A 56,606-nucleotide genomic window follows, 5' to 3' on the forward strand; every position below is an offset into this window, starting at 1 on the left:
CCGCTGTGGCGTCACTTCGTGGGTGGGCACGATCCGCTGCCGAGGACCGGGGTACCACACCACCACAGCGATATCTGACAAAAAAGGGGACGGAGGGGATCAAGTCGTTTGTGCACAAACGACTTGATCCCCTCCGTCCCCTTTTTTGCGACCGAAGGAGCGGCGGCACCAATTCGGTGCCGCCGCGGCACATCAACGGCGTGCGAACGCCAGCAGGTCGGCGTTGAACTGGTCGGCGTGGGTAATGGTCAGGCCGTGCGGGGCGCCGGCGTAGACCTTCAGCTCGGCATTGCTGATGATCTGCGAAGACAGCTTGGCAGAGGCATCGAACGGCACGATCTGGTCATCGTCGCCGTGTACCACCAGCGCCGGCACATCGATCTTCTTCAGATCGTCGGTGTAGTCCACTTCCGAGAACTCGTGCACGCAGTCGTACTGGCCCTTGACGCCGCCCAGCATGCCCTGCAGCCAGAACGAATCGCGCATGCCCTGGGTGACGCTGTTGCCATCGCGGTTGGCACCAAAGAACGGTGTGGTCAGGTCCTTGAAGAACTGCGAACGGTCGCCGCCGGTGCCCTTGCGGATGCCGTCGAATACTTCCAGCGGGGTGCCGGCCGGATTGCTGGCGGTCTTGAGCATCAGCGGCGGCACAGCGCCGACCAGCACCACCTTGGCTACGCGCTTGCTGCCATGGCGGCCGATGTAGTGCGCCACTTCACCGCCACCGGTGGAATGGCCGACCAGGATGGCGTCCTTCAGGTCCAGCGCTTCGATCACCGCGGCCAGGTCGTCGGCGTAGGTGTCCATGTTGTTGCCGTTCCAGGTCTGGCTGGAGCGGCCGTGGCTGCGGCGGTCGTGGGCGATCACGCGGTAACCGTTCTGGCCCATGAACAGCATCTGCGGGTCCCAGGCATCGGAGGACAACGGCCAGCCATGGGCGAACACGATCGGCTGGCCGGTTCCCCAGTCCTTGTAGAAGATGCGGGCGCCGTCGGCGACGGTGACGAAGTTGCTCATTGCAGGTTCCTTGGCGGAAGAGGGAAGGCATCGGCAGGCTGCCGGTGCCTCCGGCAGTACAGCGCAGGTGCGGCCACCGGGCTTGCACCGCTGTGCTGGATTGCAGGGGATGTGGCGCATTTCGCTCTGGCGGGACCAGAGCCGCGCGCCGAGGATGTTCGCAGTCTGCCTTTGGAACGCCCGGATGACCGCCACGCGATGGTTCCTGATGCTGTACCTGCTGTTGCCGGGCGTGGTGGAGGCACAGGCCCGGGTCTACAAATGCGTGGATGGGCCGCATCCGGTCTACCAGCAGACGCCCTGCCCGGGGCGTGCGGCGTGGCGCTGGGAGATCCCGGCGGAGCAGTCCCTGCCCCGCGGTGCGGTGGCCCCTGCGATCACGCCAGTGAAGCCCTCGCATCGGCAGCGGCGTGCCGCCCGGGCACAGGGCGCGTTGATCACGATCAGTGCGGATGCAGCAGCCTGCGACCGTGCCCGGCGCCAGCGCGAACAGGCGCTGCTGAAACGCAGGCGGCTGGATTTCGTGCAGCGCCGGCAACTGGATGACGCGGTCCATGCTGCGTGCCAGTGAGGCGGCGGGACGAAGAGTGCCGAAAACGACGACGGCGCCGTAGGGCGCCGTCGGGTGGAATGCCGTGAGCGCCGCTCTCAGCGGCCGTCGCTGGCTGCGGCCGGTGCCGGCGAGGGCACGCTGTCCGGCTTGGGCAGGCTCAACTCCGGGTTGCCCTGTTCGGCCTGCAGGATGTGGATACGGCGTTGCAGGGCGTCCAGCTGGCTGTTGGTGCTCTGCACGTCGGTGCTGAGGCTGACCGCCTGCTGCTGGGCCTGCTGCAGAGCGGCGCTGACCTGTGCCGACTGCGCCTGCTGCTGTTCCATTTCCTGCTGCAGGGTGCGCAGCCGCGCCTCGTTGTAGGCCACCAGGCGCTCGGTATAGCGCTTGCCTGCCTCCAGGCGCGTAGTGTCGATGTAGACCTGTGCCAGCTGCTCGGACTGCTGCGCGAACGTGCGGTAGACGCGCTCGGCGTTGTCAACGGCGTCGGTCTTGATCACGCGCCAGAAGTTCTTTTCCTGGAACAGCGCAACGTAGTAGGTCAGCGTGCTGGCGTTGAACAGCAGGCTGGCGCCATAGTTGCCGTTGTAGGTGGTACGCAGCTCGGTCAGCTGGCGCGCATCCATCAGCTGCTTGAGCTCATCGACGGTGTTGCGCACGACCGGTGCACTGCGCGCCGCCGGCTCTTCCGTCGCAGCGGCGCGGTCGCCACGGGCCGCCATTGCCGCCGGTGCCACCAGCATCACGGCCACGGCCACCACTGCCGCGCTGCGCGCGTGCCGGGTGAAGACCGCGCCCCCTGAAGTTTCTCGCATGTCTAGACCATCCACGGGTGAAGTGTGGGTTGAGATGAAGGTGGTTCCCCGCCGGGAGTCTAGCATGGGTACGGGCGGCGCCAAGGGCGCCCGTCACGGCTCAATACACCAGTTGCGCGGCGCTGCACTGGATCGATTGCACGTTGACGTCGGTGCGGCCCAGTTCCAGCCCCAGCACATCGGCCAGCAGGTTGGTCAGCAGCGTGCCGACGTTGTTGAGGACCGGTTTGAGTGCGGCCAGCACCGGCTTGAGCAGCGTGCACAGCAGGCCGCTGCAGCTGACGGTGCCGCCGGGACTGGTGACGCCGCTGCCGGCGCTACCGTCGAGGAAGCCGGCCGGCGCAGTCTGGATGTAGGAGGCCAGGTTGTTGCGCACGCAGCCGTTGTAGTCGATCAGGTTGCCGAGCAGGCTGTCGCAGCGGTTGATCAGCAGGCCGCCCACCAGGGAGCCGAGCAGGCCGTCGAGCAGGCCCAGGCCCTGGCCGGTGACGGTGGTCCTGTAGCCGGTCCACACCGAGCCATCTTCCCAGCAGGTGGTCAGGCCCAGCAGGCAGGGCTTGGGCACGCCGTTCTTCACTGTCCAGTTGCCCAGCGGTGCGAGGTTGCGTGAGGCGTCGCCATCGCGCAGCAGGGGGATGACCTGATCGACGTTGTAGCGCCCGCCGGAAGGGAACGCCGCCTGCAGATAACGGTCGGCCAGGGCCTTGGCGGTGTCATTGGCGCTCATGCCCTGTTGGGGCGAACTCAGCATGCCCGACAGCACGCGCAGTAGTTCGTTGACCAGGTCGGAGACCGCGTTGCCCAGGGCCAACGGATTGATCTGGGTCGAGCCGGTCTCGCCGGCGGCCAGGGTCAGGCTCTGCGTGCTGGTCAGCGCCGGCAGGGTGATCCTGTCGGTGATCAACGGCTGGCCGAGCAGCTTCAACAGCTGCTCGTTCTGCAGCGTGGCATCGCAGACATTGCTCTTGGAGAAGCGCTGCGCGGCAGCAACATTGCCCACGCAGGCGCGCAGCACGGAAGAGTCCACCTGGATGGTTGCCTTCGGCGGGCTTGCGCCGCACTGGATGCCGGTCAGCGTGCCCATCGCGTTGGCGACGTCCACGTGCACTGGCAGGTGCAGCCGTGTGCCCAGCAGATTCAGCAGCGGGCCAAGCGCGAACAGGTTGTTGCTGTCCACATCCACCATCAGCCGCACCTGGGCGTTGTAGGCGCGGGTGCCCACGCCGCCCATCGCGATCGACGGCGGCTCGACCACGCCCGCCTGCACGTTGATGCCGAGCAGGTTCAGGCCCTGCACGGTGACCGCATTGCCCGCGTTGGCGATGGAGATGGCGGTGGTCACCAGGTTGAGGACATTGATCTGTGATTCCAGCGCGCTGCCGACCGTGCCGTCGGGCGAGACGACCTCGGCGAACAGGCCGCCGCCGCCGGATTGGCTGCCGAGCACGATGTTGAGCTTGTTGATGTCCAGCTGGGTGGCGACCAGGTCCGACAGCGCCCGCAGCTGCAGTCCGACCGTGGTATCGCGGCCGACCACGGTGGCGGTGGCGTCGACCAGCTGGGCCAGCGAGATCTTGTTGACCGACAGCAGCCGGTTGAAGTCGGCCACGCTGAGGTTGGCCGTGACCGGGATGTTCAGTGCCTTCAGCAGGCCCGACGGGGTGACGTTGGCCTGGGCCAGTCCGTCGTAGGACAGCACGGTGGCATTGCTCACATCCAGGCCGACCATGCGCAGGGTGGACAGCAGCAACGCGTCGCCCTTGGTGCGCAGCAGCTGCGAGCCGACCGCAAACACCGCGGTGGGTTCGGAGCGGCGGGCCACCGCTTCCACGCTGACCGTGGGCAGGCTTGTGTTCTGGCCAAAGAACGGCAGCACGCTGCGCTCGGCGACAACCTGCACGGCATTGCGCGGGTTGCTCGCGTCCACGGTGGCGGCAAAACGATTGCCGGTGCCGCGGCTGGCGCTCCAGTTGCCGCAGCGGATCTGCAGCGTGCCGGCGAAGCCGTTCTGGGTGACCGCGCTCTGCCGTGCGGCGCTGTTGTCGCTGTTGTCCGCGCTGCACAGTTCCAGGCGTTGTGCACCCGCCAGCGCGGCCAGGTCGGCCACCTTCTGCGCGTCACGCTTGGCCCAGAAGAGGTAGCCGATCTCGATCAGGCCGAGCATGGCCAGCATGGCCAGCATCACCAGCATCATGGTGACCGACATGCCGCCACGTGGGCGGTTGAAGCTGAACTGGCGGGGGCGTCTCATGGCCTACCTCAGCGTCCGGATGAGGATGCGTCCTTGGACCTGGCGACATCGGTTTCGAAGAAGTCGGGAATCTCGTGTTCGAAGCTCTTCAGGTAACGGGCGTAGCTCAGCGTGGCCTGGTCGCCGAGGATCGGCAGCGGCTGCCCGGCACGCTGCCCGGACGCCTGCAGGCGGAACAGGTTGCGCGTGGTCTCGCCGTCCGGCAGTGCTTCGCGGCGAGGCGCGGGCACCGGGCTTTCCGCGGCCTCGGCCAGCGGCGCCGGCGCAACGAGCGGCGCCGGCGCGGCCGGTGCGGCCAGATCAACCGTTGCCAATGCTTCGGCCTGCATCGGCTGGGTCCTCGCGGCCGGTGCCGGGCCACCGAGCATCTGCCCGGTCAGCGGTGTCTGCTGGGCATGGGCGGTGCTGGCGACGAGCGCACACGCCAGCGCAGGCAGCAGGCGTCGAATCAGAGGCGTCGCGGTCATGGCGTATTTCCGGTTGTGGGGGAGGCGGTGCTGAAGCGTTCCAGCATCGAGGGGGGCAGGCGCTGCGGCTCGCGCGTGTCGCGCTGCTCGCGGCGCGGCTCGGCGGCAAACCGGGTGCTGCTGCCGGCACGGGCGGGGGCCGTTGCCTCCACCGCCACAGGCGCGGACCGCTGCTGCAGGCGCAGGCGGATCTGCTGGGCCTGCTGCTGGATGCTGCGGCGCGTGTCCTCGTTGAGGTGGGCCTGCGCAACCAGGCGCTCGGCCGTGGCGCTGTCGCCGCGCAGCACCGCCCAGAGCGCCAGGTTGGCGGTGGCCTTGGCGTTGCCGGGCGAAAGTTCCAGTGCCTTGGCCAACGGCTCGCGGGCCTGCTCGAACCGGCCTGCACGCAGGCGGGCGTAACCGAGATCGCCCAGATAGTCGGTATTCAACGGTTGCAGCTGGGTGGCGCGTTCCAGCGCCTGTTCGCTGCCGGCATCATCGTCGCGACGGGCGGCGATCAGGCCCAGCCCGTGCGCGGCCGCAGCGGCCTGCGGGCCGCTGGACAGTTCGCGATACAGGGCGATGGCGCCGTCGGCCTGGCCGGTCTCGCGCAGCGCATCGGCCTGCAGCAGGCGCAGCGCCGGCGGATCTCCGTAGCGTTGGCGGAACGCATCGACATGGGCCAGCGAGGCATACCAGGCACCCTGCTGCTGCATGCGCCCGATCAGCTCCAGGTAGGCGTTGCGGCTGTCCTGCGGGGCGGGTTCGGGCGCGGCGAGGGTGGGGGCACGCAGGTACTTCGGCGTGGTCGAGGCGCAGCCGCTGGCCAGAGTGGCCAGGCTGAAGGCAAGCAGGCAGGTGGTGCGCAGGGCAGGCATCAGGCGGATCCCATCTTGGACATGGTGGTGGCCAGCGCAACCAGCGCCGGGCCGGCAAGCACCAGCATCAGTGCTGGCAACAGGGTCAGCATCATCACCACGGTCATCTTCACGGACAGCTTGCCGACCTTCTCCTTCAAGCTGTTCCGGCGCTGCTCGCGCAGGCGGAGGCTGAACTGCCGCAGCGGTTCCTGCACCGCACCACCGTGCGCGTGTACCTGCAGGATCAACTGCATCAGGCTGGCCAGGTCGTCATCACCGTAGACTTCGCTCAGCCGCCGCAATGACTGCGCGCGGGTGCGCCCGTGGGTATAGGCCACATTGGCGTCCTGCAGTTCAGCGCCCAGCACCGGCAGTGCTTCGCGCAGCTTGTCGCCCAGCGTCTGCAGGCTCTGGTCCATGCTGAACCCGACGCCCTGCAGCAGGCGCAGCAGATCGATCAGCAGCGGCAGTTCGTTGTCGACAGCGCGCCGGCGCCGCTTGACCCACGAAGACAGCACGAACTTGGGCAGCAGCAGGCCAGCGGCAAGTGCGCCGATCACCACCATCACCTTGCCCAGGCCCTGTGCTTCGCTGAACGCCAGGGCCAGTGCCAGTACCAGCAGCGCCAGCAGCAGGCGCAGGCCCAGGTAGATGGCCGTGCCGCGGCGGGTGTTCCAGCCGGCCAGGTCCAGCAGCAGGCGATCCTCGCTGGCCAGCAGCGCGGCCTCCAGGCGGCCGCCGCTGAGCGCACGGCCGAAGCGTTCCAGCCAGCCCAGCGAATCGCGCCGCGTGGCCTCGGCCTCCCGCGCTTCGCCGCGCGGTTGCAGCGCGGTCTTCAGCGTGGAAGACGTGCGATGCTCGCGATCGCTGCGGACCCAGGCGGCGATGCCCAGCAGGGCCAGGCCGGCGGCAAGCACCAGCAACGAGAGCATGAACCAGACGCTGGCACTCATCGGTCGCTCTCCGGGCAACAGCAGGCATTCATAGCGATTTGGCCAGCCGGTACAGCAGGAACCCGCCGACCAGCTCCAGGCCCAGGGCGATCAGCAGCACCTTGTGCCCGAGGGGATCGTGCAGCACCGGCTGGAAGAACTCGGGGCTGGAAATGGCCATCAGTACCGCGCTGGCCGGGGGCAGCAGGCCAAGCACCCAGGCCGACATGCGCGTTTCAGAGGTGGTCGCCGCCAGTTCCTGCTGGGCCTGTTCAAGGTCGCGCATGAAGTCGCCCATGCGCTGCAGGATCTGGTCGGCACGGCCGCCGATGCGCACGCTCACGCCGATCACCACCGCCAGCACTTTCAGCACGTCCATGCGGTAGGGTTGCGCGGCCAGGCCCAGCGCACGGTCCAGGTCCATGCCGCTGCGGGCATAGCGCACCGTAGTGTCGAGCAGGCCGCGCAGGGGGGCGCTGGTCTGCATCGAGGCGACCTGGAAAGCGGCCTGCAGGCTGTTGCCCAGCGCAGTGAGGCGTACCAGGTTGTCGAGGAAATCCGGCATCTGGTGCAGCAACTGCGCGCGCAGCCTGGTGATCCGCCGCATCACCCACAGCCAGCAGCCGAGCAGGTACAGCAGCAGGGTCAAGGGGAACATCCACACCGTTCCCAGGCGCATGGCCGCTACCACCGACAGCACCACCCCGGGTACCACCAGCAGCAACGGCAGTTTCCAGCCAGGCGCCAGCCCCGCCCGTTGCAGCAGTCCATCCCAGGGCAGGCCGCGGCGGCCACTGGCCGTCGGGCGGGCCGGATCATTGGCGGCGCCAATGGATGCACCGGCCGGCAGCGCGCCGGCGCCACTGCCGCGCGCCAACTGCTGCTCGGTGTGCTGCAATGAGGCCTGGCGCTGCTCGCGGCTGCTGGCCGTACCCCACAGCCATGCCGCCAGTGCCAGCAGCACCGAGATGATGCTCAGTACACCCAGCAGCAGGCCGGTACCCATGCTCAGAAGTCTCCATACAGCGATTCGCGCAGCTGCTGCCGGAACGGCTCCAGCTTGTGCGAATGCGGATGGAAGCCAAGGCCGATCCAGCGGTCGGTTTCGCGGCCACTGCCGTCGATCTGCACTTCGTGGCGGAACATCTCCTGGGTGGTGATCAGGTTGTCGCTGACGCCGGTGATCTCGGTGATCGACACCAGCACGCGGCGGCCGCTGCCCAGGCGCGAGATCTGCACGATGAAGTCGATGGCGCTGGCAATCTGGCGGCGCAGGCTGTCCTCGCTGCCCTGGAAGCCGGCGAACCCGGCCAGCATCTCGATGCGGTACAGGCAGTCACGTGGCGAATTGGCATGGATGGTGGCCATCGAGCCATCGTGGCCGGTGTTCATTGCCTGCAGCATCTCCAGCACCTCGGCGCCGCGCACCTCGCCAACCACGATGCGATCGGGGCGCATGCGCAGGCTGTTGCGCACCAGGTCGCGGATGCTCACCGCACCGTGGCCTTCGGCACCGCCGATGCGGCTTTCCAGGCGCACCACGTGTGGATGGTTGAGCGACAGCTCGGCGGTGTCTTCCACGGTGATCACCCGCTCGTTGGCCGGCACATAGCTGGCCAGTGCGTTGAGCAGCGAGGTCTTGCCCGAGCTGGTGCCGCCTGAAACCAGGATGTTGCAGCGGCCCAGCACCATGGCTTTCAGCAGCGCCTGCATCGGGGCATCGAAGGTCCCCTTGGCGAGCAGTTCGTCAGGCGTGAACGGGTCTTTGCGGAACTTGCGGATGGACACCATCGGCCCATCCACGGCCAACGGCGAAATGATCGCGTTGAGCCGTCCGCCGTTGGGCAGGCGCGCGTCAACCATCGGGTTCGAGTCGTCCAGCCGACGGCCGAGCGGGGCAAGAATGCGGCGCAGGATGCGCAGCAGATGCGTGTCATCGGTGAAGCGCTGGGTGGCACGCTTGAGCTGGCCGCCCTGGGAAACGTGCACATCCTTGAAGCCGTTGATCAGGATGTCTTCGATGGACGGATCATGCAGCAGATCGTCCAGCGGGCCGAAGCCGGTCAGTTCCTTGACCAGGCCCTCGGCCACCACCTGCATCTCTTCTTCGTTGATCGGGATGCGCCATTCCTGGATGAAGCCCACGGTCTGCACCTGCACCCAACGGGCGATGGTGTCCGGGGCCCACGAGTCGATGTCGATGCGCTCGTCTTCGATGCTGTTGAGCAGGTGCTCGTGCGCTGCCGACAGCACCTTCTGGTACTGCTCGGTCTGCGCGAACGGCAGGTGGCCCGGCGCGCTGTCAGGCTGCATCGGGCGGGCCACGGCGTGCGGGAACGGAGTTACCTTGTCTTCCATTGCGATCCACCCAAAGCAAGGGAGAGTCTTTCCCGCAGGCCCTGTGCCTGGACCGGGCAGGCTGCCGGATCCAGGCGCGGGACCAGCGGGGCGAGGGCACGCAGATAAGGGTCGCGCGGAGCATCCTGAAGCAGCAGATGACCCTGGCTGGCGGCCAGGCGTACACGCGGACGTTCGGGCAGCGTGGCCAGCAACGGAACCTCGAAGCGCCGCGCGATCTGTTCCGGGCTCATGCCGCTGCTGTCGTCATGGCGGTTGATCACCAGCTGCAGGCGCTTCTCACGTTCGCGTTGTCCGGCCAGGTGCTTCAGTGCCTGGTCCAGCGAGACCAGCGTGGCGATCGATGCGTCGGTGATGAGCCAGATTTCATCGGCCTGGTCCAGCAGCAGCGGCGGCAGCTGGCGCAGCGGGCAGCCCCCGGCGTCGCACAGGACGCTGGAGAACACTGCACGCAAACGCTGCAGCAACGCGCCGGGGTCGGACGGCGGCAAGGCATCGCTGCCGCTGGCGCGGTCGAGCAGCACCAAGCCTGAATCGTGGCGGGCCATGGCCGTGCGTGCCAGCGTGGCGTCGATGCGGCTGGCATTGCGCAGCGCATCTTCATAGTGGAAGCGGCTGTCCAGGTTGAGATACAGGGCCAGGTCGCCGGAGGGCTGTGCCATTTCCACCAGCAGGCCATCCTGCTGCGCGCCGTCGCCCTGGGCCAGCGCACGGGTCTGCTGTGCCAGCACCGAAAGATGCGCGGCCAGGGTGCTGGTGCCAACCCCGGCACGTACCCCCAGCAGCACGATCAGGCGTGCCTTGTGCGCGTGCTGTGCCACCGCCGCCGGGCGCGGTGAAAGGGCACGACGCAGCGCCGCTTCGATGCCGGCATTGTCACTGTCCAGATCCAGCACATCGCGCAGTCCAGCGCGCAGGGCGATGACCACGCCTTCGACCTGGCCGGCACCGGTGGCCCCGACCGCGACCAGGGTCAGCTCCGGCTGCGTCTGCTGCAACTGCTGCGCCAGCACGCTGGACGCCGCCGCATGTTCGGGCCTGAAGTCCAGCAGTACCAGGCTCTGCGGGCCGCGCTGCAGGTCCTGTGCGGAGGTCGGCGCGCCGCTGTCCTGCCAATGCAGGGTGGTGGTCGGCGGCAGCTTGGCCGCCAGCCGGGGCAGCAACTCGCGATCCATCCCGTACAGGACCAGGTTCATCGGCGGGCCTTGCGGGTGCAGCGTATGGGCGGTGGCGTAGGGCATGGGCGTGGGGTCGCAGGCATGGGGAATCAGCGCGAGAAGCCCGGCACCGGGTCCCGGCTCACCGGGCCCAGCAGCCAGGCGCCCCACTCGGGCAGGTTCGGCTTGGCTTCGCGCTCACCGGGCAGCGGTAGTTCGGTGTTGCGTGCCAGCGGCTGCACCAGCCGCGGCGTGACGATGATCACCAGTTCCTTGTCCTGGCGCTTGTAGTCGAAATTGCGGAAGAACGAGCCGATGATCGGCAGATCGCCCAGCAACGGAATCTTGTTGACGTTGGAGACGATGTTGGAACTGACCAGCCCGCCGATCACGAAACTCTCGCCATCGCCCAGCTCGACGGTGGTGTCGGCGCGACGGGTGGTGATCGAGGGAATCTGCACGTTGTTGAGGACGATGGCGTTGCTGTAGTCCAGGTCGCTCGCCTCCGGTGCCACCTTCAGTGCGATGCGGTTCGGCGCCAGTACGGTCGGCGTGACGGTCAGGCCGATGCCGAACGGTTTGTAGGTGATGGTGGTGGTGCCCAGGCCCTGCGGCTCCAGGATCGGCAGCTCGCCGCCGGCCAGGAAGCTGGCGCTCTGCCCGGACAGCGCAACCAGCGTCGGCTCGGCCAGTACGCGCGCCATGCCGTTGCTCTGCAGCAGTTCGACATCAGCGTTCCACAGGCCCTTGGTGGAGCCGAACACCAGGCGGAACGCGGAAGAGATAGGCGAACTGGCTTCATTGCTGCTTTCGCCCTCGGTCATGCCGGGCAGCAGGCCGGTATTGCCCGGCAGCTGGGAGCCGGGACGCGCGAAGCCGTAGGCGAAGCCGCCATTGCGGTTCTGGAAATTGATGCCGATCTGTTTCATGGCGGTCTTGTTGAATTCCACCACTTTCACTTCGACCTGCACGACCCCGCCGCTGCTGATGGTGGAGGCATCCACCAGCGCGCCCTCCTTGCCCAGTGCCATCGCCGCAGTCCGCTGTTCCTGCATGTGCGAGAGCATGCTGTCGGTGCTTCCCTGCAACAGGCCCTGCTGGTCCTGCTGGGTGAACAGCAGATCGTTGCCGCCGCTGCCGGCCGCACCCTGCACCGCACTCTGCACGCGCACCTGCACGCGCTGCGGCTCGGCCTGCTTCCGGTGCCACAGCAGCAGGGTGGTGGTGCCGGGCATCTTGCCCACCAGCAATGCCTGGCGCTGGCCACGCAGCATCACCAGGTCGGCCACGCCGGGGTCGGCAATGGCGACCCGCTCCAGATCCGCCGGCAGGGTCCAGGGGCGCTGCTCGCGCGCCTGCAGCACCAGATCGTCGGCGGCCACGCTCGTTGCCGGTGCCAGCAGCACCAGCAGCAGGGCCAGCCAGCGCTGGCGGGTGGAGGGGCGTGGACTGCGGCGACGTTCGGTCATGGAGGCGCTCGATGCAGGTCAGAGGGAGCCGCGCGGCGTGGAGCTGTCGCCACGGATGATTTCGATGCCCGGCGCGCGCGGGGTGCTGCGGCGCGGGGCCGGCGCGCGGGCGGGGCCATCGTTGGCGCTGCGCGCCGGAGCGGCGCCGCGACCGGCCAGCGCATCGCTGTCCAGGCCCGCGAAGGCATGGTTTTCCGGGCGTTGCAGCGCCAGCTGCTGCTCTGCGTCCAGCCCGCGCATCGGATCGATCACGCCGCGCGATTGCGGGAACAGGGCGAGGTCGGGCAGGCCGGTGTCAGCGGGATTGCGCAGGGCCAGGAACAGCTTGCCCTGCTGGGCGCCCAGCAGCAGCCGGTTGGCATCGGCCACCGGCACCGCCAGCACTGCGCTGCGCGCCGGTTGGGTGGTTTCGCTGGCACCGCCGTGGCCGCTGGTGTTGCCGCTGGTGATATCGGCCGCGCGAGGGTCGTTGCGGGCATCGGCACCGTTGTCGGCAGCGACCTCGGTGGCCACCGGTGCGATGTCCTGCTGGCCGTAGCTCAGCACGCGCAGGCGCGACAGCAGCAGGCGGGTCTGCGCTGCCTCGCCGGGGCTGTTGACGTTGGGCTGGGCATTGCGCAGGTTCAGGAAGACATCGACGAAATCGCCCGGCACGATGCGGTTGCCAGCGCCGACCAGCTCGTCCACCGGCACCGCGAGGGCGCGCTCGCCGGGCCGCAGCTGCAGCGAGAAGCCCTGCGCCAGTGCGCTGCCGCTGATGGCGGTGCCTTCGGCGATGTCCTGCACGGGAACCTTGCCGACCACGGCGGCGAGGGTAGTCGCTGCGCCCGCCACCGGTGTGGTGCGCTGCGCCAGGCGCAGGCCGTTGGCGGTGATCGGTTCACCGGCGGGCAGGCGGGCCACGGCCTCCACCACGGTGATGGTCTCGGCCTGGCCGTGCGCGGTCGGCGTGACCGTCGCCGGGGCGTCCGGCTTGCGCCCGATCATGAAGGCGATCAGCGCCAGCAGCACAGCCAGGCCGATCAGGCCGATGGCAGCGATGCGGGTCAGTTTGAGCATGGGTGCGTCTCCTGTACCGATCGTCAGTTGCCGCTGCCCAGGTCGAGCTGGGCAACGGCAACGCTACGGATGGGCGCCCGCATCACCCACTTGTAAAGCGTGGCGGTGCCGGGCAGAAATGGGGATGCGGCATAGTCGTAACTGACGGTTACCGTCATGCACTGCGCCGTGGCCAGGCCTTCGCAGGGAGCCTGCGCAGAAACCACGATGGCGTTGCTGCCCCCATTGCTGCAGTCAACGGCCTGCCCGGAAAACTGCAACAGCCACTGCATCGAGGCGCGTGCGGCCACGCAGGCTGCGGTGCGGCGCTCGCCCGCAGTGCCAAAGCGCAACGACGCGCGGGCCCCTTCCGCCGAGGCGGTGGCCAGGGTCTGCTGCGCGGCCATGATCATCACGCCGGAAAAGGTGAACAGCAGCAACGGAAGCAGGCCGAGCATCAGCATCAGGGCGAATTCGATGCTGACCACGCCACGTTGCCGACGAGGACTGCGCCTGCTCATGACATGTCTCCGTAGGTGCGTATCAGGACCCAGCCGATGGCCGACAGTGCCAGGTACGCGGCATAGGGAATGCCGCGCCGTCCCTGGCGGGCAGCCAGCATGTCGCGCAGCGCCGGGTGTGATTGCCATTGCGCGCTGGCCCGGTCGACCTGGCCCTGCAGGCCCAGCGGCAGGGCGGCGCCGAGCTGGCGCGAAACCAGTATCAGCACCGCATGCAGGCCGGCGGCCAGGCTTGCGGTAATCCAGACCGGCAGCAATGCCTGCCAGCCCAGCATCAGCCCCAGTAGCGAGAAGAACTTGACGTCCCCGGCGCCCATCCAGCGCACGGCGTAGAACGGCAGCAAGCCGACGAGGCCGAGCACCGCGCCGGCGACGTGGGAGCTCCACGGCAGGCGCGGTGCGCTGAACTGGCCGGCAACGATCAATGCAATGGAGATCGCGCACGCCGCCAGCAGCCAGGCGTTGGGCACCCGACGGGCATACAGGTCGCTGATGGCGATCCGCAGGCTTACGCCGATGGCCAACAATCCCAGCAGTGTCATCGCACACCCCATCGTCCGTCACTGGACGGTCTGTCCAAGGCCCAAGTCTTCCCGTGCGGGCCAAGGCCCGCCACCTGTGGGTGGGCGCACTACTTGGGCGCGGCGCCGGAAGCCTTGGTGGCGAGCGCGGACAGGTTGTCGAACAGGGTTTCAAAGAAGCCCTTGATCTTGTCGTTGCCGACTGCGATCAGGACGCCGGCGATCACTGCGGCCAGCAGCCCATACTCCAGCGCGGTCACGCCGTCTTCTTCTTTCAGGAACCTGCGGATGGAAGCGTTCATGACGGTTGTCTCCCTCTACCTGTCTGCGACAGGACACCTGCATTGGGCGGTGGCCCGGCTCCGCCGGGATCGTCCGTGGACCTCCGCACATCCTGGCGGAGGAGGCACGGCAGGCAATGGCCCACTGTGCTCAAGCAGGGTGATCGGCTCCAGGTGGGGCGCCCTTCGTGCGCACTCCGCCGCGCGGCGCCGGGCCGCAGGTCGGAATGTCGTGCGAACGATGCATGGTCATGCTGTCCCCCTGGGTGCGACCGCTTCCACGCGGCTCGATCACCGTGATACCGACTTTGCCTGAATGGCAGTGCGCTGCAACCGGAACCTATATGCAAATTCGGCAGAAAATGCCCGTCTCTTAATCCTTCACGCTTTTTGTGTGACGCAAATCCGTTTCCTGGCAAAACGATTCATCGATGTATAGATAATGTGCTGAGCGGTTTCGAAAGCGAAAACCGTGCCAGTCGCGATGACATTTTCTTCACCTGTGTATCCATTTTGTTCCGTGCGGCCCATGGGTTTACCGGCGAGGATTATCGGGCATACTCGTATTCAAGTCGCAGTAGATACCCGGGGTGGTTCTTGCCGCATCGGCGGCAGGCAGCCCGGCAGCGGTGGCGGTTCCAGGAACGCTGCGCGCCCTGTCAGGCAGTGGGGGGCCGCAACGCAATGCGGATCAACGGGGGACAACACTGTCATGGTCGATGGTGGGGTAGGAGACAGCAGCGACGGCGACCTGCGGTCGATTGACCTGGCGACGTTGAGCGGCGTGCTTCGCGTATGTGATGTCGAGCTCCTGTTGCTGGATGGCAACGGGCCGCGGGCGGCGTTCGTTTCGCGCGTACACGAGGAAGCCCTGTTCTGCAGCATCAGCTGCGGGTTCCATTGCCGCGGCCGCTTCATGCTGCCGCCGGACTGGGCAATGCTGGGTTACCTGCACGCCACCGACGAGACGCTGAGCTGGTGCCACGGCGTGCCGCTGACCACGGGGATGGCGCTGACTGTGATGCCGGAGGGCATCAGCGAGTTCACCCTGAGCCCGGGCACGCACCTGACCCTGATGCTGGTGCCGGTGGCGCGGGTGCAGCGCAAACTGACCGATTTGAGCCTGCGCAACACGCCGCCTGCCGGGCAGGCACTTTCTCTGTTCAATCTGCCCGGCGAAACGGCGCCGCTGGCACGCCATTACCAGCAGCTGCATCTGGAACTGGGGCAGGGTGCCGGCCTGCAGCCCGAGGAAACCGAGCGCCTGCTGCATGAGCACGTGCAGGCGCTGCTGGCAGCCGGCAGTGCCGATCGCCCAGGTTGCAGCCGCGCCCGGCGTACGCATTATCTGATCGCGCAGCGGGCGGAGAACTTCATGCGGCTCAACCTTCGCCGCAATATCTACATGAACGAGATCTGCGACGCCGCCGGCGTCAGCGAGCGCGGCCTGCGCTATGCCTTTGAAGATCTGTTTGGAACCTCGCCCAACCGCTACCTGTCGATGCTGCGGTTGTGCGCGGCCTGCCGCAGCCTGTCAATGGCCGATTCCAGCCGCCGTTCGGTCAAGGCGATCGCGCTCAGCTGCGGCCTGTGGGATCTCTCGCGCTTCGCCGACAATTACCGAAAGGTGTTCGGTGAGCTGCCGCGCGATACCCTGATGCGCGCCCCCGCGCAGATCGGCCAGCCTGCCTGATCCATGTGCTTCAAGGGGTTTCGGCGGCTTTCTGCCGGAAATGCGCATGCGCTTGCCGATAGCGTTGCCGCTTCTGCATAACCCGCTGCCGATTCCGGCCGTGGATTTGCCGGAATGCGCGATTGCCGTGCCGGATTGAAGTGCGCGCCCACCGTGGCAACCGCTGAAATGTCAGTCACCTGCCTAGCGGCAAGTCCACTGTCATTCCAGTTGTTCGTCTACGGGGGAAATGCTCATGAACCGCATCTACCGGCGTGTATGGAACCGCCAGCTCAATGCTCTGGTTGTGGCCTCGGAACTGGCCACCGGCGATAGCGGCGGCAGCGCCGCGCGTGATCCGCGCGCGTTCCTGTTGATGCCCACCACCCTGGCGCTGGCACTGTTGTGCGCGCTGGCCAGTGGGCACGCAGGCGCATCGGAAACCAATCAATCGTTGCGCGATCTACAGGCGCTGGCTGCCAAGTACGCGCAGCCGATGCCGGTCAAGATCGACGCGGAGGTGGCCTTGGCGGCCGCAGCCCGGCAGGCGCAGAGCAGCCCGGCGATCAGCGCCGACGCGCGTGTCGGGCTGCAGCTGAACACTGCTTCGTTGCCGGTGGTGCGCGACGTCCTGCCGGCCAGCGTGGATGCGAAGCTGTCGGCGAATCCGACACCGCGCCAGGTGCCTGTACCGGCCCTGGCCGCCGACGTACGGGCCACTGTCGGCGTGGGACGCGCGGTGGCTGCGTCGGCCGGGATCGAGGCTGCGCTGGGTGCGAACGCGGGCGCCGCCGCACGTGCTGGCGGCAAGGTGAAAATTGCCGGCAACCCCATCGCTGCGATCGAAACCGGGGCGCGGGCACGGGCTGACGTCGGCAGTCCTGCTGGCGGCTCGCTGTCAGGCATCAAGGCGACGGTTGGCGGCGACGCCGATGCGCGCCTGGCGTTGGCCGGCCATACGATCAGCGGACAGGGCCAGGCCAAGGCAGTAGTAGCTGCTGCGCTGCCAGCCAAGGAAGAACTGCCGGGTGAAACGCACGATCGCGCTATCCGTGCGGCCTTCGACGCCGGCGTTGCCGGCAAGGTGCGCGTGCAGGCGCCGGACGGGCAGGAAGTCGTGGCCGATCGCAACCTCAAGCTGGCCGGGCAGGCCACGGTCGCCGCGCAGAACAGCGCGCTGGCATTGGGTGGGTTGGTCAGCGGCGGCGTGGCGGCTGTCGGCCACGCAGCCGGCGCTGCGGGCGGTGCCTTGAACGGCACTGTCGGCACCGTGGGTGGTGCAGTAGGCGGTACGCTCAACAACACGGTTGGCGCGGTCGGAAGCACCGTCGGTGCCGTCGGCGGCGCAGTGGGCGGTGCCTTGAATGGCACCGTTGGCAGTGTCGGCGGTGCAGTGGGCGGCACGCTCAACAACACGGTTGGCGCGGTCGGAAGCACCGTCGGTGCCGTCGGCGGCGCAGTGGGCGGCGCCTTGAATGGCACCGTCGGCACCGTAGGTGGTGCAGTAGGCGGCACGCTCAACAACACGGTTGGTGCGGTTGGCAGCACGGCCGGTGCTGTGGGCAGCGCAGTGGGCGGTGCCTTGAACGGCACTGTCGGCACTGTAGGTGGTGCCCTGGGCGGCACGCTCAACAACACGGTTGGCGCGGTCGGAAGCACCGTCGGTGCCGTCGGCGGCGCAGTGGGCGGCGCCTTGAATGGCACCGTCGGCACCGTGGGTGGTGCAGTGGGCGGCACGCTCAACAACACGGTTGGCGCGGTTGGCAGCACCGTCGGTGCCGTCGGCGGCGCCGTGGGTGGCGCCTTGAATGGCACCGTTGGCAGTGTCGGCGGTGCAGTGGGCGGCACGCTCAACAACACGGTTGGCGCGGTTGGCAGCACGGTCGGTGCCGTCGGCGGTGCAGTGGGCGGTGCCTTGAACGGCACTGTCGGCACCGTGGGTGGTGCAGTGGGCGGCACGCTCAACAACACGGTTGGCGCGGTTGGCAGCACCGTCGGTGCCGTCGGCGGCGCCGTGGGTGGCGCCTTGAATGGCACCGTTGGCAGCACCGTCGGTGCTGTGGGCGGCGCGGTGGGTGGCGCCTTGAATGGCACCGTTGGCAGTGTCGGCGGTGCAGTGGGCGGTGCATTGAACGGCACTGTCGGCACCGTGGGTGGTGCCGTGGGCGGCACGCTCAACAACACCGTTGGTGCAGTGGGTGGGGCGGTTGGCGGGACCCTGAACAACGCGGTCGGTACGGTCGGCACGACCGTCGGCGGTGTGCTCAATGGGACGACGGCCACCGGGCTGGGTGGCTTGCTTGGCAACACCCTCGGCAATGTCGGCGGCGCCGTGGGCAACCTGCTCAACGGCAATCTGAACGGCACCATCGGCAATCTCGGCAGTGCCGTGGGTGGCCTGGTCGGAGGCACGCTGAGCGGCCTCGGCCTGACCAAGCCCTCGGCGATTCCACCGACCAGCCCGAAGGCGCCGGCTCCGGCTGATCCGAATGCGGGCCTGATCATCGGCACCGGCGGCCTGGTCGGCAACGTCGGCCAGCTGATCGGGCCGACCACCACCAGCCTGTTCGGCGGCAACGGCTACCTGAGCAACGGCAACCTCAAGCTCAGCAATGCCAACGTGATGCAGACCTACTCAGCGGTCAACGTGCTGGGCCTGCCGGTGGTCAACCTGTCGCCGGTCGGCAGCACGCTCAATGGCCTGGGTGGCGCCGTCACTGGCGGCAGCTCGCACCTGACGCTGATCGGTGGTGTCACCTCCGACAGCTACATCTACAACATCAACAACGGCAACCCGGGTGGCCTGCTGGGCCTGCTGCTGCCGAAGGACTCGCCGGCGTGGGCCGCCAAGTGCCTGGATATCGCCCTGGCCGACATCTCCTGCTGGGCGGTCAACGCCGCGCAGGACTACCAGGTGCTGATGGGCGATGGCGCTTTCGCCAACGGTTCGAAGGAAGTGGTGATCGGTGCCAATGCACGCCATGAGCTGCCCAAGGTCGATGCCAACGTGGCCTTCCCTGGCGACGGCGTGAACGATCCGAGCAACCCGACCGGCGTGCCGACGGCCGATTACGCCGCACGCATGGGCCACTCGGTGATTGTCGGTGACAGCGCCGTGGGTACCGCCAACGGGCAGACGCTGCTGGGCGCCGAAGCGACTTCCAACCAGGCCAACTCGGTCGCTCTGGGCTACCGTTCGGCGGCGCTGCGCGGCGCACAGGCCAGCTACACCGCCTATGGCCTGACCGCACCCCAGGTCTCCGCCGGTGAAGTCTCGGTGGGTACGGCAGGCGGCGGCGAGCGCCAGATCACCAATGTTGCTGCCGGTAGTGCCAATACCGATGCGGTCAACGTGGTCCAGCTGAAGGGCGCGATCAGCCTCATCGATGATGTGGCGGCGGCAGCGGTGACCTACGACCTGGATGGTGCGGGTAATCCGGACTATCGCCGCGTCACGCTCGGTGCCGGTACCGGCACCACCACCATCGGCAACCTCGCCGCCGGTGCGGTTACCGCAGGCAGCCTGGAAGCGGTCAACGGGGGGCAGCTTGCGGCGACCAACACCGCCATCGCCAGCTTCTTCGGCGGCCGCGCTGCGTTCGATCCCGCCAGCGGCGCCTTCACCGCACCGCTGTTCGAGATCAGCACCATCTCGACCACCGGCGCCATCGCCCAGGGGCTGTACGAGAACGCCACCGATGCCTTCGCGGCGGTCGATGGCTCGCTGGTGAACCTCAATACGCAGATCACCGATATCCGCAACGGCGGCACCAAGTACCTGCGGGTGAACTCGACCGGTACCGAGGCGCTGGCCACCGGCGCCGACTCGATCGCGGTCGGCACCAATGCCCGCGCCACCGCCGCCAACAGCATCGCCGTTGGCGCCGGCAGCCTGGCTGATCGTGCCAACAGCGTATCCATCGGCGCAGCCGGTGCCGAACGCCAGGTCACCCACCTGGCAGCAGGTACGGCAGCCACCGATGCGGTCAACCTGGGCCAGTTGCAGGCCTCGGAGCAGGGCGCCCTGCGCTATGACCTCAATGGCGACGGCAGCGTCAACTACGCCAGTGCCACGCTGGGGCAGAGTGGTACGGCCACCACCCTGCGCAACCTCGGCCCGGGCCAGGTCAGCGCCACCAGCAGTGAAGCCATCAATGGTGCGCAGCTGTTCGCCGCAAACCAGGCGGTGGCCACCCACCTCGGTGGCGGCGCGGCGGTCAATGCCAGCGGCGTGCTGACCGCACCCACCTATACCCTCAACAACATCGCCGCCAACGGCAGCATCAGCCAGGGCAGCTACAACGACGTCGGCACCGCCTTCGATGCAGTGAGCAACTCGCTGGCCAACGTGGCCGACCAGACCGGCGAGATCGACAAGCTGGCGGTGAAGTACGATGTGGATGGCGCGGGCAACGTGCTCAACAGCGTGACGCTCACCGGTACCGGCAGCGGCGCGGTGAAGCTGACCAACGTCGCCGCCGGCAACATCCTGGCTGGCAGCAGCGACGCGATCACCGGCGACCAGCTGTTCAACACGCACAGCACCCTGGTCAGCTACTTCGGTGGCGACACGGCCTACAACGGCACCACCAACGTGTGGACTGCGCCGAAGTTCAGCATCTCCACCATCGCGACCGACGGCACCTTCAGCACTGGCGACTACAACAATGTCACCGCCGCCTTCACCGCGGTCGATGGCTCGCTGAGGGTGCTCAACCAGCGCATCACCAACGGCGGCGGCAGTGCCTACCTGGCAGTGAACTCGACGGCTGCGGCAGCAACGGCTGCAGGTACCGAAGCGGTGGCGGTGGGCCCGCAGGCCAGTGCGGCCGGTGCCAACAGCGTGGCGGTCGGCAACGGCGCCAGCAGCAGCGCGGGCAACAGTGTCGCCCTGGGTGCCGGCTCGGTGGCCAGCGTGGGTGCGCAGAGCGGCTACACCGCCGCCTACGGCCAGGCCGGCGCCAGCAACTCGGCCGGCGAGGTGTCGGTGGGCAGCACCGGCAGCGAGCGCAAGATCACCCATGTGGCCGATGGTTCCGATGACCACGACGCAACCAACGTCGGCCAGCTCAAGAATGGCGTGAACTACGCCATCGACCAGTCCAAGTCCTATACCGACCAGAAGATCCAGAACATCACCAACGTGGCCGGCAGCTTCCGCGCCAACAACACCAACAACCTGGCCGATCCGTCGGCAAGCGGTGCCAACTCGGCCGCCGGTGGTGCGGGTTCGACGGCCGCCGGAGCCAACTCCACTGCACTGGGCAATGGCTCGCAGGCGCAGGCCGACAACTCGGTGGCGCTGGGTGCAGGCTCCGTCGCGAACCGGGCCAACACGGTCTCGGTGGGTGCCGCCGGTGCCGAGCGCCAGGTGGTCAATGTGGCCGACGGCTCGCAGGCCACCGATGCGGTCAACGTCCGCCAGCTGCAGGCCTCGCAGCAGGGCACGATCCGCTACGACACCACGGTCAACGGTGCCACCAACTACAACAGCGTCACACTGGGCAGCACCAGCAGCGGGCCGACCACGGTGCGTAACGTCGCCGCCGGTACCGCGGGCACCGACGCGGTCAATGTGGACCAGCTGAAGTCGGGCATGGCGCAGACCCTGGACTGGTCGAAGACCTACACCGACGAGCGCATGGGCGGCTTCGAGCGCGACCTGCGCAAGACCGACAACCGTGCCTCGGCCGGCATCGCCTCGGCGATGGCCACCGCGGCGCTGCCGCAGCCCAGCGAAGCCGGGCGCAGCATGGCGTCGATCGCTGCCGGCAGCTACAACGGCGAATCGGGCGTGGCGCTGGGCATCTCCGGTGTCTCCGAAGGGGGGCGCTGGATCTACAAGTTCAGCGGCTCCACCAACAGCCGTGGCGAGGCGGGCGTGGCCGTCGGTGCCGGCATCCAGTGGTGAACCCCGCCGCCGGGCCGCAGAGGCGGCCCGGCATTGCGGAAACGTCTACAGGGGGAATGACATGAATCAGCATCGCATCGCCCGGGCCGGCCAGCTGGCCGCCGCGCTGGGCCTGGTACTGGGAATCGGCCTGCTGGCCGCCTGCCGCAGCCACGCACCGGCAGCCGACGGCCCGGCAGAAGCCACTGCCGTTCACTTCCCCGAGGCGTCGAAGGCCTCGCTGAAGGAAGGCATCTATCCGGACGTTGCCGACCTGCGCCGTTTCGCGCCGGGCATGAGCAAACGCCAGCTGTACACGCTGTTGGGGACGCCGCATTTCAACGAAGGAATGTGGGGCGTGCGTGAGTGGAACTACCTGTTCAACTTCCGCACGGCACAGGGTGCGGAGTACTTCACCTGCCAGTTCCAGGTGCGTTTCGACAGCAAGGGCATTGCCCAGGGCGGCTACTGGAAACCCGAATCGTGCGCGGCCGTGCTCGAGCCGCCGCGGCCCCCGGCGCCGCCTCCGCCGCCTCCGGCGCCGCTGCCGGAACAGCCCTTGCGCCTGTCTGCCGATGCGCTGTTCGGCTTCGACAGCGCGGTGCTGAGCAACGAAGGCCAGCAGGCCGTGCAGGGGATCCTGGCGCAGGTGCGCGAGGCCAGCCAGGTGCAGTCCATCCGCGTGACCGGCTACACCGACCGCATCGGCAGTGCCAGCTACAACCAGGCGTTGTCACTGCGCCGCGCGGAGGCGGTACGCAATGCCCTGGTACAGGGTGGGGTGCCGGCCGCCAGCATCAGTGCCGAAGGGCGTGGTGCAGCCGATCCGCTGGTGCAGTGCGCGCAGCGCAACCGCCGAGAGCTGATTGCCTGCCTGGCGCCGAATCGGCGGGTGCAGATTGCCGGGGTCGCGCAGCCTCGTTGACGTCCTGTGCCGGGGCAGCGCCCCGGCATCCCGAGTCCCCCCTGAATCGCCGGCAGGACGTGGCAACGTCTCCCCCGTCTTCCACGCCTGCCGGCGGCTCAGGTTTTCATACGGTGCATGCCATGAACGCCCAATTCCTGCCCCTCGCCATGAAAACGGAAACGACGCTGAGCGTGTACGGCCAACTGGGCAACCATGCGGTGGTGCGCATTCCCGGGCGACGCCTGCCAGGCCTGATCCTGCAGGCCGATACCGTGGCCGGCTTCCTTGCCCAGCTGCAGGAGGCGCAGGCCTGCCTGCGCAGCGGCCGCGCGCAACGCACCGATGCCGAGCTGGACATGCTGATCGACGTGCTGCAGCAGTGGTACGCGCTGATCGAATCGCGCCTGGCCGACGCTGGCGAGGCGCTCTAGAAGAAAAAGGGGACGGAGGGGATTAAGTCGTTCGTGCCCCGGCTCTGCCGAAAACGACTTAATCCCCTCCGTCCCCTTTTTCCTGTATCAGGCGCGTGCGCGGATCAACCAACAGGCGGCGTCCACGCGCACGCGGTCGCCGTCGATGAACGGTGCGAATGCAGCCAGTGCCTGGTCGCGCAGCGCGGCGGCCTCGGCTTCGGGCAGCGTCCGCAGCGCCTGGCCGACCGGGCCCAGCTGGCCGACGTAGGCCGGCAGATCGTCGCGCGCGATCGAGCAGGGCACCTCCACCGCGACCACCTCCACCTCCCTCCAGCCGGATACCTGAAGCAGGTGGCGCACGCGCTGGCCATCGGCAAAGGCGAACTGCCCCGGCGCGCCCGGTACCCGTGGCGGCAGTGCCAGTGCGTGGCCCACCGCGCGCTCGGCGGTGGTCATGAATGGATTTTCGTCGGCACCGCGCCAGGCGATGAAGCACAGGCCGCCGCCGGGCCGTACGGCTCGATGCAGGTTGCCGAAGGCAGCGGCGGTGTCCTCGAAGAACATCACGCCCAGCCGTGACTGGATCCAGTCGAAGTGTGCGGATGGCAATGGATGCCGCTCGGCATCGGCAACGATGAAATCGGCCCCCAGCCTGGCCCTGTCCGCACGCTGCCGGGCCAGCGCCAGCATGGGTGCGGAGATGTCCAGGCCGGTGCAGCGGGCAGACGGGCGTGCAGTGGCAGCGGCCAGCAGGCTGGCCCCCGTGCCGCAGCCGACGTCCAGCAGTTGCGTGACGGTCTGCGGCAGCTCGGCCGCGAGCAGGTCGGCCATCGGTTGGAACAGGCCATCCAGGACGGACTGCTGGGCGACCCATGCCTGCCCTCCAGGGCCGTTCCACAGGGCGTTCTGATCAACGGGGGACGTACTGGCCACGGCCTTGTCTCGGCGGGAACGTGGCGATAGCTTGGCGCTTGAAGGCGACTTGAGGTCAAGCCCGTGCGTGAACTGGATATCGGCGAGGTGGTGCGGCGCAGCGGCGTGCCGGCCTCGACCCTGCGTTACTACGAACAGCTGGGATTGCTGCAGACCCTGGGCCGTCGCGGGCTGCGCCGGCAATACAGCGAGGCGGTGCTGGAGCGGCTGGCGCTGATCGGCCTTGGCCAGGCGGCTGGGCTGTCATTGCAGCAGATCGGCGCGTCCCTGCCGCAGCAGGGGGGCATCACCCTGGACCGAGAGGCGTTGCTGGCGCAGGCCGAGCTGCTTCAGCGGCAGATCACCCGGCTGCAGCGGGTCCGTCGCCACCTTCAGCGCGCTGCTGCCTGCCCGCAGGCACACGATGCCCGCCAGTGCAGTTCGTTCCGGAAACTGCTGCGCGCGCAGCGGCGCCTGGGTGGGTGAGCAGATCGCGCCTAGTGGATGAATCAATCGCGCGTGCTGACTTCCCAGGTCGCGTGCAGCACCCCCGGCACCTGTTCCATCCGCGCCAGCACGACGTCCAGCTCGTCGGCGCTGACCGCCGTGCTGACCAGGACCGCGATCACGTCGGTGGGCGCATCGGCATGCTCGACCACCTGCACATCACCCACCGGGTACTGCGCCGCTTCGAGTGCGTCGACCAGCCGCTCGCGCACGCGCGGCACCGCTTCGGCGTCGACGCTCAGCCGCACCTCATAGGTGGCTTCGGTGGCGGCCTCGTTGATCGGAATGCGGTTGATCGCATTCACCAGCGGCCGCAACAGGGTGTTGCCGGCGATGACCAGCACCGTCAGCAGCACGCCCTCGGCCAGCATGTCCGCGCCGGTGCAGCTGCCCACCGCTGCCGAGCACCACAACGTGGCGGCGGTGTTCAGGCCACGCACGTTCATGCCTTCCTTCATGATCACGCCGGCGCCAAGGAAGCCGACCCCGGAGACGACATAGGAAATGACCCGCACCGCCTCCGCGCTGCCCGCGATGCGCATTCCAAGATCGACGAAGGCAGCGGCGCCCACCGCCACCAGCACGTTGGTGCGCAGGCCGGCGGTGCGTTGCCGGTACTGGCGCTCGGCGCCGATCAGCGTGCCCAGCACGAAGGCGGCCAGCAGGCTGACCACGGTGTCGGCGAAGGGGCCGGCCTGGAAGGTTTCGATGAAGCGCATGGCCGGAGTCTACCCGGTCGAGGTGACAGTAGATCCACGCAATGCGTGGATATCCGGGATGTCGATAGCCAGCGTGCCGGAAACGACTTAATCCCCTCCGTCCCCTTTTTGCGGGGTCAGTCGGTGTCCTCGACGCGCTCGCCCATCAGCTCGCGCTGGCGCTTGTCCAGTTCCTCGGCGTAGCGCTTGCGTACGAAGGCTTCAGAGACCACGCCCAGTACCTGGCCGTCGGCGCCGACCACGGCCAGTTCGTCGGCCTGGGTCTGGTCGAAGCGCCGCATCACGCTCACTACGTCGGAAGAGGGCGCCAGCGAGACGTCGCGGTTCTGCGCCAGCTCGCCGATCGGTGTGCCGGGCGTCACGCCGTCGCCATAGGCATGCGGAATCTGCACGATGCCCGCGTAGTGGCCTTCGCTGTCGATCAGGACCACCCGGGTACCGGAGCCCAGTGGAAAGCGCTGGCGGAAAGCGCCGGTGTCGAGGTCGGCGGGGGCCGTGGCCACGCCCTTGCGCATCAACCGGCCGGCATTGAGGTTCTGTACCCAGCCCACATCGCGGGCGCTCCTGATGGTCTCGCCACGCAGGTGCATGCGCCAGGTCGAGAACGAATAGCCGAACCATTGCCGCACCAGCGTACTGGAGACCAGCACCGCGCTCATCACCACGCTGGTCAGCAGGAAATCGTGCGTGCCTTCCAGCACCAGCATGGCCATGGTCATCGGTGCGCCGACCACGGCGGCGGCCAGTGCGGCCATGCCGGCCAGTGCGGCCGAGGTGGCATCGACCACCGGCACGCCGGCGGCCATGCCCAGCAGCCCGGCAAACAGCGCGCCCACCAGGGTGCCCATGAACAGCGAGGCGAAGAACAGGCCACCCCGGAAGCCGAAGCCCAGCGAGATGCCCGAGGCCAGGCACTTCAGGGTCAGCAGGCCGCCGATCCAGATCAATGGCAGGTGGGTGGTCAGGTCCAGGTGCAGCGCGCCATGCCCGGACGAAAGCACCTGCGGGCTGGCCAGCGCCAGCGGAATCAGCAACAGGCCGCCGACCACCGGCCGTCCCCAGGCCGGCAGCGGGCTGCGTTTGACAGTGCCTTCGATCGAGGCGATCAGCCGCATGATGGCGATGCCGATCATCGCGCAGCAGCAGCCGAGCAGGCCGTAGATGGCATAGTCGGCGGCGCGCACGTCGATGGTCGAGGCCGCCGGCAGCAGGTAGGCCTCGATGCCGGCCTGGTCGGCCACGAAGGCGCCGGCCAGCGCGGCGACGGCCACCGGTGCCAGCGCAGCAGGGGTGTAGGCACCGATGACGATCTCGAACGCATAGAACGCGCCCGCCAGCGGCGCACCGAACGCGGCGGCGATGGCGCCGGCGGCACCGGCACCGACCAGGATGCGCACGTCATTGCGGCGCAGGCGCATCACCCGGCCCAGCTGCGAGCCGCTGCCGGCCCCCATCTGCGTATACGACGCCTCCAGCCCGACCGACGCGCCGCAGCCGTTGGAGAGCAGGGTCTGGGTCAGCACGATCAGGTTGTCGCGCATCGACATGCGGCCGCCGTGCAGGGCATTGGCTTCCACCGCATCAAGCAGGGGGCGTTTAAGCCGGGTCGCGGCCAGGCTGACCAGCCCGACCAGCAGGCCCCCCAGCGGCAGCACCAGCAATGCAGTCCAGGTCAGCGAGGGCAGGGAGCTCAGGCGCATGCCGTCGTCCAGCCCGTAGAGCGCCCCCTGCAGCCATCGCGCGATGCCGGACTGCAGCAGGGTCAGGTAACCGGCGATCAGGCCGACCAGCAGGGCAAGCGCGATGAACCAGAGGTCGCTGCCGCGCAGCCGCAGGCGCAGGCCCTGGAGGGCCAGATGCAGGCGCGATGGCGAAACAGGCAGTGACATGGTGGCGGCATGATACGCCGCCACCGTGATCGCCACCGTCACTGCATCGGGCGGTTACCGCTTCAGAAGCGGTAGCGGCCCTGCACGTAGAAGGTGCGTGGCGCAGCCACCATGCGGCCGGCGTTGCCATCGACGTTGCGGGTGTACCAGCGCTTGTCGGCCAGGTTGTTCACGCCCAGCGCGATTTCGCTGTCGCCCAGGCCCGGCACCTGCCAGGCCACCTGCGCGTTCCACAGGCGCACGCCGGGCACGCGACCCACGCGCGCATCGGCGGTTTCTTCCCAGGTGTTGGCGGCATCGGAGAACTGGCCGCTCTGATGGGTGCTGGAGACATTGAAGGTCCACCCGGCCAGCGCGTAGCGGGCGCCGACGCTGTCGGTGTCGCGCGCGTAGAACGGCACGTCCAGGCCGCGGTTGCCACCGGACTGCTGGATCGCCTTGGTCCATGTGTAGTTGGCGTACAACTCCAGCCCGGCCAGTGCACTGTCCTCGGCGAAGCGGTACTCCAGCGCGCTCTCCACACCCTTGTGATCGGTGGCGCCGATGTTCTGGAAGGTCGGGGGAGTGATACCCGGGACCTGCAGGATCTGGTTGTCGAAGCGCATCTTGAACACGGTCACTTCCGCGCGCAGTGCGCCGTCCTGCCAGCGCGCACCGAGTTCGGTGGTCCTGGCGATTTCCGGGTTCAGCGGGTTGCTGGCGGTCTGCGAATTGAGCTGGATGTTCTGCACCGGCCCGAACGAGGTGGTGTAGTTGCCGAACACGGTCAGCTGCGGGGTCAGCAGGTAGGCGATGTTGAGCGAGGGCAGGGCCTTGTCGTTGCGGCTGCTGAAGGTCGCCGCGCCCGCGGCCTGGCGGCGGTCCATGTCGATCCATTCCATGCGCATGCCCGGGGTGATCCGCCACTGGCCGATCGCAATGCGGTCGTCGATGTAGAACGCGTGGGCGTCGGTGGCGTTGTCGAAGCGGGTGGTGGCGCTGGCCACGCCGGTGCGGCGGGTGACGGTGTAGCTGCGGTCGTTGCCACGCTCACGCAGGAAGCGGTAGCCGGCAGTGATGTCGTGCACGCTGGCGCCCCAGTGCAGGCGCTGGGTGTAGCGTGGCTCGATGCCGAGCACGCGGTAGTCACGCGGCTGTACGGTCAGCTGGGTGTTGGCGGCGTTGATCAGCGAGCTGGCACGGCTGCTTTCGTTGTAATAGGCCAGCACCTCGAACTCGCTGTCGGCCGACAGCGTGTTGGTGTAGCCCAGGTCGATGCCGGTGCGGTGGCCCTTCCAGAAGTCAGCCGGCCGGGTGTTCTGGAACGGATCGGCCTCGTACTGGGCGCGGGTCAGGCCGCCCGGGGTCAGTGAACGCGCGTCGTAGTAGGAGAGCTTGGCGCGCAGTTCCTGCTGTTCGTCGATGGCGTAGGCGAACTTCAGCGCGAGATCGTCGAAGCGGTCGTCGCTGCCCTGGCGCCAGCCGCGGCCGTCCTGGCCGGAATACAGCAAGGCCGCGCCCAGGCCGTTGTCGCCGGTGCCGCCGAGGAAGGCGTTGTACTGGGTGCTGTCACCGCCGCCATGGTCGTAGGCGGTGTAACGCACGCCCGCCTCACCGTGCAGGCCGATGCCGGTGGGAATGGCGCGGGTGCTGAAGTTGATGATGCCGCCCACGTTCTGCGGTCCGTAGCGCACCGCGCCGCCGCCGCGCACCACGTCGATCGATTCGATGTTGGACAGGCTGGTCGGTGCGAACGACAGTTGCGGCTGGCCATACGGCGCCACCGCCAGCGGCACGCCGTCCAGCAGCACGGTCGAGCGCGGCGAGTAGCGCCCGGTCAGGCCGCGCACGCCAATGTTCAACGACACCGAGCTGCCAGCGGTGCCGGAGTTGTCGGTGACCTGCACGCCGGGGATGCGGCGCATGGCATCACCGATGCTCGCCGCGCCGCTGGCCTCGATGCGCTGGCGGTCGACCACCGTGCGTGCGCCGGCAAAGCGCTTGACGCTGTCGTGCAGGCCGGTGCCCAGCCAGCTGCCGGACACCTGGATGCTGTCCAGCGTGGTGGCGCTGTCCTGGGCGGATGCGGTGGCGACTGGGAGCAGGCACAGGGCGAGGGCGGCCGCCAGCGGCAGGCGGGCCGGTTGCAGGGCGTGGGTGGGCATTGATGCAGGTCGTGGAAGGTCGTAAATGAGAATTATTGCTGATTCCATTCGCCAATGGAATGCACCACCGGTTCATCCCGACGACCGGGTGGTAAAATTGCAGATTGCTTCCTGACCCGCCGAGATCCGCCATGTCCCAAGCCGCCTTCTACCCCGTCGGAATCCCTGGCCAGCCGTGGGGAGCGGCGGAACGGGAAGCGTGGCGTGGTCGCCAGCAGCGCCTGCGCCGCTACGACGAGGAGGTGCTGCCGCGCATTGACGCGCTGGCCTCGCGCTTCGACAAGGTGGCCTATGGCCAGCTCGACTACGCCGGTGAGACCTACACCCTGTTCGCCCTGCGCAGCCGCGACTGGAACCCGGCGCTGCCGGCGGCGCTGGTTACCGGTGGCGTGCATGGGTATGAGACCAGCGGCGTGATGGGCGCGCTGGAGTTCCTTGAGAAGCACGCCGCCGACTATGCCGGCAAGGCCAATTTGCTGGTGGCGCCGTGCGTAAACCCGTGGGGCTTCGAGCGCATCAACCGCTGGAACTACGATGCGATCGATCCGAACCGCAACTTCCGCGCCGATGGCCCTGCGCGCGAGTCAACCGCGGTCATCGAGCTGATCGCGCCGTACAAGGGGCAGTTCGTGCTGCACATCGACCTGCACGAGACCACCGACAGCGACGAGAGCGAGTTCCGCCCGGCGCTGGCCGCGCGTGACGGCAAGCCGTTCGAGCCGGGCCTGATTCCCGATGGTTTCTACCTGGTGGACGACAGCGAGAATCCGCAGCCGGCCTTCCAGCAGGCGGTGATCGCCGCGGTGGAGAAGGTCACCCATATCGCCCCCGCCGATGACAAAGGCGAGATCATCGGTTCGCCGGTGATCGCCCACGGCGTGATCGAGTATCCGCTGGTGAAGCTCGGACTGTGCGCGGGCATCACCGGTGCGAAGTTCACCACCACCACCGAGGTCTACCCGGACAGCCCGCGCGCCACCCCGCAGCAGTGCAACGATGCCCAGGTGGCGGCGGTGTGCGCGGCACTGGATTACGCGCTCGCCCATGGTTGACCGGTAGTGCCGGCCGCTGGCCGGCAACCGTCCCCTTATCCGTGTCACCCCAGCGCGTCGGCCCACCACAGGGCCGCCGGCCCCGGCGGCGTGTCGCGGCGCCACAGCAGGTCGCTGTGGATGCGCCGTGGCCAGCCGGGTAGGGTCAGTTCCACCAGCTGCCCGCGGTCGTAGCGCTGTACCAGCGCGCGTGGCAGCTCGGCCCAGCCGATGCCGTCCTCAGCCATTTCCATCACCATCAGGTAATCGGTGGCGGTCCATGCCAGGCCGGTGACCGCGCGCGCATGGTCGACCTCGGCGCTCAACCGCACCTGCCGGTGCCGCGCCAGCTGCGCGGCGGCGCGACGCCCGGCGCTGGCTAGAGGGTGCCGGCGCGCCACGTACACTGACAACTCGCTGTGGTGCGCCAGCGGCCGCGCGATCAGTCCATCCGGATAGCGCTCCTGGCGCGGCAGCAGACCCAGCACGGCGCGGCCGCTGCTCACCCGTTCCAGCACGTCATCGCCCTCGGCATCCAGCCATTCCAGTTCGATCTCCGGGAACGCCTCGGCGAAGCGCTGCAGGATCCGCTGCTCCGGATCGAGCTGGTAGACATCGGAGAACACCACGGTCAGCCGCGCTTCGACCGGCGCGGCCAAGCGGACGCTCAACTGCTGAAGGCGAGCATCGGCAGCCAGGATCTCCTGCGCATGGCCCAGCACCTGGCGGCCGGCTTCGGTCAGTTGCGGGTAGCGGCCGCTGCGGTCGAACAGGCTAACGCCCAGGTCGGCCTCCAGGTGGGCGATGGCGGTGCTGACTGTCGATTGGGTCTTGCGCAGGCGTCGCGCCGCGGCCGAGAACGAGCCCAGTGCCGCGGCTTCGACGAAGGCCTGCAGGGATTCGGGGGAGTAGGGCATGATCCATCGCTCCTTTCGATGGAATCCATTTTGATACCACCGTAAAAGGCGATGATACTGGCCACCGTCGCCCCTGTCTGCGGGGTGTTCCGGACCCTCCACGCATGCCGTGGACCCATTGAAGAGGCGGCGCGGTCCCCGCCCTGCAAGGAGTTTCATATGTCCCGTACTGTTCCCGCCCGTGGCGCGCTGGTCGCCTGGGCCTGCCTGACCGTGGCGATCGTCGCTGAAGTGGTCGGCACCTCGTTCATGGCCCATGCCGCCCGCGATGGCGGCTGGAGCGGCTATCTGATCATGGCCGGCGCGCTGGCACTGTCCTACTTCTTCCTGGCACAGTCGGTGCGCCGCATTGCCGTGGGCGTGGCCTACGCAGTGTGGGAAGGCCTGGGCCTGACCCTGCTGACCGTGGTCGGACTCACCGTCTTCGGTGAAAGCCTGTCGCTGCAGCAGCTGGCCGGCCTGGTGCTGGCGGTGGCCGGCATCGTCTGCGTCACCCTCGGGGAGGCGCACTGATGAACACCCTGGCCCTGTTTTTCGTGATCTGCTCGGCGCTGATCGACGTCGCCGCCAACATGATGGTGGCCAAGTCGGAAGGCTTCCGCCGCTGGCGCTGGGGTGTCGGCGCGATCGTCATGGTCTGGATCGCCTTCGCCCTGCTGGGCCAGGCGGTGCGCTACATGGATCTGGCCACGGCCTATGCAATGTGGGGGGCGATCGGGGTAATCGGCACCGCCAGCTGCGGCCGCCTGTTGTTCGGCAACCGCCTGCGGCCGATCGGCTGGGTTGGCATCGCCCTGGTCACGGCGGCGGTACTGCTGCTCAGCACCGCCAAGTAGCAGCACGCCTTGTCGCGAGCTGGGCGGCGATGGTGCAGCGATTTGCGAAGTCGCTCCTGCTCATCGACACTGCGGTTTTCCACATGGAGTGCCCGCATGTTCAGCCACATCACCGTAGGAACGAACGACATGGAGGCCGCGCGTCGCTTCTACGACGCCCTGTTCGCCGCGATGGGGGCACGTCCGGGCGTGTTCGACGAGAAGGGCCGGCTGCTGTACTTCAAGGATGGGCGGATGTTCGGTGTGACTGCGCCGATCGATGGGCAACCGGCGTGCCATGCCAACGGCGGCACCATCGGCTTCAGCCTGGGCAGTGCGGAGGCCGTACGCGCCTGGCAGGACGCCGGTGTCGCCCACGGTGGCACCGCTGTCGAAGATCCTGCCGGCATCCGCAACATGGCCGGTCGCCCGTTGTTCCTGGCCTATCTGCGTGACCCGGATGGCAACAAGCTGTGTGCGGTGCACCCAATGTCGTGATCGGACAGACTGCGCGTGACCGCGTTGCAGGCGGCCCGCGCAGCAAGCGCAGGCGCGGGTGCGTTGCAGCGCGCGCGTGATACCACGGAAGAGTCGGCCAGGCCTGTGACCGCTGGGCGCAACTTCATGCTCTGTCCACTGCGGTTCAGCCAGAATCGGTCGGCTAACCCTTTGATCTACCGGAGAACGCCGCCCCATGGATGTACTGGAGCCGCAACAATCCCCGGTGCGCACCCTTCGGCCTGTGTTCGCCTTCGCGGCGATCGTTGTCGTGGCGTTCGCGCTGTTCGTCAGCCTGTTCCCGCTGGGGGCAGGCCGCCTTCTGCTGAAGGCGCAGGACTGGGCCGCCCTCAATGTCGGCTGGTACTACCTGCTGGCGATGACCCTGTACCTGGTGTTCGTGGTCGGCGTAGCGCTGTCCAAGTACGGTGGCATCAAGCTCGGCGCCGACCACGACGAGCCGGAGTTCAGCTACCTCTCCTGGGCCGGCATGCTGTTCGCCGCCGGCATCAGCATCACCCTGTTCTTCTTCTGCGTTTCCGAACCACTGACCCATTACCTGCAGCCGCCGCAGGGCGATCCGGCCGCAGGCGAGGCTGGCGCGCGCCAGGCGATGCAGCTGTTGTTCCTGCACTGGGGCCTGCATGGCTGGGGGGTGTTCGCGCTGGCGGCGATGGCGATGGCCTACTTCGCCTATCGCCACAACCTGCCACTGGCCCTGCGCTCGGCGCTGTACCCGTTGATCGGCAAGCGCATCAACGGCCCGATCGGTTACACCGTAGACGCGCTGGGCATTGTTGCCACCGTGTTCGGCATCGGTGCCGACATGGGCTTTGGCGTGCTGCACCTCAACGCTGGCCTGTCGCACCTGTTCAACGTGCCGCATTCCAACCTGGTGCAGATCATCCTGGTGGTGGCGATGATGGGCGCGGCGGTGGCCGTGGCCGTCTCCGGCGTGGAAAAGGGCGTGCGCTGGATGGCCAACATCAACATGCTGCTGGCGATCGCGCTGGTGCTGTTCATGCTGTTTGCCGGCCCGACGCAGTACCTGTTCAGTACCTTGATGCAGAACCTGGGCGATTACCTGGGCAGCGTGGTCGGCAAGAGTTTCGACGTGTACGCCTACGGCGGTCGCCCGGAATGGCTGGGCGGCTGGACGGTGTTCTACTGGGCGTGGTGGATCGGCTGGGCACCGTTCGTGGGCCTGTTCATCGCGCGCATCTCGCGGGGCCGCACCATCCGCGAGTTCGTGTTCGGCGTGCTGCTGATTCCGCTCGGCTTCACCCTGGCGTGGCTGTCGATCTTCGGCAACAGCGCGCTGGACCAGGTCCTGCACCATGGGCAGGCGCATCTGGCGCAGCTGGCGGTGGATGATCCACCGACCGTGCTTTATGCGCTGCTGGACAGCTACCCGTGGAGCCGCGCGGTGATCACGGTGACGGTGCTGGTCAGTTTCATCTTCTTCGTGACGTCAGCTGATTCGGGTGCGGTGGTGCTGTCCACGCTGTCCTCGCATGGCGGCGCGCCGGAGGACGACGGCCCGCGCTGGTTGCGCGTGTTCTGGGGCACGGTCATTGCCGTTCTGACCGCCGGCCTGCTGCTGGCCGGCAGCATCGATGCGCTCAAGTCGGCCGTGGTGCTGGCATCGTTGCCGTTCTCGGCGATCCTGCTGCTGATGATGTGGGGCCTGACCCGCGCCTTCAGCGACGAGTCGCACCGCAAGCGCGCGCTGCAGTACCGCCCATCGCCGCTGATCGGCGACGACCGCCATCATCAGGGCTGGCGCCAGCGCCTGAGCCAGGCGATGCATTTCCCGGTTCGCGACCAGGTCTACCGTTTCATGGACGATACGGTGAAGCCGGCGATGGAGGCGGTTGCCGAGCAGCTGCGCGGGCAGGGCTGGGATGTGGCCACGCGCTTCGAGGCCGGCGACATGGAGCTGACGGTGAACCACGGCGAGCAGCAGGATTTCCTGTACCGGGTGATCCTCAGCGGTTACCTGACCCCGTCGTTCGCCGCGCAGCAGCTGCGCAACCAGCGCTACTACCGCGCTGAAGTGCACCTGTTCGAAGGCAGCCAGGACTACGACCTGGTGGGCTACAGCCGCAAGCAGATCATCAACGACATCATCAGCCAGTACGAACGGCACCTGCAGTTCCTGCACCTGAGCCGGTGATGGTAGTGCCGGCCGCTGGCCGGCAACGCGAACGGGGCGGCGCATCACCGCCGCCCCGTTGGCGCATCAGAACCGGTAGCGCGCGCCCAGCGAGACGAACTGCCCGCGCAGGTTGTACTGGCTGATGTCGAAACCACTGGAGCCACCAGCCGGATCAAACGGCGGGTCCTTGTCGGTCAGGTTCAGCACCGACAGCGACAGCGTGGTGTTGGCAATGCCTTCGTAGGCCACGTACAGGTCCAGCTGGTGATACGGCTTGATGCGGTTGCGCAGCCCCGGGTTGCTGGTCGTCGTTGCCACGCGCTGGTCATAGCCGCTCACGTACTGCAGGCTCAGCGTGCTGCTCCAGTCGCCCACTGCCCAGTTCAGCGAGGTGGTGCCGCGGGTGCGCGGCAGTGCGCCGTGGCGGTTGTTGCCGGCTCCTTCATACGGTGCCTGCCCGGCCACCAGCGGCTGCTTGAAGCTGAGCAGGTGGGTCCAGCTGCCGGCCACGGTGAAGCTGCCCCAGCCCTCGGTGCGGAAGGTGCGGTTGGCGTCCAGGTCCAGCCCGGAGGTGGTCAGTTCGCCCTGGTTGGCGTACTGGTTGGTGATGAACTGGATGCGCCCCTGTGCATCACGCTGAACGCGGCCGGGGAACAGCGTCGGGTTGTCGACGATGAACTGTGCGCTGTCCGGCTTGACCAGGTTGTCCTGCTCGATGCGATACCAGTCCAGGCCGATGCTGGTATCGCCATCGGGCGACCACACCGCGCCCACATTGAAGTTGCGCGAGCGCTCGGCCTTCAGGTCCGGGTTGCCGGTGCGGATGTTGGTCACGCCACGGCTGCCGCCGGGCTGCAGCGGATCCAGCGGATCGATCACCGAGCCATAGCTGACGGTCTGGCCCGGCGCGATTTCCGGCAGCGAGGGGGCGCGGAAGCCGCGCGAGAACGAACCGCGCAGCAGCAGGCTGTCCAATGGCTGCCAGCGCAGCGCCAGCTTCGGCGAGAACGCCTTGCCGAAATCATCGTAGTGGTCGCCGCGACCGGCTACCTGCAGTTCCAGCGTGCGGTGCAGCGGCACGCTCAGTTCGGCATAGGCGGCGCTGACCTGGCGCTCGCCGTTGACCACATTGATGGCCGGGCGCAGTTCGGTGCCCGACAGCACCTGCGCGCTGGTGCGCGCGTCCAGCGATTCCTTGCGGAACTCCGCACCCCAGGCAAAGCCGACCGTACCGGCGGGCATCTCCCACAGCGAGGTCGAGGCCTTCAGGTTCAACGCGTGCAGCTTGTACCAGCCTGGCCGCTTGGTCTGCAGGCGCAGGGCGTCCAGCGCCCCCGGCGTGCTGGAGGGATCGAGGAAGTTGTAGCTGCCATCGCGCAGGATCTGCTCGAACGCGTAGCGGTTGACGAAGTTGTCCACGTATTCGCGCTGCGCGCTCTGTGAAGTCAACGCCGCCACTTCCCAGTCCCAGCGCTCGCCACTGCCGCGCACGCCGGCCAGGGCACGGTAGAACACCTGCGTGTTGTCCTTCAGGCGCGGGCCGAGATCGAAGAAGGTGTACTCGAACGGCAGCGGCGCGCTGCCCGGGTTGTTCGGATGACCGACCGGCAACACCGCCGGTACGTCGATCAGGGTGCCGGTGGCCGGGTTGTAGGCGCGCAGGCCGGGGCCGACGGTCAGCGGCGCGCTGAAGATCTGGTCGGCCTTGTTGTGGCTGTACAGCACGTCAGCGAATGCCTCGACGCTGTCATTGAAGCGGTAGGTCGCACTCAACGACGCCTGCAGGCGCTCGGCACCGGGCTGCAGGGTCTTGAACGGCTGCGCGTTGAAGGCGCAGGCCTGGCCGGGCAGGGTGCTGCCGAAATCGCTGTAGGGACGCAGCTGGCTGCCGTCGGGGCAGTTGGCGAACGGCTGCGGCGCGCGTGGGTTGGACAGCCAATTGCCACCGGCGGTGGACCAGCCGGCCAGGCGGCCACCGGGCTTGTTGCGGAAATCGCCGCTGCGGGTATAGGCGCGCTGATCAGCGTCGAGGCGATCGCGCTTGAGCAGGTCCAGCCCGAACAGCACGTTCCAGCCCTGCTGTTCGAGGTCGCCGAAGCCAGCCAGCAGGCTGGCCTTGCGTTCGTCGAGGCCGCCCTGGGTGGCGGTACCGAAGCCGCCGCCGACTTCCACGCCCTGGAAGTTTTTGCGCAGGATGATGTTGATGACGCCGGCGATGGCATCGGAGCCGTACACCGCCGAGGCACCATCCTTCAGCACTTCGATGCGTTCGACCGCGCTGATCGGCAGCGCGTTGAGGTCGACGAAGGTGTCCTGGGTATTGAGCGCGAAGCCGAAGTTGGAGACGCGGTAGCCATTGACCAGCACCAGCGTGTTCTTCGGCGACAGGCCACGCAGGCCGATCGAGGCCGAGCCCGCGGCGAAGCTGCCGGTGTACTGCTCGTCGAAGCTGTTGCCGGCATTGGCCGACAGGTTGCGCAGCACGTCGGTGAGGGTGGAGCGGCCGGTCTGCTCGATCTGTTCGCGGCTGACGATCTGCACCGGGTTGGGCCCGGCGGTATCGCTGCGCTTGATGTTGGAGCCGGTCACTAGCACGGTGCCGAGGGTGGTGCTGTCCTTGCCGGCATCGGCGGATTCAGCGGCGCCGGCGGCGCCGGCGGTAAGGCCCAGCGCGATGGCGCCGGCAAGCAGGTTCAGGGTGGTGCGGTACATGGAAGCGACAACGCCGAACGGGGGAGGAGCCGTCAGTACCGCATGCAGGCAAGTACGCCTTCCAATGACGAAAGCGCATTCAGTTATACATCACAGGTTCTTAACGAAAGTAAGCGCTGGTCCGCACGCCTCCTGGGGGTCAGATCCCTTTCCAGCGGAAAGGGATCTGACCCCGGTTGTCCGAGTCTCAGGGACGCAGCAGTACCTTGCCGTTGCGGCCCGAGCCTCCTGCGACCTTCACTGCCTGGGCAATGTCGTCCAGTGCGAAGACCTGCTCCACCGGCAGTGTCAGCTCACCACTGGCCGCACGCTTCAGCAGTTCGCCCACCAACCGGCGCTTGTCCTCCACCGCCATCGCCTGGCTGACCTTGCTGCCCCAGAAGCCCTTCACCGTGGCTTCCTTGTAGATCAGGCCGCCGGCGGGGATGTGCATCGGCTGGCCGCTCATCACACCGAACGACACCAGGGTGCCATGGTGGCCGAGCAGGTCGACCAGGTCACCGCTGGCGTCGCCGCCGATGGAATCCACCGCGGCGGCCGCCTGTTCTTCGCCGGTCGCCTCACGCACGCGATCTTTCCAGCCATCTACCGAGGTGTCGAACACATGATCGATGCCCAGCGCCTGCAGCTGCGCGACCGCATCGGCGTTGCGCACCAGGTTGGCCACATGCACGCCACGCGCCCGCGCCAGCATTGCCAGCGACTTGCCCACCGCGCCGTTGGCGGTGTTCTGCACGATCCACTGGCCGGGCTCGACGTGCAGGAACTCCAGCAGCATCAGCGCGCTCAGCGGCATCGCGATCAGCTGTGCGGCCATTTCGTCGGGGATGGCGTCCGGCATCGGAATCACCATGCGTGCCGGTGCGATGAATGCTTCGGCCCAGGTGCCGTGCACCGAGGCGGCGGCCACGCGCTGGCCGATCTGCAGGCCCTCGACCCCTTCGCCCAGTGCATCGACCACGCCCAGTGCCTCACTGCCAGCGATGGCCGGCAGCGTCGGCTTGTAGCCGTACAGGCCACGCACGGTCAGCAGGTCATGGTTGTGGATCGAGGCCAGCACGGTGCGGATGCGCACCTCGCCGGGGCCGGGCTCAGGCAGCGGCGCATCGGCAATGGCAAGGACGTCGGCCGGATCGCCGAAGGAGGGGTACTGGGCAGCGCGCATGAGCGATGTTCCGAAGAAAGTGATGTTGTAGCGAACTGGGGACGCAGGGGATGTCGACAAGGTGTCGCCGCTGCAACACGGCGTCCTGCGACGGATCGTCGCGGCATGTCGTGATTACCGCATCTTGTGTTGACGGTTTGGAGTATCCCCACTATGTTGTGGCCGTCACTCCCGGTCAGCCGCCGCCGCCGGACATGCAGCAAACGTCCCGCGGCCCGCCCCTGAAGGCTTGCCGTGTCGACGCGGCCGCCTTCGTGCGGACCCAGATCGCCCCCACGGCCCGGATACCGGCCGCAGGCGCAGGCTATCGCCGACGACCTGGTGTTCCCGCGCTTTGGCATACCACCCGATCGCCCCGTGCGCCGGTATCGCGTGCAGGGCTGCCACGGCATCGACGCCGCTGTGCGTGCGAGCCTGGAGACGCAGGACCATGACCGACAACACCTACCGCGCGGCCGATCTGGCCGGCGCCGGCGACGCTTTGCGCGCTGGTGGCGAGCGCGTGCCGACCTGGATCACCAAGGAGGCCGGCAACCGTCGCCTGCCGTTCGACGCCGAGCGCCTGCAGCGCAGCATCGATGCGGTGCATGCCGAGTTCCCGCAGCTGGACGTGAGCGACTATCGCCGCGTGGTGCAGGCGATGGTCGAGCGCAAGACCAGCCTCAGTGCCGATGATCTGGTCGACCTGCTGATCCGCGAGGCCGAATCGCGCGTGGACCTGGTCGCGCCCGAGTGGGAACAGTTCGCTGCGCGCATCTACCTGCGCCGCCTGTACAAGCGCGCCAGCCGCAACCGCTTCTACGATGTCAGCCTGAAGTACGGCTCCTACGTGGGACTGCAGGAAAGCCTGGCTGATCGCGGCATCTACAGCAACGACATCCTGCGCTGCTACTCGAAGGAAGAGTTGCAGCAGGCCGGCGGGATGATCGATCCGGAACGCGACCGGCTGTTCGCCTACAACGGCCTGTACCTGCTGGCCACGCGCTACCTGGCCAGCGACCGCAGCCGCGAGGTCTACGAACTGCCGCAGGAGCGCTGGCTCACGATCGCGCTGTACCTGATGCAGGAGGAAAAGCCGCGCGAACGCCGCATGCAGCTGGTCGGCGAGGCGTACTGGGCGCTGTCCAACCTGTACATGACGGTAGCCACGCCGACCCTGGCCAACGCCGGCAAGGTCGGCGGCCAGCTGTCGAGCTGCTTCATCGACACGGTGGACGACAGCCTGCAGGGCATCTATGACTCCAATACCGATATCGCCCGTGTGTCCAAGCATGGCGGCGGCGTGGGTGCCTACCTGGGCTATGTGCGCAGCAGTGGCGCACCGATCCGTGGCGTACCCAATTCCTCCGGCGGCGTGGTGCCGTGGATCAAGCAGCTGAACAACACCGCGGTGTCGGTTGATCAGCTTGGCCAGCGCAAGGGCGCGGTGGCGGTGTATCTGGATATCTGGCACCGCGACATCGAAGCGTTCATGGACCTGCGCCTCAACAACGGCGACCAGCGGCTGCGCGCGCACGATGTGTTCACCTCGGTGTGCGTGCCCGACCTGTTCATGGAAGCGGTCGAGCGCCGCGCCGACTGGTACCTGTTCGACCCGCACGAGGTGAAGCAGGCCAAGGGCTGGTACCTGCAGGACTTCTACGATGAGACGCGCGGTGCGGGCAGCTTCCGTGACCGCTATGCCGAGCTGGTGGCGGATGAGCGCATCAGCCGCCGCACGGTGAAGGCCATCGATCTGTTCAAGCGGATCATGCTCAGCCAGCTGGAGACCGGCAACCCGTTCCTGTTCTACCGCGACGAGGTCAATCGCCGGAATCCGAACAAGCACGCGGGCATGATCCATTCCAGCAACCTGTGCACCGAGATCCTGCAGAACATGAGCCCGACGCGGATGATCCAGGAGATCGTCAGCGGCGACCAGATCGTTACCACGCGCCGCGCCGGTGACTTCGTGGTCTGCAACCTGTCCTCGATCAATCTCGGCCGCGCGATCAGCGCACCGGATGACCTGCTGGCCACCGACGTGCTGGAGCGCCTGATCCCGATCCAGGTGCGCATGCTCGACAACGTGATCGACCTCAACGCGCTGCCGGTACCGCAGGCCACGATCACCAATCGCAAGTACCGCGCCATCGGCCTCGGCACCTTCGGTTGGCACCACCTGCTGGCGCAGCAGGCGATCCAGTGGGAATCACCGGATGCCGAAGCGTTGGCCGACCGTCTCTACGAGCGCATCAACTTCCTGACCATCCAGGCCAGCATGCAGCTGGCCAGGGAAAAGGGCAGCTATCCGATGTTCACTGGCAGCGACTGGCACAACGGCCGCTACTTCCGCGACCGCGACTACAGCGGCGCCACGTGGGACAGCCTGGCCCGCGAGGTCGCCACGCATGGCCTGCGCAACGGCTGGTTGCTGGCGGTGGCGCCGAACATGAGCACCGCGCAGATTGCCGGTTCCACCGCCTCCATCGACCCGATCTACAGTGCGTTCTACTACGAGGAAAAGAAAGACTTCCGGCGGCCGGTGGCGGCGCCGGGCCTGTCGCTGGAAACCTGGCCGTACTACGAGAAGGGCGCCTACAAGGTCGACCAGTTCGCCAGCGTGCGCCAGAACGCGCGCCGCCAGCGCCATGTCGACCAGTCGATCAGCTTCAACCTGTACGTGCCCAGCACCATCCGCGCCAGCACGCTGCTGGAGCTGCATCTGACGGCGTGGCGCGAGGGGCTTAAAACCACCTACTACGTGCGCTCCAACGACATCGACATCAGCGAATGCGAGTGGTGCGCCAGCTGACCGCCGCGACTCCTGTAGAGCCGAGCCCATGCTCGGCTCAGACGCGAAGAGCAGCCGAGCGTGGGCTCGGCTCTACATCTGCAATGCACGTAACACGAAGGTAGACGACCATGGCAACCTCCCTCGACCGCATCAAGATCCTCGAACCGCGCCATCCCAACCGCAGCACCGGCATCATCAACGGCCGTACCAGCGGCATCCTGAACTGGAACGACATTCCGTACCCGTCGTTCTATCGGGCCTACAAGGAGCTGTCGACCAACTTCTGGATCCCCGACGAAGTGGACATGAAGCTGGACGCGCGCCAGTACGGCGAGCTGTCCGGGCGCGAGAAGAACGCCTACGACTCGATCATCGGCCTGCTCGCCACGCTCGATTCGCCGCAGACCCGCTTCATCTACAACGTGGCCGAGTACATCACCGACCCGGCCGCGCATGCCAATGCGGCCATCATCGGCCAGCAGGAAGTGATCCACAACGAGAGCTACAGCTACGTGCTGGCCTCGATCACCGACCTGCCGAACCAGAACCGCATCTTCGAGATCGCCCGCACGCACCCGACCATCATCAAGCGCAACGCGCCGATCATGGGCGCGTATGACGATTTCATGCGTGAGAAGACCGCCGAGACGCTGCTGAAGTCGCTGATCCAGTCGTCGATCCTGGAGGGCATCAATTTCTATTCGGGCTTCGCCTACTTCTACAACATGGTGCGGCAGAACCGCATGACCGGCACCGGCAAGATCATCAGCTTCATCAACCGTGACGAGCTGGCCCATACCAAGTTCATCAGCGAGCTGATCCGCGCGATCGTCGGCGAGAACCCGGAACTGCAGACCCACGAGCTGACCGATTACGTGCACGGCGCATTCCAGCATGCCATCGAGCTGGAGACCCAGTGGTCGTCGGAAGTGCTGGACGGCATCGACGGCATCGATGTCGAGGAAATGACGCGTTACGTGAAGTACCGCGCCAACAAGATGGCCGGCATGCTCGGTATCGAGCGCCTGTACAGCGATACCACCGACAACGTGATGCCGTGGATCAAGGCCTACGCCGACAACTTCACCGAGACCAAGACCGACTTCTTCGAGATGCGCAATGCAAGCTACAAGAAGACCAATGTCGACAACGGCTTCGACGATCTCTGAGCCGCGCAGGGCGCTGCGCATCCTGGTGGTGGTCGCTTCGCTGAGCGGCAATACCCGCGAGCTTGGCCGGCAGATCGCCGGGCACTGCCGCGCTGCCGGCCATGCCGTGTATTGGCAGGAGGCTGACGACCTGCGCCAGATACCGCCACTGGCCGCCGACGAGGCCGACCTGGTGCTGCTGGGCTGCTGGACCGACAACGCCGGGCGCACACCCTCCGAAATGAAGGGCTGGGTGGCTGGCATCGCCGAGCGCGGCGAGCGGCCACGGCAGCTGGCCGTGTTTGGCACCGGCGAGAGCCAGTGGGGCCAGGAGTACTACTGCGGCGCTGTCCACCGGCTGATCCGCTATTTCCACAGCGACTACCCCGCGCTGGAGATCGAACAGATGCCGCACGGCGAACGCCACGCCGCGGCCATCAATGCCTGGACCGATGCGGTCCTGGCCCACTACTGGAGCACCACCGATGCAGATCATCGACGCCACCACGCCTGAGCAGTTCCAGCAGTTGCTGGCCGAGCACCCGCGGGTGCTGGTGGATTTCCACAAAGAGCAGTGCCCGGGATGCCGGATGCTGGAAATGTCACTGCATCGCGTAGCCAACAGCGTGGCGGGGCAGGGCACGACCCTGCTGCGCGTGCAGTTGGAAGTACTCGGTGAGGCATTCTTCAGGGAGCTGGGGCTGCGGCAGACGCCGACGCTGTCCCTGTTCCGTGACGGTGACGAACGCACGCGCCTGGCCGGGTTCCAGTCGCCGCAGCAGATCGAGGCCGCGATCGCGTTGCATTTGTAGAGCCGGGCCATGCTCGGCTGCTGTTCGTGCGGTGTGCGATGAGTCGAGCATGGCTCGACTCTACAACGGCGTCCCTGGCATTTCGCGCTATGCGCCGCAGAAGGTATCCACCAGCAGTTTCACGTTCAGTGCCACGATCACCAGCGCGATCATCCAGGCGATCGCACCCAGCCAGCGCGGGGCCACCAGCGCCCCCATCGCCACCTTGTCGGTGACGATCCGCACCAGCGGGATGATCGCGAACGGCAGCTGCATCGACAGTACCACCTGGCTCAGCACCAGCAGCTTCACCGCGCCCTGGTCGCCGAACAGCATGATCACCACCACCACCGGAATGATTGCCAGTGCGCGTGTGATCAGTCGACGCAGCCACGGCGGCAGGCGCAGGCGCAGGAAGCCTTCCATCACGATCTGCCCGGCCAGGGTGGCGGTCACCGTGGAGTTCAGGCCCGAGGCCAGCAGGGCCACCGCGAACAGGGTGGCCGCCGCGCCCACGCCCAGCATCGGTGCCAGCAGCTGGTGCGCCTGCTCGATGTCTTCCACATCAAAGCGGCCGTTGGCATGGAACACGGCCGCCGCCAGGATCAGGATGCTGGCGTTGATGAACAATGCCAGGGTCAGTGCGAGGGTGCTGTCGGTAACCGCCCAGCGCAGTGCGCTGCGACGGCCCTCATCGGTGCGCGGGTAGGCGCGGGTCTGCACGATGGATGAATGCAGGTACAGGTTGTGCGGCATCACCGTGGCACCGATGATGCCGATGGCGATGTACAGCGCGTGCGGATCGGTCACCACCTGCGCGCGCGGGATGAAGCCGCCCAGTACCGCCATCACCGGAGGTGCAGCCATCGCGATCTGCACCACGAAGCAGGCGAAGATCACCATCAGCAGCGCGATCACGAAGGCTTCCAGTGCACGGAAGCCCCGGTTCATCAGCAGCAGCACCAGCAGCGTGTCCAGTGCGGTGATCACCGCGCCCCACAGCAACGGCAGGTCGAACAGCAGCTTCAGCGCGATCGCCGTGCCGATCACTTCGGCCAGGTCGCAGGCGATGATCGCCGCCTCGCACAGCGCCCACAGCGCCAGGTTCACCGGCTTCGGGTAGCGAGCGCGGCAGGCCTGCGCCAGGTCCATGCCGGTGGCGATGCCCAGCCGCGCCGACAGCGCCTGCAGGATCACCGCCATCAGGTTGGAGATGAGGATGACCGACAACAGCAGGTAGCCGAAGCGCGAACCGCCGGCCAGATCGGTGGCCCAGTTGCCCGGGTCCATGTAGCCGACCGAGATCATGTAACCCGGGCCGAGGAAGGCCAGCAGTCGGAACCACCAGTGACCCTTGTCGGGCACCGCGACCGAGGCGTTGAGCGCACCCAGGCTGGCCGGAGTGGAGGCCGAAGGGTCGCGGGGCGCCAGGGTGCTCATGGGACCGAATATAGCTCCTGCTATAGTCATTAGCAATGTGAAACAATCGTCTTTATCGCGTCACTGGTCCAGAATTCAGGTTCAACCCCGGAGTACACCGGAAGGACAGGCGCAGGCGTGGGCAGGACCGACGATTCGACATCGCTGAAAAGCACCCCCTTGATCGAGGCCGAGCGCCAGGTCGAGAGCTTCCGGCACGTGCGTGAGGCGCACCGGATGGAGCTGGTGGAGGACTATGTCGAGCTCATCTCGGACCTGCTGGCCGACGGCGGCGAGGCCCGCCAGGTCGACATCGCCACGCGCCTGGGCGTGGCCCAGCCGACGGTGGCGAAGATGCTGCGGCGCCTGGCCCGTGATGGCTGGGTGGTGCAGCGGCCGTACCGTGGCGTGTTCCTGACCCCGGAAGGCGAGGCGCTGGCCCATGCCAGCCGCCAGCGCCACCAGACCGTGGAGCGTTTCCTGCTGGCGCTGGGCGTGGACGCCGATACCGCACGCCGCGATGCCGAGGGCATCGAGCATCACGTGAGCGAACAGACGCTGGCGTTGTTCGAGGCGTTCGTACGGAAGGCCGAGGGCGGCTGAGCAGGCCGATGGCGCCGGGCCATGCGCGGCCGCAGGTTGGACATGCGGTGTGGGCAGGGAGGCAGGTCAGCGCCCTTTCCGGCGGAAAGGGATCCGCCCCCGGGGCCCGGTCGTCAGCCGCGCCGGAAGGCGGCGGGGGTACGGGCGCCGACGATGATCATGCGGATCATCGTGGAGATCTGATCGACCAGTTCCGGATCCTTCTCCGGCGGCAGGTCCATGGCGGTGGCGCCCATCGCGAATACCAGCCGCGTGATGGCCTTGGCCACCAGTTCCGGGGCATGCAGTACCGCACCATCCAGAGCGGCCAGGCGCACCAGGTCGTGCTGCAGCTCTTCCTCGAAATAGTGCAGCTCGCGTTCGACCGCGTGCTTGAAATCATCCGAGCCGACCGCGCCTTCGCGCAACAGCACGTGCAGCAGCTTGTCGTCGGCACGCAACTGCTCCATGAAGGTCTCCACCGACACGCGCACCACGCTGGTGGCGCTGGAGGTGGCGCGCTGGCGCGCCTCGCCGATGATGGTGCGCAGCGAGCGGCCGGCCACGTCGATCAGGGCCACGGCCAGTTCGTCCATGTCGCGGAACTGCCGATAGAAGCTGTTCGGGGCGATGCCCGCCTCGCGGGCCACTTCACGAAGGCTGAGCGTGGACAGGCTGCGGTGCGGCCCGATCAGCTTCAGAGCGGCAGCCAACAGATCTTCGCGGCTCACCGTTCGGCGGGCCGGGCTGTTGGCATCTTCGTTCGGCGTCAGGGCGGTGGCGGCGGCCATGGGTCTTCCGGTGAGGCAAGGCTGAATCATACCCAATCCGGTTCAATATACACATGTATACACAGGTGTATGTGCGCCCGTATAGTGCGCCCATGAGCGCTGTCGTCCGTCCGTCCCTGTTCTCTCCCTACCGCTGGGTCTCGCCGTCGCTGTTCGATTTCTGGGCGGGCCAGCTCAATCCCCTGTGGACCCTGCGCGAGCCGGTGGCCCGCCTGGTGCGGCGCGAGCCGGCCGGCGAGGGCGCGGCAACGCTGGTCCTGCGCACCAACCGGCACTGGGCCGGCATGCGCGCCGGCCAGCACGTCACCCTGGGCGTGGAGATTGAAGGGCGCCTGTGGCAGCGCAGCTACAGTCCGACGGTGCTGGGGCGGCGCGAACTGGCGATCACCGTCAAGGCGGTCGAGGGTGGCCGGGTCAGCCAGCATCTGGTCAACCACGCACGGCCGGGCGAACTGTTCCGTGTCGATGCCGCGTTCGGCGAGTTCCATATGCCCGCTGCCGCGCCGGTGCTGCTGCTGGCCGCCGGTAGTGGCATCACGCCGATGCGCAGCCTGCTGCGCGAGGCCTGCCAGCGTCCGTTGGCGGCGCCGGTGGACCTGTTCTACTGGGAGCGCACTGCCGCCCATGTGCAGTTCCGTGATGAACTGCAGGCGCTGGCCGCAGCGCAGCCGAATCTGCGCGTGCATCTGCTGGCCACCCGCGAAGGCGACACCCCGGCCGCGCGCATCGACAGGCATGACCTGCAGGTGCGCGGCGATGACACGCCGCTGGCACAGCGCCATGTGCTGGCCTGCGGCCCGGATGGATTTGTCGCCGCCGCGCGCGAACGCCTGGCGCACCAGGTGGCCGGGTTCCAGGCCGAGGCCTTCACGCCTCCGGCGCCGCTGCGTGACACCAGCAGCGAGGGTGAGGTGTCACTGACGTTGGCGCGCAGTGGTCGCCAGCTGAGCGTGCCGCGCGGCCGTTCGCTTCTGGAAAGCCTGGAAGCCCATGGCATCAAACCCAAGCACGGCTGCCGGATGGGCATCTGCAACACCTGCACCTGTGATCGCGTCGCTGGCGCCACCCGCCATCTGCGCACCGGCGAGCTGCACTCCGAATCGGCGCAGCCGGTGCGGATCTGCGTGAGCGCACCGACCACCGACCTGACCCTGGATCTCTGAGGACGCCTGCCATGACCCGCGCTACCGACCGTGCCCTGAGTACTGCCGAGATGCATGCCTTCGGCGAGGAACTCGACGCGATCCGCGACCGTGTGATCGGCAGCCTCGGCGCCTCCGATACCCGCTACATCCGCCGCGTCGCCGCTGCCGTGCGCTGGTTCGGCGTGGGCGGCCGTGGCCTGCTGTTCCTGGCGGCGTTCTCGCCGCTGTTCTGGATGCCGCTGCTGTGGCCGGCTGCGATCACCGGCACGCTGCTGCTGGCGCTGTCGAAGATCCTGGAGAACATGGAGCTGGGCCACAACGTCATGCACGGCCAGTTCGACTGGACCGGCGACCCCAAGCTCAACGGCAACACCTACGAGTGGGACATCGTGGCCACCGCCGACAACTGGCGCAAGACCCACAATTTCCGCCACCACACCTATACCAACGTGCGCGGCATGGACGATGACATCGGCTACGGCCTGCTGCGCATCTTCCCGGAACAGCGCTGGAAGCCGTTCTACCTGCTGCAGCCGATCATCGCGCCGATCTTCGCGCTGCTGTTCCAGTGGGGCGTGGCCGCGCAGGACCTGCGCCTGGGTCGTTGGCTGAAGGGGCGTATCAGCGGCCGCGCGATGTGGATGCAGACCCGCCCGGTGGCGCGCAAGATGGCCCGCCAGGTGCTGAAGGATTACGTGTTCTTCCCGCTGCTGGCCGGCCCGTTCTTCCTTACCGTGATGCTGGGCAACATGGTGGCCAATGGCCTGCGCAACATCTGGACCTACGTGATCATCTTCTGCGGCCATTTCACCGCCGAGTCGGAAACCTTCCCGAAGGAATGCCTGCGCAATGAGTCGCGCGGGCACTGGTACCTGCGCCAGCTGCGCGGTTCGTCCAACATCAGCGGCGGCTTCCTGATCAACGTGCTGTCAGGCAACCTCAGCCACCAGATCGAGCACCACTTCTACCCGGACCTGCCAGCCAACCGCTACGCGGCCATCGCCAAGGAAGTGAAGGACATCTGCCACCGTTACGGCCAGCACTACAACAACGGCTCGCTGCCGCGCCAGTTCGGCCAGGTGGTCTGGCGCATCCTGCGCCACGCCTTCCCGAGCAAGCCGCGCCGCCTGCCGATGGCGGACATCATGTCCGCACCGGCATCGGCCAACGCGGGCTGATCGGCTCAGCCCGCTTTCGCCGGGGCCGCCTGTTCGCGGTCCAGGCGACGCAGGAACACCTGCATTTCCCTGCGCGCCTGCTGGTCGCCCATGCTGCCGGCCACGCTCAAGCCGCGCTGCCAGGCTTCCCGTGCCGCCTGCGGCTGGCCACTGGCCAGCCACGCCTTGCCGAGCAGCTTCCAGGCCGCCGAGTACTGCGGGTCGAGCACCACGCAGCGGCCCAGATGGGTGGCCGCGCGCACCGGGTTGCCGGCATCCAGCCAGCCTTTGCCCAGGCCGAAGCGCAGCAACGCGCCGTCCTTGCCGGCGGCGAGCATGCATTCCAGTGCTTCGATGTTCATCAGCTTACCTCCACCAGCAGCTCGGCCGGACCGGGCTGGAAGCGGCCGCGATGGAACAGCAGCGGCGCGCCGCCGTTCTCGTGCACGTCGATGATGCGGCCGGCCAGCAGCAGGTGATCGCCCACCGGCCACTGTGCGTGGCGGGTACAGGTGAGGTGGGCCACCGCACCAGTGATCCGCGGCGGTGCGTCGTCAGTGTCATCCAGCAATGCCAGGCCATCGAAGCGGTTGCGTACCTGCGGATCGGCGAAGCGCCGGGCCAGTGCCTCCTGGTCGGCCGCCAGCACGCTGATCGCAAAGCGGGTGGCACGCTGGAAGGCGGACAGGCTCTGTGCGTGCAGCGCCAGGTTCCACAGCACCAGCGGTGGCTGCAGTGACATCGGAACGAACGAGTTGACGGTCAGGCCGACGGGTCTGCCCTGCGCATCGCGCGCGCAGACGATGGCCACGCCGGTCGGGAAATGGCCCAGCAGCCGCCGCAGTGCACGCGGCGGCATGGTGACCGAGGGCACTGGGGCCGGGGCGGGAAACACCCCCGCCCATGGCCCGGCATACGGTAGTGTCCCGCCGCTCATGAGGCCCGGGCCTGGCGGTAGCGCCGGCCGACTTCGGCCCAGTTGATGATGTTGAAGAACGCACCGATGTAGTCCGGGCGGCGGTTCTGGTAGTGCAGGTAGTAGGCGTGTTCCCAGACATCCAGTGCGAGGATCGGGGTGTTGCCGGACAGGCCCACGGCTGCACCCATCAGCGGGCTGTCCTGGTTGGCGCTGCTTTCCACCTGCAGGCGGCCATCGCGATCGCGGGTCAGCCAGGCCCAGCCGCTGCCGAAGCGGGTCTGCGCCGCCTTGCTGAACGCCTCCCTGAAGGCGTCGAAACCGCCGAGATCGCGGTCGATGGCGGCGGCCAGTTCATCATCGGGTGCACCACCGTTGGTGCTGAGTACGGTCCAGAACAGGCTGTGGTTGGCATGGCCACCGCCGTTGTTGCGGACCGCGCCCCGCTGCGCCTCGGGCACGGCATCGAGGTTGGCGATCAGTGCCTCGACCGGCTGTTCGGCGATGCCGGCCTGCTCGATGGCGGCATTGAGGTTGTTGACGTAGGTCTGGTGGTGCTTGCTGTGGTGGATCTCCATCGTGCGCGCATCGAAGTGCGGCTCGAGGGCGTCATAGGCGTAGGGAAGCGGGGGAAGCGAGTACGACATCGAAGCAATCTCCGTGGGGAAGGCCAGAGAGGCTGGCCGTGGGGAGACTGTTATCGCACCTCAACATTGGTTGAGGTCAAGGGCAGAGACTGAAATGCGTGCGCGTTCGTCGCCTTGATTCTTCCTGGCAGGCAGGGGCTGATGGGTCAGCGCAGGACACGCCGTGAACCCATCCATGGGGGCTCGATGGCGCCATCCGTGGCGCCAACGGTCCTGCGCTGACCCATCAGCCCCTGCAGGACAGCTCCCTGCGCTGGCGCGGAGACGGAGTCAAAGGCAGGAGCAGGAGCGACGTGGTAGTGCCGGCCGCTGGCTGGCAATCAGCGAAGGTCGGGTTGCCGGCCAGCGGCCGGCACTACCAGAACCCGCCTTTCGAGCCTCGCCAGCGCGCTGTTGCGCTGCCCGCGCTCGCAGGAAACTGTCAGGAGGGGGCGGGGGCCGCTGGACAGGACCGTTGGCGCCAAGGATGGCGCCATCGAGCACCATGGAGGGGCTTTTGCGTGTCCTGGCCAGCGGCCCCCGCCCCCTCCCACACGGATCAACAAAAGCGCCGGCAGGCGAACCAGCCGCCAGCGCCTTCATCAACTCAACTCAACCAGTCCTTGCACGCACCATCCACCTGTTCACCGCAGGCCTGCTGCATGCGCTGCTGCAACCGTGCCAATGTCTCGGTGCCCTGGTGCTTGCCGCTCCACGCCTTCAACTGCCCGGCCAGGCGCTCGAAGCGCTGGCGGGTGCGCTGGTGGTAGCCCGACGGCTGTGCCTGCAGTTCGGCGATCAGCGATGCGGTGGCCTGTTCGATGCGCGGTGCATCGTCCGGTGCCAGCTTCAGCAGGCCTTCCACATACAGCACGCCCCACTGCACGCGGGTGGCCGGACCCTGCGCACCGTCGTAGGCACGCTTCAACCACTCCAGTGCCCCGACGGTATCGCCGCGTTGTTCGGCCAGTTCGGCCAGTTCGGGCATGTAGTAGTACGGCTGCTCGCTGCGCTTCAATTCGGCCAACAACAGTGCCTCGGCACCCGCGTCGTCACCGACCTCGCGCAATGCGTATGCCGCGCTGCTGATCGTTGCCTGGCGTGCATGCACTTCGGTGGCGGCTGCATCGGCAGCGGCCACGCGCTGCTTGACCCGCTCAACCAGAACCGCAGGCAGTGCGCCCTTCGGCTGCTGCTGGCGGGCCAGCGATACTTCAGTCAGCGCACGCGACAACGCGTCGTCGGCGCGATCACCTCGCTCGGCGTCTGCGCGCTCCAGCGCGACCAGCAGCTGCTGCCCCAGCGTGTTGGTGGTGGCCGGCCCGGCACTGGCCTGCTTGACCAGCGAGGCGCCCGCAAAGCCCAGCAGTTCGCGGTTACGACGGACTTCGGCAGGTTGCGCCAGCACTGCCTGCAGCAGCTCGCGTACTTCGGTGGGCGAGCTGGCCGGCGTGTCCGCGGTGGCCAGGGCCAGCAGGGCGAAGCGGCGTCGCAGGGCAGCTTCGGGTGCGGCCTTGGACAGCTGGCGCAGCACATCCTGGCTCCGGCGCTCGCCGGCCAGGCGGTTGGCATCGACTTCCCAGCCGTAGTCGCCCAGCACCTGCCAGTCTTCGGCGCCCAGCTTGTCCGGCGTGGCCAGTGCAGTCGCCAGGGTGGCGGCGATGGCGCTGCGGCGACCGGCCGCGACGGTCAGCGCACGGGTCAGTTCGGCGGCGTCGTTGCCGCCGGCCACGCGGGTGAGCTCATTGCGCTGTGGGTCCAGCACGATCAGGGTCGGGTAGCCGCGTACGCCGAAGCGTTCGCCCCAGGCCTGCGCCCCTTCCTCGTCGCCATCCAGATAGACGGGAACGAATTTGCTGGTCAGCGCGATGAAGGCCGGGTCCTTGAACAGCCCGGCCTTGAGCTGGTTGCACGGCGGGCACCAGACCGCGCCCCAGTACAGCAGCACCGGCTTGCCGCTGTCGGCGGCCTCGGCGAAGGCGTCGTCGACGTCGCCCTGGCGCCAGGCGATGGCTGTGGCCGGTGCAGGGGCTTCGGCGGAGTTGGCGGTGGAAACCGGGGCTGGAGTGCAGGCGCTCAGCGCCGAAGCCAGCAGCAACACGGAAAGCGCGACGCGCATCGGCAGCATCTCGAAGGGCAGGGTGGCAGGCCATTGTAGGAACGGTCGGGGCAGCCTGCTGATTCAGTTTGCTTATGACGGGCGAGTGGCAGGGCATGACGCCGCCGGGCACTGGGCGGGGTGCAGGATCATGCCCGGCACCTGCCTTCAGGTGGCTGCACGCACCATCTGCTGGTAGACCAGCCCATTGAACTCGCCGACCTCGCCGTCCAGCACGAACCCATAACGCAGGTAGGTCGGCACTGCGTTGAGTGAGGCGCGCACGGTCAGCACGGGTTCGCGCACCTGCGGCAGCGCCGCCTCGAACAGCGAATGGCCGACGCCCTGGCCCTGGCAGGCGGGATCGACGAACAGCATCGCCAGGTGCCGGCCTTCCTTCAGCTCGACCACGCCGACGATGCGGCCGTCCTGCTCGGCCACCAGGATGTGGTTGTCGCCCTGCAGGCGTGCAGCGAACGCATCGGCGGCGGCGACACTGCCGAACGTGGCGACGCCGGCGTCGCTGAGCGAGGGCGCCACCGCCGCAGTGAACGCGGCCAGGCACACCGCGCTGATCGCGTGCAGGTCATCGACGTGGGCGGGGCGGATCCTCGGCATGCAGTGTTCTTCCGGTGGTGGGCGGTGCGTCATCGTTACCGCATGCCTGCACGCTAAGCTGCCGGCATGAGTGATTTCAATCCCGCTTACGCTGCGTTGTTTCCAGAGCAGGGCCTGAGCCTGGGCCTGATGACCCCGGTGGAGTCGCGGGGGCTGGCCGATCCGCAGGCGGCGCGGCGCATCGCACGGCTGGCCGACGATCTTGGCTTCGCTGCGTTGTGGGCGCGCGATGTGCCGCTGATGGTGCCACAGGGACCAGACGCGACAGCAAGTGCGCTGGACGATCCGTTCCTGTGGCTGGGCATGCTGGCGGCCGCGACCGAGCGCATCGTGGTCGGCAGTGCGGCCATCGTGCTGCCGCTGCGGCAACCGCTGCAGGTGGCGAAGTCGGCCTTGAGCCTGGACCGGATCAGCGGTGGACGCTTCGTGCTGGGACTGGGCTCCGGTGACCGCCCGGAAGAATTCGCTGCGTTTGGCGAGGATCTGGAGGGCAGGGCGGCGATCTTCCGCGAGCGCTGGTCGCTGCTGCGTGCGGCGCTGTCACCGGAGGCCGATGGGCGGGGTGCCGTACTGCAGGCAACCGGTGGCTTCGACGTGCTTCCAGCGCCCTCGGCGCGCATTCCGATGCTGGTGGTGGGTACCGCGCGGCAGAGCCTGCAGTGGATCGCGCGCGAGGCCGAAGGCTGGGCTACCTATCATCGCGAGGAGGCCGCGCAGGAAGGGCGTATCGGCCTGTGGCAGCAGGCGCTGGTGCAGCGCGGTGGGCCGGGCAAGCCGTTCGTGCAGTCGATGCTGCTGGATCTTCAGGCCGACCCGCAGGCGCCTCCGGCACCGCTGCCACTGGGCCTGAAGGTCGGCCGCGATGGGCTGCGCGATTATCTGCAGCGCGTGCACGCGCAGGGCGTGGCGCACGTGATGTTCAACCTGGTCGACAACGGGCGGCCGATGGATGCAGTGCTGCGCGAGATCGGTGAGCAGGTGTTGCCGGTGGTAGCCGCGCACCGACGGTAGAGTCGAGCCATGCTCGACTGTCGTTGATTCGGCATATCGTGCAGAAGCAGTCGAGCATGGCTCGACTCTACATGTGGCGTGCATCTGCGTATCATTCGCATTTGATATCCCGCTGACGGAGCCCCGCGTGACCCAACGTTCCACTCTGCACCCGACCGGACGCCTGTTCGCCGCGGTCGCTTTCATCGAGGCTGTGACCTGGGCCGGCCTGCTGATAGGCATGTGGATGAAGTACGGCCCGATGGCCAACGTGGCCCTGGTGAAGCTGTTCGGGCCGCTGCATGGGGTGGCCTTCCTGGTCTACGTCGCGGTCACCTTGTTCGCGGCGGTGCGCCTGCGCTGGCCGTGGTGGGCCAGTGCCCTTGCGCTGCTGGCAGCCATCCCGCCGCTGGTGACGCTGCCGCTGGAGTGGTGGTTCAAGCACCGAGGCCTGCTGGGGCTGCGTGCAATGCGCTGAACCCGCTGTTGCGCGCCCGTTCAAGAGAATGGGTATCAAATGCAAATACGAGCCGTTATCATTTGAGGGTGGCATCCGGTCCTGAGCGGGGCGGATGCGGGGCAGGGCACGCGGGCGTGCCCTGGGATCCTTCTCTGCTACGGCTGGTGTTCCATGCACGCACGTCCCGTCGTTCCCGGCTTGCCGGCGCTGGTGTTGGCGGCCCTGATCGGCACCATGGCGATGATGTCCTTTGTCGCGGTGATCGGCCCGGTGGTCCGCCTGCTCGGCCTGTCCGAGTGGCATGCCGGCCTGTCGGTCACCGCTGCCGGCGTGCTGTGGATGCTGGCCGCGCGCCCCTGGGGCCAGCTCAGCGACCGCATCGGCCGCAAGCGCGTGCTGATGCTGGCGATGAGCGCCTACACCGTGGTCTACATCGCGCTGGCGGTGTTCATTGATGTGGCGCTGCAGGCCGTGCCGCCGATGCTGGTCTCGGTGCTGGTGCTGGTCGGCACGCGCGGCTTGATCGGCCTGTTCTATGCCGCCGTGCCTCCTACCGCAGCCGCGCTGATCGCCGACAAGGCGCCGACCGGCCAACGTGCGAAGTTCCTGGCCCGCCTGGGCAGCGCCAACGCACTGGGGATGGTGCTGGGCCCAGCCGCCGCCGGTTGGCTGGCCTATACGAACCTGTCGCTGGCGCTGTACGTGGCCGCGCTGCTGCCGTTGCTGGCGCTGGCAATGCTGGCCTGGCGGCTGCCGGCTACACCGCCCGTGGTGGGCGCGTCCGCACAGCGCCGCGCACCGATGAGCCGCCTCGACTCGCGGTTGCGCCTGCCGCAGCTGGCAGCGTTCATCGCGATGGTCTCGGTGACCATCGCGCAGGTCACGGTCGGCTTCTTCGCGATTGATCGGCTGGGCCTGGATGCGGCTGCGGGCGCGCGCATGGCGGGCATTGCGCTGACCTCGGTTGGTGCCGGCTTGATCCTGGCGCAGGCGCTGGTGATGAAGCTGGAGGTACATCCACGCCGCTGGATCGTCCTTGGCGCCCTCATTTCCGGCATCGGCTTTGCGTCGGTGGCGGGCGTGCAGCAGGCTTGGCAGTTGCCTGCGGCCTACGCGCTGGCTGCATTCGGCATGGGTTTCGTATTCCCCTCGTTCCAGGCGCTGGCCGCCGATGCGGTGCAGGCGCACGAGCAGGGCGCCGCGGCCGGCACCGTGGCGGCCGCGCAGGGCCTGGGCATGGTGGCCGGGCCGATGCTCGGCACGCTGTTGTATCGCGGCGGGCCGAGCCTGCCTTACCTGCTGGTCGGCGCACTGCTGTTGTTGCTGTGCGCGCTGGCCGCAGCGCATCGGATGAAGGAGACCCCATGAACGATTCCCTGATGCAGGTCGGGTGGCCGGAGGCTGTGCCATCGCCAGTGGAGCACCTGGAAGATGCCTCGCTGTTCCTGTTGCAGCACGCCGGCCAGCATGTGCATGCGCGTGGCTGCCGCACGGCATTGTCCGCTGGGGTGCTGGCGACGCTGGCCGAACGTGCCGGCACGTTCTTTGCACAACAGCGCGGCGGGCCGGGCCTGCTGGTCGGTGCGGTGCCCTTCGAGCCGCGTGCCGACGATGCGTTGTACCAGCCCGAACGTGTGCTGCCGCCGTTGCCGTTGCAGCCGCAGGCACCACCGCCGCTGGACGGTGCCCTGCGCGCCGAGCCTGTGCCGCAGGCCTACGCGGCCGCAGTGGCGGCCGCGGTGCAGGTCCTGCGCGCACCGGAACACGGTCTGCGCAAGGTAGTGCTGGCACGCAGCCTGCTGGCACACACCCGCCATGCGTTGTCTCCGGAGGTGCTGCTGGCGCGGTTGGGTGCGGATCCCTCGGTGGCGACCTATGCGGTGCCGCTTCCGGTCGAACCGGGGCACGCACCGGCCTGGCTGGTCGGCGCAACACCGGAGCTGCTGCTGCGCAAGCGTGGCGCGGAGCTGTTGTCGCACCCGCTGGCTGGGTCTGCGCGTCGCCGCACCGATGCCGCCGAGGACGAGCGCGCGGCGCAGGCACTGCTGGCTTCGGCCAAGGATCACGATGAGCACCGGCACGTGGTCGAGGCGATTGTCGATGGGTTGGCACCCTACTGCCGCCACATCGATGCGCAACCACGTCCCGCGCTGCACGCCACAGCCAGCATGTGGCACCTGGGCACGCGCATCCATGCCACGCTGAAGGATCCGCGGACCTCGGCTGCCGTGCTGTTGGCACAGCTGCATCCCACGCCAGCGGTGTGCGGCACGCCGCGTGCGGCCGCGCTGCAGCGTATCCGCGAACTGGAGCCGGTGCCGCGCGGCTTCTATGCCGGCGCGGTCGGTTGGCTGGATGCACAAGGCGACGGCGACTGGCATGTGGCAATCCGCTGTGCGCGGCTGCAGGGCACGCAGCTGCGCCTGTACGCCGGCGCCGGCATCGTTGCCGAGTCACAGCCCGCGGCCGAGGTGGCCGAAACCGCGGCCAAGTTCGCTGCCCTGTTGAATGCGCTGGGTGTCCA

50 protein-coding genes (1 of these 50 running past the window's edge) are annotated in these 56,606 nt (G+C 67.7%); 22 read left to right on the top strand and 28 right to left on the bottom strand.

The features are described from left to right. Positions 1-192: 192 nt before the first annotated feature. Positions 193-1,017: an alpha/beta fold hydrolase gene (locus tag ARC23_RS03590; RefSeq protein WP_057495964.1), complete on the bottom strand. Its 825-nt coding sequence runs from the start codon at positions 1,015-1,017 to the stop codon at positions 193-195. Positions 1,018-1,201: 184 nt separating this feature from the next. Between ARC23_RS03590 and ARC23_RS03595 the strand changes: the two genes are divergently transcribed. Further along, complete coding sequence (locus ARC23_RS03595) at positions 1,202-1,588, top strand: hypothetical protein (RefSeq protein ID WP_057495965.1); 387 nt, start codon at positions 1,202-1,204, stop codon at positions 1,586-1,588. A gap of 77 nt (positions 1,589-1,665) precedes the next feature. On the opposite strand, the gene ARC23_RS03600 is transcribed toward ARC23_RS03595, so the two are convergent. The 13 genes from ARC23_RS03600 to ARC23_RS03660 form a co-directional block, all read right to left on the bottom strand. After that, on the bottom strand, positions 1,666-2,382 hold the full coding sequence (locus tag ARC23_RS03600) for a DUF2968 domain-containing protein (protein ID WP_057495966.1): 717 nt from the start codon (positions 2,380-2,382) through the stop codon (positions 1,666-1,668). A gap of 100 nt (positions 2,383-2,482) precedes the next feature. Continuing rightward, complete coding sequence (locus tag ARC23_RS03605; protein ID WP_057495967.1) at positions 2,483-4,633, bottom strand: TadG family pilus assembly protein; 2,151 nt, start codon at positions 4,631-4,633, stop codon at positions 2,483-2,485. Positions 4,634-4,641: 8 nt separating this feature from the next. Beyond that, positions 4,642-5,100, bottom strand: coding sequence for a DUF3613 domain-containing protein (locus ARC23_RS03610; RefSeq protein ID WP_057495968.1), 459 nt, complete (start codon positions 5,098-5,100; stop codon positions 4,642-4,644). After that, entirely contained in the window at positions 5,097-5,957 is an 861-nt protein-coding gene (locus tag ARC23_RS03615) for a tetratricopeptide repeat protein (protein ID WP_057495969.1), read from the bottom strand. Before ARC23_RS03615 ends, ARC23_RS03610 begins: the two co-directional genes overlap by 4 nt. After that, positions 5,957-6,892: a type II secretion system F family protein gene (locus tag ARC23_RS03620; protein WP_057495970.1), complete on the bottom strand. Its 936-nt coding sequence runs from the start codon at positions 6,890-6,892 to the stop codon at positions 5,957-5,959. The genes ARC23_RS03615 and ARC23_RS03620 overlap by 1 nt, the downstream gene beginning before the upstream one ends. Before the next feature lie 28 nt (positions 6,893-6,920). Continuing rightward, the gene (locus ARC23_RS03625) at positions 6,921-7,877 is read right to left on the bottom strand and encodes a type II secretion system F family protein (RefSeq protein WP_057495971.1); all 957 of its coding nucleotides are present in this window, start codon (positions 7,875-7,877) and stop codon (positions 6,921-6,923) included. Positions 7,878-7,879: 2 nt separating this feature from the next. Then, positions 7,880-9,229: a CpaF family protein gene (locus tag ARC23_RS03630; RefSeq protein WP_057495972.1), complete on the bottom strand. Its 1,350-nt coding sequence runs from the start codon at positions 9,227-9,229 to the stop codon at positions 7,880-7,882. Continuing rightward, positions 9,214-10,470, bottom strand: a complete 1,257-nt coding sequence (locus ARC23_RS03635) for an AAA family ATPase (RefSeq protein WP_057495973.1) — start codon at positions 10,468-10,470, stop codon at positions 9,214-9,216. Before ARC23_RS03635 ends, ARC23_RS03630 begins: the two co-directional genes overlap by 16 nt. 26 nt (positions 10,471-10,496) lie before the next feature. Then, positions 10,497-11,855 carry a type II and III secretion system protein family protein gene (locus ARC23_RS03640; protein WP_057495974.1) on the bottom strand — a complete coding sequence of 453 codons (1,359 nt, stop codon included), beginning with the start codon at positions 11,853-11,855 and terminating at the stop codon, positions 10,497-10,499. An 18-nt stretch (positions 11,856-11,873) separates the two neighbouring features. Then, positions 11,874-12,914, bottom strand: a complete 1,041-nt coding sequence (gene cpaB / locus ARC23_RS03645; RefSeq protein ID WP_057495975.1) for a Flp pilus assembly protein CpaB — start codon at positions 12,912-12,914, stop codon at positions 11,874-11,876. A 23-nt stretch (positions 12,915-12,937) separates the two neighbouring features. Next, the gene (locus tag ARC23_RS03650; RefSeq protein ID WP_057495976.1) at positions 12,938-13,414 is read right to left on the bottom strand and encodes a TadE/TadG family type IV pilus assembly protein; all 477 of its coding nucleotides are present in this window, start codon (positions 13,412-13,414) and stop codon (positions 12,938-12,940) included. Next, a complete protein-coding gene (locus ARC23_RS03655; protein WP_057495977.1) occupies positions 13,411-13,956 on the bottom strand; it encodes an A24 family peptidase in 546 nt (181 codons plus the stop codon). Before ARC23_RS03655 ends, ARC23_RS03650 begins: the two co-directional genes overlap by 4 nt. Before the next feature lie 89 nt (positions 13,957-14,045). Continuing rightward, a complete protein-coding gene (locus tag ARC23_RS03660; protein ID WP_057495978.1) occupies positions 14,046-14,237 on the bottom strand; it encodes a Flp family type IVb pilin in 192 nt (63 codons plus the stop codon). 691 nt (positions 14,238-14,928) lie between these two features. Here ARC23_RS03660 and ARC23_RS03665 point away from each other — a divergent pair. From ARC23_RS03665 to ARC23_RS03680, 4 genes are all read left to right on the top strand, one after another. Next, complete coding sequence (locus ARC23_RS03665) at positions 14,929-15,909, top strand: AraC family transcriptional regulator (RefSeq protein ID WP_057495979.1); 981 nt, start codon at positions 14,929-14,931, stop codon at positions 15,907-15,909. A gap of 235 nt (positions 15,910-16,144) precedes the next feature. Beyond that, positions 16,145-21,799, top strand: coding sequence for an ESPR-type extended signal peptide-containing protein (locus ARC23_RS03670; RefSeq protein ID WP_057495980.1), 5,655 nt, complete (start codon positions 16,145-16,147; stop codon positions 21,797-21,799). Between the two features lie 61 nt (positions 21,800-21,860). Further along, positions 21,861-22,703, top strand: a complete 843-nt coding sequence (locus tag ARC23_RS03675; RefSeq protein WP_057495981.1) for an OmpA family protein — start codon at positions 21,861-21,863, stop codon at positions 22,701-22,703. Between the two features lie 122 nt (positions 22,704-22,825). Further along, complete coding sequence (locus tag ARC23_RS03680; protein ID WP_057495982.1) at positions 22,826-23,116, top strand: DUF6959 family protein; 291 nt, start codon at positions 22,826-22,828, stop codon at positions 23,114-23,116. Between the two features lie 87 nt (positions 23,117-23,203). On the opposite strand, the gene ARC23_RS03685 is transcribed toward ARC23_RS03680, so the two are convergent. Further along, positions 23,204-24,031 carry a class I SAM-dependent methyltransferase gene (locus ARC23_RS03685; RefSeq protein ID WP_057495983.1) on the bottom strand — a complete coding sequence of 276 codons (828 nt, stop codon included), beginning with the start codon at positions 24,029-24,031 and terminating at the stop codon, positions 23,204-23,206. A 63-nt stretch (positions 24,032-24,094) separates the two neighbouring features. Here ARC23_RS03685 and ARC23_RS03690 point away from each other — a divergent pair, with 63 nt between their 5' ends. Further along, the gene (locus tag ARC23_RS03690; RefSeq protein WP_057495984.1) at positions 24,095-24,496 is read left to right on the top strand and encodes a MerR family transcriptional regulator; all 402 of its coding nucleotides are present in this window, start codon (positions 24,095-24,097) and stop codon (positions 24,494-24,496) included. A gap of 23 nt (positions 24,497-24,519) precedes the next feature. Here ARC23_RS03690 and ARC23_RS03695 read toward each other — a convergent pair whose 3' ends face one another. The 3 genes from ARC23_RS03695 to ARC23_RS03705 form a co-directional block, all read right to left on the bottom strand. After that, positions 24,520-25,236: an MgtC/SapB family protein gene (locus ARC23_RS03695; RefSeq protein WP_057495985.1), complete on the bottom strand. Its 717-nt coding sequence runs from the start codon at positions 25,234-25,236 to the stop codon at positions 24,520-24,522. A 116-nt stretch (positions 25,237-25,352) separates the two neighbouring features. Then, positions 25,353-27,125, bottom strand: coding sequence for a chloride channel protein (locus ARC23_RS03700; RefSeq protein ID WP_057496090.1), 1,773 nt, complete (start codon positions 27,123-27,125; stop codon positions 25,353-25,355). A gap of 62 nt (positions 27,126-27,187) precedes the next feature. Further along, positions 27,188-29,269 (bottom strand): TonB-dependent receptor family protein, encoded by a 2,082-nt coding sequence (locus tag ARC23_RS03705; protein WP_057495986.1) that lies wholly within the window; start codon positions 29,267-29,269, stop codon positions 27,188-27,190. Positions 29,270-29,400: 131 nt separating this feature from the next. On the opposite strand from ARC23_RS03705, the gene ARC23_RS03710 reads away from it, so the two are divergent. Beyond that, positions 29,401-30,321, top strand: a complete 921-nt coding sequence (locus ARC23_RS03710) for a M14 family metallopeptidase (RefSeq protein WP_057495987.1) — start codon at positions 29,401-29,403, stop codon at positions 30,319-30,321. A 44-nt stretch (positions 30,322-30,365) separates the two neighbouring features. Here the strand turns inward: ARC23_RS03710 and ARC23_RS03715 are convergent, their stop codons facing one another. Next, positions 30,366-31,217, bottom strand: coding sequence for a LysR family transcriptional regulator (locus ARC23_RS03715; RefSeq protein ID WP_057495988.1), 852 nt, complete (start codon positions 31,215-31,217; stop codon positions 30,366-30,368). 159 nt (positions 31,218-31,376) lie between these two features. Between ARC23_RS03715 and ARC23_RS03720 the strand changes: the two genes are divergently transcribed. The 4 genes from ARC23_RS03720 (at position 31,377) to betT (ending at position 34,706) form a co-directional block, all read left to right on the top strand. Then, positions 31,377-31,730: an SMR family transporter gene (locus tag ARC23_RS03720; protein ID WP_057495989.1), complete on the top strand. Its 354-nt coding sequence runs from the start codon at positions 31,377-31,379 to the stop codon at positions 31,728-31,730. Next, positions 31,730-32,053, top strand: coding sequence for a DMT family transporter (locus ARC23_RS03725; protein ID WP_057495990.1), 324 nt, complete (start codon positions 31,730-31,732; stop codon positions 32,051-32,053). Before ARC23_RS03720 ends, ARC23_RS03725 begins: the two co-directional genes overlap by 1 nt. Positions 32,054-32,149: 96 nt before the next feature. Beyond that, positions 32,150-32,530, top strand: coding sequence for a VOC family protein (locus tag ARC23_RS03730; RefSeq protein ID WP_057495991.1), 381 nt, complete (start codon positions 32,150-32,152; stop codon positions 32,528-32,530). Between the two features lie 196 nt (positions 32,531-32,726). After that, on the top strand, positions 32,727-34,706 hold the full coding sequence (gene betT, locus ARC23_RS03735; protein ID WP_057495992.1) for a choline BCCT transporter BetT: 1,980 nt from the start codon (positions 32,727-32,729) through the stop codon (positions 34,704-34,706). Positions 34,707-34,772: 66 nt separating this feature from the next. On the opposite strand, the gene ARC23_RS03740 is transcribed toward betT, so the two are convergent. Further along, on the bottom strand, positions 34,773-37,400 hold the full coding sequence (locus ARC23_RS03740) for a TonB-dependent receptor (protein WP_057495993.1): 2,628 nt from the start codon (positions 37,398-37,400) through the stop codon (positions 34,773-34,775). Between the two features lie 187 nt (positions 37,401-37,587). Then, on the bottom strand, positions 37,588-38,565 hold the full coding sequence (locus tag ARC23_RS03745) for a zinc-binding dehydrogenase (protein WP_057495994.1): 978 nt from the start codon (positions 38,563-38,565) through the stop codon (positions 37,588-37,590). A 430-nt stretch (positions 38,566-38,995) separates the two neighbouring features. Here ARC23_RS03745 and ARC23_RS03750 point away from each other — a divergent pair, with 430 nt between their 5' ends. The 4 genes from ARC23_RS03750 to ARC23_RS03765 all read left to right on the top strand — a co-directional run bounded on the left by ARC23_RS03750 (position 38,996) and on the right by ARC23_RS03765 (position 43,301). Continuing rightward, on the top strand, positions 38,996-41,359 hold the full coding sequence (locus ARC23_RS03750; RefSeq protein WP_057495995.1) for a ribonucleoside-diphosphate reductase subunit alpha: 2,364 nt from the start codon (positions 38,996-38,998) through the stop codon (positions 41,357-41,359). 110 nt (positions 41,360-41,469) lie between these two features. After that, the gene (locus ARC23_RS03755; protein WP_057495996.1) at positions 41,470-42,510 is read left to right on the top strand and encodes a ribonucleotide-diphosphate reductase subunit beta; all 1,041 of its coding nucleotides are present in this window, start codon (positions 41,470-41,472) and stop codon (positions 42,508-42,510) included. Beyond that, complete coding sequence (locus ARC23_RS03760) at positions 42,482-43,003, top strand: flavodoxin (RefSeq protein WP_080393007.1); 522 nt, start codon at positions 42,482-42,484, stop codon at positions 43,001-43,003. The genes ARC23_RS03755 and ARC23_RS03760 overlap by 29 nt, the downstream gene beginning before the upstream one ends. Beyond that, positions 42,975-43,301 (top strand): thioredoxin family protein, encoded by a 327-nt coding sequence (locus ARC23_RS03765; protein WP_057495997.1) that lies wholly within the window; start codon positions 42,975-42,977, stop codon positions 43,299-43,301. Before ARC23_RS03760 ends, ARC23_RS03765 begins: the two co-directional genes overlap by 29 nt. Positions 43,302-43,388: 87 nt before the next feature. Here ARC23_RS03765 and ARC23_RS03770 read toward each other — a convergent pair whose 3' ends face one another. After that, the gene (locus ARC23_RS03770; RefSeq protein ID WP_057495998.1) at positions 43,389-44,720 is read right to left on the bottom strand and encodes an Nramp family divalent metal transporter; all 1,332 of its coding nucleotides are present in this window, start codon (positions 44,718-44,720) and stop codon (positions 43,389-43,391) included. 117 nt (positions 44,721-44,837) lie between these two features. On the opposite strand from ARC23_RS03770, the gene mntR reads away from it, so the two are divergent. Continuing rightward, complete coding sequence (gene mntR, locus ARC23_RS03775; protein WP_057495999.1) at positions 44,838-45,302, top strand: manganese-binding transcriptional regulator MntR; 465 nt, start codon at positions 44,838-44,840, stop codon at positions 45,300-45,302. 113 nt (positions 45,303-45,415) lie between these two features. On the opposite strand, the gene fabR is transcribed toward mntR, so the two are convergent. Beyond that, entirely contained in the window at positions 45,416-46,072 is a 657-nt protein-coding gene (gene fabR / locus ARC23_RS03780; RefSeq protein WP_057496000.1) for an HTH-type transcriptional repressor FabR, read from the bottom strand. A 92-nt stretch (positions 46,073-46,164) separates the two neighbouring features. Here fabR and ARC23_RS03785 point away from each other — a divergent pair, with 92 nt between their 5' ends. Together ARC23_RS03785 and ARC23_RS03790 are read left to right on the top strand one after the other, a co-directional pair. Then, a complete protein-coding gene (locus ARC23_RS03785) occupies positions 46,165-47,235 on the top strand; it encodes a ferredoxin reductase (RefSeq protein WP_057496001.1) in 1,071 nt (356 codons plus the stop codon). 11 nt (positions 47,236-47,246) lie between these two features. Then, on the top strand, positions 47,247-48,395 hold the full coding sequence (locus tag ARC23_RS03790; RefSeq protein ID WP_057496002.1) for a fatty acid desaturase family protein: 1,149 nt from the start codon (positions 47,247-47,249) through the stop codon (positions 48,393-48,395). A 5-nt stretch (positions 48,396-48,400) separates the two neighbouring features. On the opposite strand, the gene ARC23_RS03795 is transcribed toward ARC23_RS03790, so the two are convergent. From ARC23_RS03795 to ARC23_RS03815, 5 genes are all read right to left on the bottom strand, one after another. Beyond that, positions 48,401-48,736: a tetratricopeptide repeat protein gene (locus ARC23_RS03795; RefSeq protein WP_057496003.1), complete on the bottom strand. Its 336-nt coding sequence runs from the start codon at positions 48,734-48,736 to the stop codon at positions 48,401-48,403. Next, entirely contained in the window at positions 48,736-49,311 is a 576-nt protein-coding gene (locus ARC23_RS03800) for a flavin reductase family protein (RefSeq protein ID WP_057496004.1), read from the bottom strand. The genes ARC23_RS03795 and ARC23_RS03800 overlap by 1 nt, the downstream gene beginning before the upstream one ends. Continuing rightward, positions 49,308-49,937 (bottom strand): superoxide dismutase, encoded by a 630-nt coding sequence (locus ARC23_RS03805; RefSeq protein WP_057496005.1) that lies wholly within the window; start codon positions 49,935-49,937, stop codon positions 49,308-49,310. The genes ARC23_RS03800 and ARC23_RS03805 overlap by 4 nt, the downstream gene beginning before the upstream one ends. A 586-nt stretch (positions 49,938-50,523) precedes the next feature. After that, positions 50,524-52,044, bottom strand: a complete 1,521-nt coding sequence (locus ARC23_RS03810; RefSeq protein WP_057496006.1) for a thioredoxin family protein — start codon at positions 52,042-52,044, stop codon at positions 50,524-50,526. A 138-nt stretch (positions 52,045-52,182) separates the two neighbouring features. Further along, the gene (locus ARC23_RS03815; RefSeq protein ID WP_057496007.1) at positions 52,183-52,632 is read right to left on the bottom strand and encodes a GNAT family N-acetyltransferase; all 450 of its coding nucleotides are present in this window, start codon (positions 52,630-52,632) and stop codon (positions 52,183-52,185) included. Between the two features lie 66 nt (positions 52,633-52,698). Between ARC23_RS03815 and ARC23_RS03820 the strand changes: the two genes are divergently transcribed. The 4 genes from ARC23_RS03820 to ARC23_RS03835 all read left to right on the top strand — a co-directional run. Further along, the gene (locus ARC23_RS03820) at positions 52,699-53,643 is read left to right on the top strand and encodes a TIGR03571 family LLM class oxidoreductase (RefSeq protein WP_057496008.1); all 945 of its coding nucleotides are present in this window, start codon (positions 52,699-52,701) and stop codon (positions 53,641-53,643) included. A 127-nt stretch (positions 53,644-53,770) separates the two neighbouring features. Next, positions 53,771-54,100 (top strand): DUF3817 domain-containing protein, encoded by a 330-nt coding sequence (locus ARC23_RS03825; protein ID WP_203226336.1) that lies wholly within the window; start codon positions 53,771-53,773, stop codon positions 54,098-54,100. Between the two features lie 153 nt (positions 54,101-54,253). After that, positions 54,254-55,450, top strand: coding sequence for an MFS transporter (locus tag ARC23_RS03830; protein ID WP_057496009.1), 1,197 nt, complete (start codon positions 54,254-54,256; stop codon positions 55,448-55,450). Beyond that, positions 55,447-56,606: the 5' portion of an isochorismate synthase gene (locus tag ARC23_RS03835; protein ID WP_057496010.1), read on the top strand. It continues 34 nt past the right edge of the window; 1,160 of the gene's 1,194 nt are visible here — the first part of the coding sequence; the start codon lies at positions 55,447-55,449; its stop codon lies off the right edge, out of view. The genes ARC23_RS03830 and ARC23_RS03835 overlap by 4 nt, the downstream gene beginning before the upstream one ends.

This window comes from Stenotrophomonas beteli, from assembly GCF_001431665.1.
GTDB classification, from domain to species: domain Bacteria; phylum Pseudomonadota; class Gammaproteobacteria; order Xanthomonadales; family Xanthomonadaceae; genus Stenotrophomonas; species Stenotrophomonas beteli.

Coding starts and splice junctions, on each gene's coding strand:
- ARC23_RS03590 (WP_057495964.1), bottom strand. CDS start 1,017: ATGAGCAACTTCGTCACCGTCGCCGACGGCGCCCGCATCTTCTACAAG.
- ARC23_RS03595 (WP_057495965.1), top strand. CDS start 1,202: ATGACCGCCACGCGATGGTTCCTGATGCTGTACCTGCTGTTGCCGGGC.
- ARC23_RS03600 (WP_057495966.1), bottom strand. CDS start 2,382: ATGCGAGAAACTTCAGGGGGCGCGGTCTTCACCCGGCACGCGCGCAGC.
- ARC23_RS03605 (WP_057495967.1), bottom strand. CDS start 4,633: ATGAGACGCCCCCGCCAGTTCAGCTTCAACCGCCCACGTGGCGGCATG.
- ARC23_RS03610 (WP_057495968.1), bottom strand. CDS start 5,100: ATGACCGCGACGCCTCTGATTCGACGCCTGCTGCCTGCGCTGGCGTGT.
- ARC23_RS03615 (WP_057495969.1), bottom strand. CDS start 5,957: ATGCCTGCCCTGCGCACCACCTGCCTGCTTGCCTTCAGCCTGGCCACT.
- ARC23_RS03620 (WP_057495970.1), bottom strand. CDS start 6,892: ATGAGTGCCAGCGTCTGGTTCATGCTCTCGTTGCTGGTGCTTGCCGCC.
- ARC23_RS03625 (WP_057495971.1), bottom strand. CDS start 7,877: ATGGGTACCGGCCTGCTGCTGGGTGTACTGAGCATCATCTCGGTGCTG.
- ARC23_RS03630 (WP_057495972.1), bottom strand. CDS start 9,229: ATGGAAGACAAGGTAACTCCGTTCCCGCACGCCGTGGCCCGCCCGATG.
- ARC23_RS03635 (WP_057495973.1), bottom strand. CDS start 10,470: ATGCCCTACGCCACCGCCCATACGCTGCACCCGCAAGGCCCGCCGATG.
- ARC23_RS03640 (WP_057495974.1), bottom strand. CDS start 11,855: ATGACCGAACGTCGCCGCAGTCCACGCCCCTCCACCCGCCAGCGCTGG.
- cpaB (WP_057495975.1), bottom strand. CDS start 12,914: ATGCTCAAACTGACCCGCATCGCTGCCATCGGCCTGATCGGCCTGGCT.
- ARC23_RS03650 (WP_057495976.1), bottom strand. CDS start 13,414: ATGAGCAGGCGCAGTCCTCGTCGGCAACGTGGCGTGGTCAGCATCGAA.
- ARC23_RS03655 (WP_057495977.1), bottom strand. CDS start 13,956: ATGACACTGCTGGGATTGTTGGCCATCGGCGTAAGCCTGCGGATCGCC.
- ARC23_RS03660 (WP_057495978.1), bottom strand. CDS start 14,237: ATGAACGCTTCCATCCGCAGGTTCCTGAAAGAAGAAGACGGCGTGACC.
- ARC23_RS03665 (WP_057495979.1), top strand. CDS start 14,929: ATGGTCGATGGTGGGGTAGGAGACAGCAGCGACGGCGACCTGCGGTCG.
- ARC23_RS03670 (WP_057495980.1), top strand. CDS start 16,145: ATGAACCGCATCTACCGGCGTGTATGGAACCGCCAGCTCAATGCTCTG.
- ARC23_RS03675 (WP_057495981.1), top strand. CDS start 21,861: ATGAATCAGCATCGCATCGCCCGGGCCGGCCAGCTGGCCGCCGCGCTG.
- ARC23_RS03680 (WP_057495982.1), top strand. CDS start 22,826: ATGAACGCCCAATTCCTGCCCCTCGCCATGAAAACGGAAACGACGCTG.
- ARC23_RS03695 (WP_057495985.1), bottom strand. CDS start 25,236: ATGCGCTTCATCGAAACCTTCCAGGCCGGCCCCTTCGCCGACACCGTG.
- ARC23_RS03700 (WP_057496090.1), bottom strand. CDS start 27,125: ATGTCACTGCCTGTTTCGCCATCGCGCCTGCATCTGGCCCTCCAGGGC.
- ARC23_RS03705 (WP_057495986.1), bottom strand. CDS start 29,269: ATGCCCACCCACGCCCTGCAACCGGCCCGCCTGCCGCTGGCGGCCGCC.
- ARC23_RS03710 (WP_057495987.1), top strand. CDS start 29,401: ATGTCCCAAGCCGCCTTCTACCCCGTCGGAATCCCTGGCCAGCCGTGG.
- ARC23_RS03715 (WP_057495988.1), bottom strand. CDS start 31,217: ATGCCCTACTCCCCCGAATCCCTGCAGGCCTTCGTCGAAGCCGCGGCA.
- ARC23_RS03720 (WP_057495989.1), top strand. CDS start 31,377: ATGTCCCGTACTGTTCCCGCCCGTGGCGCGCTGGTCGCCTGGGCCTGC.
- ARC23_RS03725 (WP_057495990.1), top strand. CDS start 31,730: ATGAACACCCTGGCCCTGTTTTTCGTGATCTGCTCGGCGCTGATCGAC.
- ARC23_RS03730 (WP_057495991.1), top strand. CDS start 32,150: ATGTTCAGCCACATCACCGTAGGAACGAACGACATGGAGGCCGCGCGT.
- betT (WP_057495992.1), top strand. CDS start 32,727: ATGGATGTACTGGAGCCGCAACAATCCCCGGTGCGCACCCTTCGGCCT.
- ARC23_RS03740 (WP_057495993.1), bottom strand. CDS start 37,400: ATGTACCGCACCACCCTGAACCTGCTTGCCGGCGCCATCGCGCTGGGC.
- ARC23_RS03745 (WP_057495994.1), bottom strand. CDS start 38,565: ATGCGCGCTGCCCAGTACCCCTCCTTCGGCGATCCGGCCGACGTCCTT.
- ARC23_RS03750 (WP_057495995.1), top strand. CDS start 38,996: ATGACCGACAACACCTACCGCGCGGCCGATCTGGCCGGCGCCGGCGAC.
- ARC23_RS03755 (WP_057495996.1), top strand. CDS start 41,470: ATGGCAACCTCCCTCGACCGCATCAAGATCCTCGAACCGCGCCATCCC.
- ARC23_RS03760 (WP_080393007.1), top strand. CDS start 42,482: ATGTCGACAACGGCTTCGACGATCTCTGAGCCGCGCAGGGCGCTGCGC.
- ARC23_RS03765 (WP_057495997.1), top strand. CDS start 42,975: ATGCAGATCATCGACGCCACCACGCCTGAGCAGTTCCAGCAGTTGCTG.
- ARC23_RS03770 (WP_057495998.1), bottom strand. CDS start 44,720: ATGAGCACCCTGGCGCCCCGCGACCCTTCGGCCTCCACTCCGGCCAGC.
- fabR (WP_057496000.1), bottom strand. CDS start 46,072: ATGGCCGCCGCCACCGCCCTGACGCCGAACGAAGATGCCAACAGCCCG.
- ARC23_RS03785 (WP_057496001.1), top strand. CDS start 46,165: ATGAGCGCTGTCGTCCGTCCGTCCCTGTTCTCTCCCTACCGCTGGGTC.
- ARC23_RS03790 (WP_057496002.1), top strand. CDS start 47,247: ATGACCCGCGCTACCGACCGTGCCCTGAGTACTGCCGAGATGCATGCC.
- ARC23_RS03795 (WP_057496003.1), bottom strand. CDS start 48,736: ATGAACATCGAAGCACTGGAATGCATGCTCGCCGCCGGCAAGGACGGC.
- ARC23_RS03800 (WP_057496004.1), bottom strand. CDS start 49,311: ATGAGCGGCGGGACACTACCGTATGCCGGGCCATGGGCGGGGGTGTTT.
- ARC23_RS03805 (WP_057496005.1), bottom strand. CDS start 49,937: ATGTCGTACTCGCTTCCCCCGCTTCCCTACGCCTATGACGCCCTCGAG.
- ARC23_RS03810 (WP_057496006.1), bottom strand. CDS start 52,044: ATGCTGCCGATGCGCGTCGCGCTTTCCGTGTTGCTGCTGGCTTCGGCG.
- ARC23_RS03815 (WP_057496007.1), bottom strand. CDS start 52,632: ATGCCGAGGATCCGCCCCGCCCACGTCGATGACCTGCACGCGATCAGC.
- ARC23_RS03820 (WP_057496008.1), top strand. CDS start 52,699: ATGAGTGATTTCAATCCCGCTTACGCTGCGTTGTTTCCAGAGCAGGGC.
- ARC23_RS03830 (WP_057496009.1), top strand. CDS start 54,254: ATGCACGCACGTCCCGTCGTTCCCGGCTTGCCGGCGCTGGTGTTGGCG.